39 protein-coding genes, 5 tRNA genes and 1 pseudogene (1 of these 45 running past the window's edge) are annotated in these 42,073 nt (G+C 51.5%); 6 read left to right on the top strand and 39 right to left on the bottom strand.

Features of this window, described 5'->3' with window-relative positions; genetic code table 11:
- Positions 1–22, top strand: partial view of a bifunctional folylpolyglutamate synthase/dihydrofolate synthase gene (locus tag Ga0123461_RS12050; protein ID WP_232710224.1) — the 3' portion only. It extends 1,121 nt beyond the left edge of the window; 22 of the gene's 1,143 nt are visible here — the last part of the coding sequence; the start codon falls outside the window, past its left edge; the stop codon is at positions 20–22.
- A 78-nt stretch (positions 23–100) separates the two neighbouring features.
- Positions 101–445 carry a response regulator gene (locus Ga0123461_RS12055; protein ID WP_100278563.1) on the top strand — a complete coding sequence of 115 codons (345 nt, stop codon included), beginning with the start codon at positions 101–103 and terminating at the stop codon, positions 443–445.
- 26 nt (positions 446–471) lie between these two features.
- Here Ga0123461_RS12055 and ilvN read toward each other — a convergent pair whose 3' ends face one another.
- The 11 genes and pseudogenes from ilvN to Ga0123461_RS12100 all read right to left on the bottom strand — a co-directional run bounded on the left by ilvN (position 472) and on the right by Ga0123461_RS12100 (position 10,560).
- Positions 472–969: an acetolactate synthase small subunit gene (gene ilvN / locus Ga0123461_RS12060; RefSeq protein ID WP_100278564.1), complete on the bottom strand. Its 498-nt coding sequence runs from the start codon at positions 967–969 to the stop codon at positions 472–474.
- Positions 966–2,666: a biosynthetic-type acetolactate synthase large subunit gene (ilvB, locus tag Ga0123461_RS12065; protein ID WP_100278565.1), complete on the bottom strand. Its 1,701-nt coding sequence runs from the start codon at positions 2,664–2,666 to the stop codon at positions 966–968. The genes ilvN and ilvB overlap by 4 nt, the downstream gene beginning before the upstream one ends.
- A gap of 283 nt (positions 2,667–2,949) precedes the next feature.
- Positions 2,950–4,044, bottom strand: a complete 1,095-nt coding sequence (locus Ga0123461_RS12070; RefSeq protein WP_257790605.1) for an RNA-guided endonuclease InsQ/TnpB family protein — start codon at positions 4,042–4,044, stop codon at positions 2,950–2,952.
- A gap of 10 nt (positions 4,045–4,054) precedes the next feature.
- Complete coding sequence (rimI, locus tag Ga0123461_RS12075; protein WP_232710225.1) at positions 4,055–4,540, bottom strand: ribosomal protein S18-alanine N-acetyltransferase; 486 nt, start codon at positions 4,538–4,540, stop codon at positions 4,055–4,057.
- On the bottom strand, positions 4,509–6,758 hold the full coding sequence (topA, locus tag Ga0123461_RS12080; protein WP_100278566.1) for a type I DNA topoisomerase: 2,250 nt from the start codon (positions 6,756–6,758) through the stop codon (positions 4,509–4,511). The genes rimI and topA overlap by 32 nt, the downstream gene beginning before the upstream one ends.
- 8 nt (positions 6,759–6,766) lie before the next feature.
- Entirely contained in the window at positions 6,767–7,462 is a 696-nt protein-coding gene (locus Ga0123461_RS12820; protein WP_232710226.1) for a DNA-processing protein DprA, read from the bottom strand.
- A 44-nt stretch (positions 7,463–7,506) separates the two neighbouring features.
- A pseudogene (locus tag Ga0123461_RS12670) lies at positions 7,507–7,593 on the bottom strand (hypothetical protein); the annotation flags it as partial.
- 77 nt (positions 7,594–7,670) lie between these two features.
- Positions 7,671–7,844, bottom strand: a complete 174-nt coding sequence (locus tag Ga0123461_RS12675; RefSeq protein WP_232710227.1) for a hypothetical protein — start codon at positions 7,842–7,844, stop codon at positions 7,671–7,673.
- 36 nt (positions 7,845–7,880) lie between these two features.
- Positions 7,881–8,927, bottom strand: a complete 1,047-nt coding sequence (locus tag Ga0123461_RS12090; protein ID WP_100278567.1) for a LysM peptidoglycan-binding domain-containing protein — start codon at positions 8,925–8,927, stop codon at positions 7,881–7,883.
- A 68-nt stretch (positions 8,928–8,995) separates the two neighbouring features.
- Positions 8,996–9,610 carry a glycerol-3-phosphate 1-O-acyltransferase PlsY gene (plsY, locus tag Ga0123461_RS12095; RefSeq protein ID WP_100278568.1) on the bottom strand — a complete coding sequence of 205 codons (615 nt, stop codon included), beginning with the start codon at positions 9,608–9,610 and terminating at the stop codon, positions 8,996–8,998.
- Positions 9,607–10,560, bottom strand: coding sequence for a complex I NDUFA9 subunit family protein (locus tag Ga0123461_RS12100; protein ID WP_100278569.1), 954 nt, complete (start codon positions 10,558–10,560; stop codon positions 9,607–9,609). The genes plsY and Ga0123461_RS12100 overlap by 4 nt, the downstream gene beginning before the upstream one ends.
- 188 nt (positions 10,561–10,748) lie before the next feature.
- On the opposite strand from Ga0123461_RS12100, the gene Ga0123461_RS12105 reads away from it, so the two are divergent.
- From Ga0123461_RS12105 to Ga0123461_RS12115, 3 genes are all read left to right on the top strand, one after another.
- Complete coding sequence (locus Ga0123461_RS12105) at positions 10,749–12,518, top strand: AMP-dependent synthetase/ligase (RefSeq protein ID WP_232710228.1); 1,770 nt, start codon at positions 10,749–10,751, stop codon at positions 12,516–12,518.
- Positions 12,519–12,655: 137 nt separating this feature from the next.
- Positions 12,656–13,042: a Co2+/Mg2+ efflux protein ApaG gene (gene apaG, locus Ga0123461_RS12110; RefSeq protein WP_100278570.1), complete on the top strand. Its 387-nt coding sequence runs from the start codon at positions 12,656–12,658 to the stop codon at positions 13,040–13,042.
- Complete coding sequence (locus tag Ga0123461_RS12115; protein ID WP_232710229.1) at positions 13,039–13,677, top strand: glutathione S-transferase; 639 nt, start codon at positions 13,039–13,041, stop codon at positions 13,675–13,677. The genes apaG and Ga0123461_RS12115 overlap by 4 nt, the downstream gene beginning before the upstream one ends.
- A 90-nt stretch (positions 13,678–13,767) precedes the next feature.
- Here the strand turns inward: Ga0123461_RS12115 and rpoC are convergent, their stop codons facing one another.
- The 15 genes from rpoC to Ga0123461_RS12190 all read right to left on the bottom strand — a co-directional run bounded on the left by rpoC (position 13,768) and on the right by Ga0123461_RS12190 (position 27,472).
- Positions 13,768–17,985 carry a DNA-directed RNA polymerase subunit beta' gene (rpoC, locus tag Ga0123461_RS12120; RefSeq protein ID WP_100278572.1) on the bottom strand — a complete coding sequence of 1,406 codons (4,218 nt, stop codon included), beginning with the start codon at positions 17,983–17,985 and terminating at the stop codon, positions 13,768–13,770.
- Positions 17,986–17,988: 3 nt separating this feature from the next.
- Positions 17,989–22,083, bottom strand: a complete 4,095-nt coding sequence (rpoB, locus tag Ga0123461_RS12125) for a DNA-directed RNA polymerase subunit beta (protein ID WP_100278573.1) — start codon at positions 22,081–22,083, stop codon at positions 17,989–17,991.
- Positions 22,084–22,209: 126 nt separating this feature from the next.
- On the bottom strand, positions 22,210–22,581 hold the full coding sequence (rplL, locus tag Ga0123461_RS12130; protein ID WP_100278830.1) for a 50S ribosomal protein L7/L12: 372 nt from the start codon (positions 22,579–22,581) through the stop codon (positions 22,210–22,212).
- Between the two features lie 60 nt (positions 22,582–22,641).
- Complete coding sequence (gene rplJ / locus Ga0123461_RS12135; RefSeq protein WP_100278574.1) at positions 22,642–23,160, bottom strand: 50S ribosomal protein L10; 519 nt, start codon at positions 23,158–23,160, stop codon at positions 22,642–22,644.
- 242 nt (positions 23,161–23,402) lie between these two features.
- Complete coding sequence (rplA, locus tag Ga0123461_RS12140) at positions 23,403–24,089, bottom strand: 50S ribosomal protein L1 (RefSeq protein ID WP_100278575.1); 687 nt, start codon at positions 24,087–24,089, stop codon at positions 23,403–23,405.
- Between the two features lie 11 nt (positions 24,090–24,100).
- A complete protein-coding gene (rplK, locus tag Ga0123461_RS12145) occupies positions 24,101–24,529 on the bottom strand; it encodes a 50S ribosomal protein L11 (protein WP_100278576.1) in 429 nt (142 codons plus the stop codon).
- 140 nt (positions 24,530–24,669) lie between these two features.
- Positions 24,670–25,200, bottom strand: a complete 531-nt coding sequence (gene nusG / locus Ga0123461_RS12150; protein ID WP_100278577.1) for a transcription termination/antitermination protein NusG — start codon at positions 25,198–25,200, stop codon at positions 24,670–24,672.
- Positions 25,200–25,388 (bottom strand): preprotein translocase subunit SecE, encoded by a 189-nt coding sequence (gene secE, locus Ga0123461_RS12155; protein WP_100278578.1) that lies wholly within the window; start codon positions 25,386–25,388, stop codon positions 25,200–25,202. Before secE ends, nusG begins: the two co-directional genes overlap by 1 nt.
- Before the next feature lie 37 nt (positions 25,389–25,425).
- Positions 25,426–25,501 (bottom strand) — tRNA-Trp (locus Ga0123461_RS12160).
- Between the two features lie 8 nt (positions 25,502–25,509).
- A complete protein-coding gene (gene rpmG, locus Ga0123461_RS12165) occupies positions 25,510–25,665 on the bottom strand; it encodes a 50S ribosomal protein L33 (RefSeq protein WP_100278579.1) in 156 nt (51 codons plus the stop codon).
- A gap of 68 nt (positions 25,666–25,733) precedes the next feature.
- Positions 25,734–26,924: an elongation factor Tu gene (tuf, locus tag Ga0123461_RS12170; protein ID WP_100278580.1), complete on the bottom strand. Its 1,191-nt coding sequence runs from the start codon at positions 26,922–26,924 to the stop codon at positions 25,734–25,736.
- A gap of 62 nt (positions 26,925–26,986) precedes the next feature.
- Positions 26,987–27,061: transfer RNA gene (locus Ga0123461_RS12175), tRNA-Thr, on the bottom strand.
- Positions 27,062–27,089: 28 nt separating this feature from the next.
- Positions 27,090–27,163 (bottom strand) — tRNA-Gly (locus Ga0123461_RS12180).
- A 37-nt stretch (positions 27,164–27,200) separates the two neighbouring features.
- Positions 27,201–27,285 (bottom strand) — tRNA-Tyr (locus Ga0123461_RS12185).
- A gap of 111 nt (positions 27,286–27,396) precedes the next feature.
- Positions 27,397–27,472 (bottom strand) — tRNA-Thr (locus Ga0123461_RS12190).
- A gap of 387 nt (positions 27,473–27,859) precedes the next feature.
- Between Ga0123461_RS12190 and Ga0123461_RS12195 the strand changes: the two genes are divergently transcribed.
- The gene (locus Ga0123461_RS12195) at positions 27,860–30,148 is read left to right on the top strand and encodes an HD domain-containing phosphohydrolase (protein ID WP_100278581.1); all 2,289 of its coding nucleotides are present in this window, start codon (positions 27,860–27,862) and stop codon (positions 30,146–30,148) included.
- Between the two features lie 57 nt (positions 30,149–30,205).
- Here the strand turns inward: Ga0123461_RS12195 and coaD are convergent, their stop codons facing one another.
- The 13 genes from coaD to rpmH all read right to left on the bottom strand — a co-directional run bounded on the left by coaD (position 30,206) and on the right by rpmH (position 42,046).
- Positions 30,206–30,679 (bottom strand): pantetheine-phosphate adenylyltransferase, encoded by a 474-nt coding sequence (coaD, locus tag Ga0123461_RS12200; protein ID WP_100278582.1) that lies wholly within the window; start codon positions 30,677–30,679, stop codon positions 30,206–30,208.
- 61 nt (positions 30,680–30,740) lie between these two features.
- Positions 30,741–32,018, bottom strand: coding sequence for a BamA/TamA family outer membrane protein (locus Ga0123461_RS12205; RefSeq protein ID WP_100278583.1), 1,278 nt, complete (start codon positions 32,016–32,018; stop codon positions 30,741–30,743).
- Positions 32,019–32,058: 40 nt separating this feature from the next.
- Positions 32,059–33,075 carry an S-methyl-5-thioribose-1-phosphate isomerase gene (gene mtnA, locus Ga0123461_RS12210; protein WP_100278584.1) on the bottom strand — a complete coding sequence of 339 codons (1,017 nt, stop codon included), beginning with the start codon at positions 33,073–33,075 and terminating at the stop codon, positions 32,059–32,061.
- A gap of 42 nt (positions 33,076–33,117) precedes the next feature.
- Positions 33,118–33,969, bottom strand: coding sequence for a ParB/RepB/Spo0J family partition protein (locus Ga0123461_RS12215; protein ID WP_100278585.1), 852 nt, complete (start codon positions 33,967–33,969; stop codon positions 33,118–33,120).
- A 38-nt stretch (positions 33,970–34,007) separates the two neighbouring features.
- Entirely contained in the window at positions 34,008–34,793 is a 786-nt protein-coding gene (locus tag Ga0123461_RS12220) for a ParA family protein (protein ID WP_100278586.1), read from the bottom strand.
- Complete coding sequence (locus Ga0123461_RS12225; RefSeq protein ID WP_100278587.1) at positions 34,790–35,359, bottom strand: 16S rRNA (guanine(527)-N(7))-methyltransferase RsmG; 570 nt, start codon at positions 35,357–35,359, stop codon at positions 34,790–34,792. Before Ga0123461_RS12225 ends, Ga0123461_RS12220 begins: the two co-directional genes overlap by 4 nt.
- Positions 35,349–37,220: a tRNA uridine-5-carboxymethylaminomethyl(34) synthesis enzyme MnmG gene (mnmG, locus tag Ga0123461_RS12230; RefSeq protein WP_100278588.1), complete on the bottom strand. Its 1,872-nt coding sequence runs from the start codon at positions 37,218–37,220 to the stop codon at positions 35,349–35,351. Before mnmG ends, Ga0123461_RS12225 begins: the two co-directional genes overlap by 11 nt.
- Positions 37,221–37,335: 115 nt before the next feature.
- Positions 37,336–38,199, bottom strand: coding sequence for a phosphoribulokinase (locus Ga0123461_RS12235; protein WP_100278589.1), 864 nt, complete (start codon positions 38,197–38,199; stop codon positions 37,336–37,338).
- A 179-nt stretch (positions 38,200–38,378) separates the two neighbouring features.
- Positions 38,379–39,695 (bottom strand): tRNA uridine-5-carboxymethylaminomethyl(34) synthesis GTPase MnmE, encoded by a 1,317-nt coding sequence (mnmE, locus tag Ga0123461_RS12240; protein WP_100278590.1) that lies wholly within the window; start codon positions 39,693–39,695, stop codon positions 38,379–38,381.
- A complete protein-coding gene (gene yidC, locus Ga0123461_RS12245; protein ID WP_100278591.1) occupies positions 39,691–41,301 on the bottom strand; it encodes a membrane protein insertase YidC in 1,611 nt (536 codons plus the stop codon). Before yidC ends, mnmE begins: the two co-directional genes overlap by 5 nt.
- A 2-nt stretch (positions 41,302–41,303) precedes the next feature.
- The gene (yidD, locus tag Ga0123461_RS12250) at positions 41,304–41,555 is read right to left on the bottom strand and encodes a membrane protein insertion efficiency factor YidD (RefSeq protein WP_100278592.1); all 252 of its coding nucleotides are present in this window, start codon (positions 41,553–41,555) and stop codon (positions 41,304–41,306) included.
- Positions 41,555–41,905 (bottom strand): ribonuclease P protein component, encoded by a 351-nt coding sequence (gene rnpA, locus Ga0123461_RS12255; protein ID WP_257790608.1) that lies wholly within the window; start codon positions 41,903–41,905, stop codon positions 41,555–41,557. Before rnpA ends, yidD begins: the two co-directional genes overlap by 1 nt.
- A gap of 6 nt (positions 41,906–41,911) precedes the next feature.
- Positions 41,912–42,046, bottom strand: coding sequence for a 50S ribosomal protein L34 (gene rpmH, locus Ga0123461_RS12260; RefSeq protein WP_100278594.1), 135 nt, complete (start codon positions 42,044–42,046; stop codon positions 41,912–41,914).
- Positions 42,047–42,073: the final 27 nt, after the last annotated feature.

Here is a 42,073-nt window from a genome sequence, read left to right on the forward strand (position 1 = left end):
TCGCGATAAGCTCCCAGAGTAAATACCCCTCTCGCTTTACAAAACCGGCATTCTGGTCTATATAAATAACTGGTTCGGCCAACGGGAGAGGTGGCATGAGTTGAATATATTGATTGTCGATGACAACCCACACGTTACTGAAATGCTGGCATTTCTACTCTCCAGTGCTGGCTATCAGGTAAACGTTTTCGAACACCCCGAACTGGTGCTCTCGCATATAAAAGAGGTGGATCTGAAGCCACATGTACTTATTACCGATTACAATATGCCGGGGATGAACGGGTGCCAGCTGCACCAGAAGGTGGTTCAGCATGTTCCAGGCATCAACACCATTGTGATCTCAGGGCGTCCAGTTGGCGATGCTGTCGGCGACCTCCACTTCATACAAAAGCCGTTTAGCCCCGAGCACATCATCACAATAATTGAAAGCTTCAGCCCTGCTTAAACGATCAAAGATGGCACCAGAGCACCCTAGTCGACAGTAAAACCTTTAGATCCGCGGCGCATGCCCAGAGGCCCTGTACGAGTCGCTTCAATGATCCCGAAAGGCTCTAGTTCACTGAGAATAGTATCCAGAACGTCAACAGTATTGGTGAACTCCAGGATCATATGACTATCGATATGGTCATCGACTACCTTAGCATCATATTTCTCAGCAAATTCCAGTACAGCATCAGAACTATCCGGCCCAACCTTCACCTTGACCATCAACATGCCACGCTCCAGATGAACGGCGTGGGAGATGTCTTCAACCTTGATCACAGGAACCAGCTTGTTGAGCTGCTTCTTAATCTGCTCAATAACGCGCTCGTCACCAATCGTTACCAGCGTCATACGGCTGACTGTTCTATCTTTCAACGGCGCCACGTTCAACGTCTCGATATTGTAACCGCGCGCAGAGAAGAGCCCTGCCACACGGGTCAGAACACCGAACTCGTTTTCAACCAGAATCGTAATTGTATGCCTCATGACAACACCATCTCGTTCAGGGCAGCCCCAGCTGGAACCATCGGGAACACATTTTCCTCTTTCGATACAGCAACATCGACAATGACGAATTGATCGTTAGCACCCAATGCCCTGTCCAGTGCCACATCCAGCTCTTCCAGCCTGTCGACACGAATTCCGACACCGCCATAGGCTTCAGCCAGCTTGACGAAATTCGGCAGTGAATCGAAGTAGGACTGCGAATATCGGGACTCGTAGAACATCTCCTGCCACTGGCGAACCATGCCCATATAGCCGTTATTCAGAATAATCACGACAATCGGCAGGTTGTACTGGAAAGCCATGGAGAACTCCTGGCTGCACATCTGAATCGATGAATCGCCGGTAAAGAGCACGACCTTCTCATCCGGCATGGCAACCTGGGCGCCAATGCTTGCCGGCAAACCGTAGCCCATAGTTCCCAAACCACCGGAGGTAAGCCAGCGGTGCGGCCGGTTAAAACCGTAGTGCTGGGCTGCCCACATCTGATGTTGACCCACGTCGGTTGCCACAATGGCATTCCCCTTGGTTTTCTCATGCACCCTGCGAACCACGGTCTGCGGCTTGATCGGCCCATCTTCAGGCTGCTCAAAACCAAGCGAGTCCTTGGCACGCCACTCATTAATCTGCTCCCACCATAGCTCCAGAGCCTCACCATCCGGCTCGCCATTCCTGCGTGCGATCTCTTCAAGCAGCTGCTTCAGGACGATGCCAACATCTCCCACGATCGGCAGGTGCGCATAAATGTTTTTTGAAATGGATGATGGGTCCACATCAATATGAATGACATGGGCATCCGGAGCAAAGGCATCAAGGCGACCAGTTACGCGGTCATCAAAACGCGCACCGATAGCGACAAGCAGGTCACAATGTGAAACTGCCATGTTCGCTTCATAGGTGCCATGCATGCCTAGCATGCCGATGAAATGTTTGTCATCGTGTGGAACGCCGCCCAAACCCATCAGTGTATTGGTAACCGGCGCATTCAGCGCATGCGAAAGCTCACGCAGCAGCGATGCACTGCCAACCGAGTTCATAATACCACCACCGCTGTAAAGCACGGGTCGCTTGGCAGCCAGCATTGATCTGACCGCTTTTTTAATCTGTCCCGGATGCCCTTTGGTTACCGGCTGGTAAGAGCGCATGTTCACCTCTTCCGGCCAGACGAATTCACAGACATCGATACTGATATCCTTTGGAATATCAACAAGCACAGGGCCAGGGCGGCCGGTTGTCGCAATGTGGAAGGCCTGACGGATAATCAGGGCCAGGTCCTCAACACGCTTAACCAGGAAATTATGTTTGGTGGCCGACCGGGTAATGCCAACAACATCGGCTTCCTGAAAGGCATCATTACCAATCAGTGCGGATGGAACCTGCCCGGAAAAGCAGACGGTTGGAATCGAATCGGCAAGCGAATCAGCCAGACCAGTCACCGCATTGGTGGCTCCCGGCCCACTGGTAACCAGAGCAACACCACATTTTCCGGAAACACGCGCATAACCATTAGCCGCATGCAACGCACCCTGCTCATGACGTACCAGATAGTGCTTGAAGTGGCTCTGCTGGAAGATCGCATCGTAAATCTGCAGCACCGAACCACCGGGATACCCGAAGATGGTATCCACGCCTTCACGCTTAAGGCATTCAACAAAGATTTCAGCACCGCTCAGTTTCATGGTCAACTCACCGCTCTTGGAAGGAAAAATCGAATGCGAAAACTGCACCTGCCATGCCTGAGGGTCAAGGAATCAGACTTGATTAAACCTAGTAAAAACAAGGGAATTCAAGGCTATTTAGCCAAGACTCTTAAAGTGTTAGCGGCAATTGACATCCTCCCCACCCAAAATGCTTTGGATGGGGATTCCCAAAACTGCTCACGCGGCTAACGGGAGAGGTTGCATTGCTGCGCCTCCAGTTCCTGCTTCGTCGGGAGCGTAACTGCCTATCCCTCCACAGGCTTTAACGGCATGCCCTGCCGCCAGAATGTTTTTTTGCAGCGTTCACATCGGCGTTTTCGGAATGGCCGCAGGCCATGCATGAAAACTGCGCTTGAGACGGCCGGTTCACCTTATCGGTGAACCCACAATCTGAGCATTTCCGTGATGTGTTGCGCGGATTGATCAGGATCACCTGACCTCCGCGCCAACGCTGCTTGTACTCAAGTTGCCGACCGAACTCGAACCACCCCATATCGAGTATGGATCGGTTGAGCCCTGCTTTTTGCCGGAATTTGGAGCCTGGCTCATCGAGAGAGCCTTTTGCAGATGCCGTCATATTTTTGGTGCGCAAATCTTCGAGCACGATCACCGCGTGGCTTTTGCTGATGATCGTTGTTGCTTTGTGAATTGCGTCGTTTCGGGCATCTGCGATTTTGATATGCAGGCGAGTGATGCGTTCGCGCTGCCTCATCCAGTTATTTGAAAACTTGGTTTTGCGAGCCAGTCTTTTGAGTGGTTTTGAGCCTTCAAAAGTCGATCCATCGGACAGGACTGCGAGATTTACCACACCCCGATCAATACCGACTGCAGTTGATAATTCATGGACTGGTTCAGCGACTTCAATCGCTGTCAGGATGGAGACAAACCAATGCTTGCCTCTGCGCGATACTGTTGCGCTTCGGATTGACCCTTCGATCTCACGCGACAAACGCATACGAACCCATCCGATTTTCGGGAGAAAAACGGATGATCCTTCAAGCCGGATAGATTGTGGAAACCTGAATGAATCGCCCATGCCTTTTTTCTTGAATTGAGGCGTGCGTTTCAAAGGCTGTTTGCGATCAAATCCATCGCTGAAAGCCCGATCCAGATCCTTGAGGCACTGCTGCAAAACCTGCGATTGGGCTGTTGCGAGAAAGCCAAACTCATCCGATTTCTTCCAGAAAGTCAGCCACCAGGCAGACTCATTGTAGCGCATGATCAGCTGTTTATCCCTAAGCCGCTGAAGGTTCATGGAAAGCATTTTGTTCCAGAGGAATCGACGACAACCGGCAGAGAGAGCCTTATATCCCCACCCAAAGCTACGCTTTCGATGGGGTCTTACGGCTCGTTGGATAAGACAGGGTCTAAGCGAGTTTAAGGTCCATCAATACCGCATCTTCGCACATGCCTGTGACATCCGGGGCATAATAATTCTTCCTATAGCCACTCTCTTCAAAACCCAGTTTGGCATAGAGATTTCGCGCCGCCCGGTTGGAAACCCGCACCTCCAGAAGGATGACAGAAACCCCTGAACTGGTGTCGATGAGAAAACGGGACATCGCTTCAGCCTGCCCCAGACGCAGGAACTGCTTGGCCACGGCAATCTGCATAATCTGCATCTCATCAAGGATGGTCATACTCAGCAGATAGCCCGCCAACTCGCCACCAGTTTCACATACAATCAGGTCGTAACCCGACTCAAGCGCGGAATAGAGTGCTTGATACGACCAGCAGGAGTCAAAAGCCTGACGATTCAGCTCATAGACAGCCGTAAGATCATTAACACTACCAGCTCGGATCGTGAAATGACCGGTCAGCTTAAGGTGCCTCCACCAGCTCTTTCCAGCCACAGCCCTCTGTCACACAGACATGCTCAGTACCGCGACGCTTGGTAATTTTTACAGTTACAAATGGCGCACCGCATTGAGGGCACGGCTTGTCGATAGGCAGATCCCAGAGTGCACTCTTGCACTTGGGATAACCCGAGCAGGAGTAGAAAATCTTGCCGCGTCGGGATTTCTTCTCCAGGAAGGTTCCCTGACCGCATGCCGGGCAGTTGATACCGGTATCCTTTGGCTTCTCCAGCGGCTGGATATTCTTGCACTCTGGATAAGCCGAGCAGCCGAGGAATTTACCGTAGCGGCCATTTTTGATAGCCATCGGCTCGCCGCACTGATCACACTTCTGATCCGAAAGCTCCGGTTCTGCCTTCTCAGCTGCACCATTCAAAGGTTGGGCAACCTTGCACTCAGGATAACCGGTGCAGGCCATGAATTTACCATAACGCCCCAGCTTGATAGCCATCGGCTTGCCACATTCAGGACATTTCTCTTCGGTTTCTTCCGATGGCCGCTCTGCAGTTGCGGCAAGATCTACAGCCGCTTTAAATGGCCCCCAGAAATCACGCAGTACCGGCTTCCAACCGGACTCACCCCGGGCGACAGCATCGAGCTTGTCTTCAACTGAAGCTGTAAATTTCGGATCAACAATCTCACCGAATGATGCAACAAGGAATTTATTGACCCAGTCACCGGTATCGGTCGGAACAAAACGTTTCTTCTCCATATCCACATATTCGCGCGCGCGCAGCACATTCAGAATAGAGGCATAGGTGGAGGGGCGGCCAATACCATTGGCTTCGAGCTCTTTCACCAGTGTCGCTTCAGAAAAACGAGGTTTGGGCTCGGTAAAATGCTGTTTGGCATTTGCATCCTTAATGGTAATAGCATCTCCCACAGCCAGCGCAGGCAAGAGGCGATCTTTATCACCCTTGCCCGGCTCATCGGTACCTTCAATATAGAGCTTGCGAAAGCCGGGGAAAGCCAATGTCGAGCCGGTAGCCCTGAGCGTCAAATCTCCAGAATCAATATCAGCACGCACCTGATCCAGCAAGGCAGGGGACATCTGTGATGCCAGGGCACGTTTCCATATCAGCTTGTATAGCTTCAGGCCGTCGGCATCGAGTACTGTCTTCAGTGAATCCGGCGTACGCCCAACAGAGGTTGGTCGAATCGCCTCATGCGCTTCCTGTGCATTTTTACTCTTGGTTTTGAAGCGGCGTGCTTTTTCAGGCAGGTATTCAGCACCATATGCGCTACTGATATGAGAACGCATCTCGGCAATAGCGTCTTCAGAGAGCGTTACCGAATCGGTACGCATATAGGTAATCAGACCGACCGGCTCACCATCAACTTCGATACCTTCATACAGTTTCTGGGCAACCTGCATGGTCTTTCTGGCTGTGAATCCAAGTTTGCGAGAGGCATCCATCTGCAATGTCGTGGTGATAAATGGAGGCGCGGGCTGCTGTTTAGCCTGCTTCTTCTGAACATCGCTGACGCTGAACGAAGCCTTCTCCACACGGCGTGCCATCACCTTGGCATTCACACCATCTGTGATGGCAAATTTGCTCAATGCTTTGCCATCCACAGCGTGCAGCTGAGCCTGAAAACCCTTCTGACCAGTGAGGCACTCATTATCAATCGTCCAGAACTCTTTGGGTTTGAAATCGCGAATCAGCTGCTCGCGCTCACAAATCAGGCGCAGGGCAACCGACTGTACGCGGCCAGCTGAGAGCCCACTGCGAATCTTGCGCCACAATAGTGGGGAGAGTGTAAATCCCACAAGGTAGTCGAGTGCACTGCGTGCCTGCTGAGCATCAACTAGCTGCATATCCACTTCCGATGGATTCTCAACTGCCTCTGTGATGGCTTTCTTGGTAATCTCGTTGAACGTAATACGTAGAACAGGCTTATTTTTGAGCAGGCCACGCTCGCGCATCACCTCGGCAACATGCCATGCAATAGCCTCACCCTCTCTATCCAAATCGCTTGCAAGAATAAGTGTATCGGCCTTTCTCAACGCGGTTGCGATGGCATCCAGCCTCTTCTTCTTATCATCAATTATCTGATACTTTATTGCAAAATCGTTATCAGGGTCGACAGACCCATCCTTCTTCGGGAAGGCGCGCACATGACCATAGGAGGCCAGCACCTTGTAGCCTTTGCCCAGATATTTTTCGATCGTTTTCGCTTTGGCGGGAGACTCCACCACGACAACAGCACTCATGTATTTGGTTACTCCGAGCTTAACTGATAACGGCTGCCGGGCAGGCGCTCAATGACACCCTGCAGCTCAAGGCCGAGCAAGATGGGGGAAAGTTCGGGCATGGTCAACCCGCAAGTTTCTGTGAGCTCATCTAGATGAAGGCTCTCAGAGTGTAAAAGGTCGAGGATTTTTGCCTCATTTTCACTTCTCGGCTGATAGGTTTTTCTCTTTGGAAAGAGATCACCTTTTACCCCAAACCACCCCAGCTCCTGCATGATGGAGGCCGGATCACTGGCCAGAGCCGCCCCACCCCGGATCAGCTGATGGCAGCCTGCATGGTTGCCCACCTGCACTGACCCCGGCACAGCAAATACCTCACGACCATAGTTTCCGGCAAGTCTGGCCGTGATCAGTGAGCCTGAGCGAACCTCAGCCTCGATGACCAGCGTTGCCCGGCTCAGGGCGGCAATAACCCGGTTACGCTGCGGAAACTGTTCCGGCCTTGCACCCTGTTCGGGCAAAAATTCGGAAACGACACAACCCTGCCGGCAGATTGCTTCAACCTGCGCCTGCTGCTCTTCGTTCAGGCTGGCCAGGCCACAACCCAGCACGGCAATCGTAGGCGAACTCCCTTCAAGTCCCCCGCCATGGGCTGCTGCATCAATACCGTAGGCCATGGCGCTGATAATGGTAACGCCCTGATCAGAGAGAGGTAGCTGCTCCAACGCCGTGAGATCAGAACCCCTTCGCGACTGGCCCTGCGCGCCCCAACGACAGCCAGCATCCTTTCACTGTTTAGTGCAGAGGCATCACCCCTTACAAATAGTAGTAGCGGCGCATCGCCGATATCATTCAGGGTCTGGGGTCAGAGATCATCATCCGGACAGATCAGTCTGATCTGATTCATTTCACACTACAATCGGGGCGGTTGAGTCAGGCCTGCTCGCTTTTAAAGCCTGCAGAAGTGCAGGGAGGGGCGACACCAACGATATCCGGCCACCCTTCTGCACCGGCAGACCAGAAATTTCCAATGCCTCCGCAAGCATCGGTGAGTTTGCGAGACCAAGAAGTGGCCCGATACCACTTACCAGTGACAGTCGGAGCCATGCAGCAGCCTCATCACTCCAAGGCTTCACTGTAAACTTACTGTTGGCCGTTGCTCAACACCGCATCGCCAATGTGAACAGGTGCTGTAGATTTGGTAATCAGCGCCAGGGAGGCCTGCTCCTGTGGCACCAGTACAATCAATTCACCCACCTTCTCTTTCGGCAGACGAACATCCTCACCTGTCACCTGATCATGGATAACACGGCCACTCTGATAGATCGACATAACCGTTCCCGGCTTAATGCGGTCTTTCATGCCCAGACTAATACCAAGCACCTGGTGCTGTCCTGCTACGCGTCCATCATCGCGGATATACATCACTGAACCGCGAACCGGCAATTCAGCGGCCTGTGGAACAATTTTCAGGTCGGGGTCACGGGCCGGTTTCAGGCGATCACTGCGGGAGATCTCTGCAAACGCCTTCTCAACAACGCCACGATAGATTCCATCTTCCTCAGAAACCACTCTGACCTGGCCCCGATGCTCGACCAGCACACCCACGTCATCGCCACTGATGGGGTCAACCATCGTGCTGGTGGTGCGAAACACATCAAACAGGTCCCCGGCCTTGGCTGGCTGATTCAGCCTGAGATAGACGCGATCATGCGGGCCGTAATTGAGCCTCTCATCTTGAGAGTCGAGAATATGGCCAACACCCTCCACCTGATCGGCTTGAATAAAATCCTGTCGCATCAGAGCCGTCATAATAATCGATGAGTCAACCGGACCCTCCAGTCGCTCAACTGGTTTGAACACGACCTCTGGCTTTAGCTTAATCACCCTCAGGCCACCGGCCCGTCCGCCATCAAACCAGATTTTATTGCCGGGATAGATCAGATCGGGATTGGTGATATAGAGGTTCCGCTCCCATATTTTCAGCCACGTCCAGGGGTCCTTGAAAAAATAATCGGCAATGTCCCAAAGTGTATCGCCTTTTTTCACGACATAGGGCTGAGGCAGGTTCGGCTTCACATCGTTAGCAGATACCACCCCTTTGGTATCGAGTTCATCGGCCATGGCAACAGGTGCCACCGCGAACAAACCGAAAACAGCTATGATCAGAACAATCGGACTAAACTTCATACATGCCTCCACGGCCTGTGCACTTTATTGATCGGCCTAGCGCCCTGTGCAAACAACTTAATAAACACTCACGCATCGGGGCTCGCCTTGCGATCCTCACCTATCGTCGATTCGGTGCCATCAAGCAACCTGCTGATGTTGCTTGCATGTTTCACAGTCACCAGTGAAGCAAAAAGGATGCTGACAATCAATGCCGGTTGTGAGCCACCCATCATCCAAACCAGCAGCGGCAACGCCAGTGCCCCTGCGATTGAGGCCAGTGAAACGTAACGCGTTCGCCAGATGAGAATGCCCCAGATCACGGCCCCTATCAATGTTGCCAGTGGCTGCCATGGAAGCATTGCGCCCAGCATGGTGGCCACACCCTTGCCTCCCTTGAACTTCAGATAGACCGGAAAGATGTGGCCGATAAAGCTTGCTGCTGCAATCGCACCAATCCAAGCCTCAGAGAGCTCCATGGCAACTGCAATGGACACAGGGATAAGGCTTTTAGCAATGTCTGCCAAAAGCGTTAAAAGACCAACCAGCTTGCCGCCAGTACGCATGGCATTGGTGGCGCCGATATTGCCGCTGCCATGCTCGCGTGGGTCGCGCTTGCTGAGAGCCCTGCTCAAGAGCAGCCCGAAAGGAACGGCTCCGAGCATATAGGCAGCAATAACAGCAAGGATTAAGAAGAGACTCAAATGCCACCCTTACGATAACGCGCACGCATTTTATCCCATCCTTGCTGCATCGTATCCGCTCGATTGCCAGAGATGTAGGTAGGGAGGACATCCTCGACTGCGGCTGGTGTGCCGAATATTGCAGGGAATGGCTCACCGTCCACCACATTATCACGCCCGAGAAGCATCAGCTGATCGCGGGTGATTAGTGGCGTCGGTAGCACTGATGTGAAAGCCGCCATCAGAAATGCAGCTACACCAGGCACCGGAATCAACGTACGTTTAATGCCCATCTCTTTTACCAGCAACTCCAGCAACTCTCTGAAGCTGTAGCTTTTTGGCCCGCCGAGCTCGAATGTTGCACCTGCAACATGGCGATTACCGATAGAAGCCACAAATGCGCGTGCTACATCCTGCACCCACACAGGCTGGAAGCGGGTGTCTCCCGATATCACCGGCAATACGGGCATGCTCTGGCTCATCGCTTTGAATTTATTAAAGAAGGCGTCGCCCGCTCCGTAGATGATCGAAGGGCGAAAAATAGTGAAGTTCAGTCCCGAGTCGCACACCAGATGTTCTGCCCGGGCCTTGGTCTGGGAGTACTTGCTCGCCTCGACCTCCCCGGCTCCCAGCGCACTCATATGCAGAAGCTGTTTCACACCGCTATCCTTGCACGCCTTGATCACGTGACGGGTGCCGATCACGTGCGCTGCCTCGAAATTCTGGCGCCCCTTCTCAAACAGCAGGCCTACGAGATTAATCACCACGTCAGATCCGGCAACGGCATCATCGAGGCCATAACCATCAGTCACATCGGCACGAACCAGTCGCACACCATCCACTAGTTGGCCACGCGCTTTGACCGGATGGCGACAGGCCACAGTTACCTGATGCCCGGCCTCCACTGCCTGTTGTGCAATGGCACGCCCAACAAAGCCACTGCCACCGATAATACAAACACGCTGTCCCATCATGCCTCTCCCATATGAAATGTTTTTCAGGGTAAGTATGATCCTGCCATCGGCAAGGTCAATGCGCCTGCTGGCGACCTCTGGCTTTCCACATTAATTTTTTTAGTCTAACCTGAGAACCATGTAGAGGAGGAGCGCACTATTTCCTGTAATCACTTCGCTTTGCCAGCCAATGCCACGAGATCCAAATGAATCTCGTACCGCCAGATATAGATAGTATCCGCAACCTGCCGGAAGCTCTGTTCAGTATGGGAGAAGTCGCTGCAATTCGACCCGCACAGTGGTACCGCAAGCATGGGGAGTATCTGCCGATCACCTACGCACAGCTGGTCAGCAGTATCCGCCATGTTGCATCGGGACTGATGCTTGCTGGCGTCAAGCCGGGTGATCGTATCGGCTTGCTGATGGAGAACCGGCCCGAATGGGCAGTGATTGATTACGCCATCCTCTCTGTTGGTGCGGTAACCGTTCCACTTTATTGCACCTACCGGCCACAAGACATGGCCTATGTACTCAAGGACTCCGGCGCTTCTATCGTTTTCACCTCCGGCGGACACCTGCTTCGTGACCTGCAAAAAGCAGCGGCTGAATGCGCTGCAGTGAAACGTATCTATGCAGTCGATGACTCAAGTGACGATGAACTTGTACACAACCTTACCGAGCTGGAGGGGTGTGACGCCGATGATCAGCGCCTGAACAGGCGGCTTGCCAAGATCGGGCGCGATCAGCTGGCAACTATTGTTTACACCTCAGGCACTACTGCCAACCCCAAAGGCGTGATACTCACGCACGGCAATATCCTGACGAACCTTGAAACGGTTCCGGCCGTCATATCGCTGCTGCGTGAAGAGCGCATGCTCTCGTTTCTACCACTTGCACATACGCTCGAGCGGACTGCCAGTCACTTTCTCCCCTACTCCTACGGTATCTCGGTCGCCTTCGCCGAACGACCTGATACCGTTGCCAAGAATATGGCTGAAGCAAGGCCAACGATCATGGTTGCCGTGCCGCGCATGCTCGAGGTAGTGCGTAACCGAATCCTCTCTCAGGTCGGTAAACAACCACCGCTCAAACAGAAGCTCTTTCACAGCTATTTTTATCTCGCTGGCAAGGCGAATCCAGGCCCCATAGGTGGCCTGCTGTTGAAGCTTCTCGACAAGCTGGTGGGAGAGAAAATTCGCGGCCGCTTCGGCGGCAGGTTGCGCGTCATGGTATCCGGTGGTGCCCCCCTCAGTGTTGAGGTCGGCCAGTTCTTCGAAACACTGAAAATGCCCGTACTTGAGGGTTACGGCCTCACCGAATCAGCACCTCTGCTTGCTGCCAATCCGATGCACGACAGACGCATCGGCACAGTAGGCCTCGCTGGTAAGGGTGTTGAAATCAAGATTGCCGAGGATGGCGAGATCATTGCCCGCGGCAATAATATCATGCCGGGCTACTGGAAAAACAAAGTGGCAACCAAAGAGGCATTGATAGATGGCTGGCTGCATACCGGTGATATTGGCGAAATAGACAAGGATGGTTACCTCAAAATCACCGACCGCAAAAAGGATATTATCGTCAATTCCGGCGGCGAGAACATTGCGCCGCAACGCATCGAAGGTTTACTCGTTGCAAGTGAAGAGATTGATCAGGCAGTCGTTTATGGTGATCTGAAACCGTACCTCGTCGCCTTGATCATCCCCAATCAGGAGGCCTCTATGGCCTGGGCCAAACAGCAGGGATTACCAGAAACCGATTGGGATCACCTCTGCGGTTCCGAGATTTTCAGAAAACACCTGCAAACCAGAATCAGCGCCATACTCAAACCCCTCAATCCATTTGAACAGGTACGCCGCATTCATTTGCTGCACAGACCCTTCACCATCGAAGCCGGCCTGATGACCCCCACCATGAAAATCAAACGCCGCAAGGTTTACGAGCAATACAGAGACAACCTTGAGTCCCTTTATTCCTGATAAATCCGATAACTAATAGCCTCCTAGGTCGAGAGTTTTATTTCTGGTCTTGGCTCTTAGTTTCATTGGCTCAGGCTCGAATGATTGAAAACCCTTAATCACACTGGTGAGAATAAATATACCAGCCCTGTTATCTTATGCCTGTGAATAGATCTGACCATCCAATCAACATTACAGTGCGGACTGAATATGCAGCCGAGGCTTCCGATCCTGCGCATGACCGTTACGTGTTTATCTACTACATCAGCATTATTAATAATGGCTCACAGGCTGTTCAACTGATCTCCCGCCATTGGCTGATTACTGATGCCACTGGAAAGGTAGAGGAGGTGCACGGGGCAGGCGTCATCGGAGAACAACCGGTGATTGAAGCGGGCAAAGAGCATTTCTATAATAGTTTTTGTATGCTGGAAACGCCGGTTGGCTGCATGCAGGGGAGTTATCAGATGCAGTGTGTCGATGGTATGCAGTTTGATGCTCCAGTTGCGCTCTTTTCACTGGCCGTGCCCGGCTGCCTGAATTGACACCTGCAAACAGGCCCATTCTCTACAGTTTCCGTCGTTGCCCCTACGCCATGCGAGCGCGTATGGCGCTGGTTCAGGCTGGAATCCAATGTGTGATCCGTGAGGTCCTCCTCAAGGAAAAACCGCAACATTTGCTGGCAATCTCACCCAAAGGAACCGTTCCAGTCCTACTGTTAGCCGATGGTAGCGTCATGGATGAAAGTCTGGATATCATGCATTGGGCAATGCGGCAGCATAATGCTGGCTGGTCAGAAACTGATGATGCTGCAGTACTGATAGAACGCAACGACAGCTTCTTTAAATATCACCTCGACCGATATAAATACCCACAGCGCTTCGGCCCGGAAACTGATGCCGCTTTTCACAGGCAAAAGGCAGGGCTGTTTCTTGCCGAACTGGATGAACGCCTTCTCGCAAGCATTAACCTGTGCGGTGAGCAGGAGCGTTTTGCTGATATCGCTCTTTTGCCATTTGTGCGTCAATTTGCTGCGACTGAACCTGAGCTGTTCTCCTCTTTGCCATACCCGAACCTGCAGGCATGGCTGAACCGCTGGCTTGAAAGTGAACGATTCAACTCAGCCATGCAACGTCATGCGCAGTGGCACCCAGGTGATGCAGAAACCCTTCTGTTTTAACCACCCTATTACTACCTTGCCTGACTGGAACAGTTGCGGACATAAAAAAAGGGCGCCATTGGCGCCCTTTTCTGTTTCACTAGGAGTGGCTTACGCCGCTTCACCCTCTGCACTATCTTCTGCTCCACTCAGGTCACGGTCATCAATGACCTGTCCAAGCTCTTCGAGGATATCAGCATCAGGTGCCTTCTCGATGATCTCTTCAACCATAGCCACTTCTGCAACTGCAGGTTTCGGTGCATTGCGGGTAGCAAGACCTGTACCTGCTGGTAGCAGACGCCCGAGAATCACGTTCTCTTTCAGACCAAGCAACCAGTCGGTTTTACCTGCCAGAGCAGCCTCAGTAATAACGCGGGTTGTCTCCTGGAACGATGCCGCAGAGATAAACGAATCGGTATTCAGAGACGACTTGGTAATACCCAGCAGGATTGGCTCGAATGTTGCCGGAGCCTTTCCTTCAGCTTCCAGCTTGCGGTTAGCCTGCAGAACAAACTTACGTACCGGCTGTTCGCCAGCGACGTAGTTCGACTGGCCTGGATCAATAATCTGAACCTTACGCATCATCTGGCGTGCAATCACTTCGATATGCTTATCGTTGATCTTCACACCCTGAAGACGGTAAACCTCCTGAATTTCATCAGTCAGGTAGGTCGACAGCGCTTCAACGCCCATTACCTTGAGGATATCCTGAGGTGCAGGTGAACCTTCCATCAGGCGCTCACCACGACGTACGCGGTCACCTTCCTGAACCAGGATCTGCGATCCCTTTGGAATCTGGTATTCCAGATTGTCGGAACCGTCAGATGGTTCAACATAAACACGACGTTTACCACGGATATCCTTACCAAAGGAGATCACACCATCAGCACCTGCAATGAAGGCCAAGTTCTTCGGTTTACGCGCTTCGAATAGCTCGACAACGCGTGGCAGACCACCGGTAATATCCTTGGTCTTTCCAGCTTCGCGAGGAACACGTGCCAGTACATGACCTGCTTTTACCTCTGACTCATGGTCAGCATTCAGGATCGCGCCAGGTGAGAGGAAGTAACGTGCTGGTGTATTGGTACGCGCCAACACAATCGGATCGCCTTCCGGATCCATTGGATCAACCAGATGAATCTGTGGACGCAGCGCATCCTTGCGGGTGTCAGCCTGCTGGGTTACGACACGGCTGGAGAGCCCTGTCACCTCATCAGACTGCTCACGCATGGTGATGCCCTCTTCCAGATCAACGAAGCGAATCTTACCATCGGTCTCTGCAATCAATGGCATGGTGTACGGATCCCACTCGGCCAGTTTCGTACCGGTCTTGCATGCATCACCATCCTTAACCAGCAGATGAGCACCGTATGGGATACGGTGACGCTCCATCTCTTTACCCTTGCTGTTATTAATAACAGCTTCGGTATGACGGTTGATCACAATCTCAGAACCGATGCTATCGGTTACCGTAATTGATGACTCAAGTTTCACCACACCGGCAAACTTGGATTCAACATGCGCCTGCTCAGCAGAACGCGATGCCGTACCACCAACGTGGAAGGTACGCATGGTCAGCTGGGTACCCGGCTCACCAATGGACTGTGCAGCAATAACACCAACTGCTTCACCGATTGATACTGGGGTGCCATGTGACAAGTCACGACCATAGCAGTTGGCACAAACACCCTCTTCAGCTTCACAGGTCAGAACGGAACGGATGCGCACTGTCTCAACACCAGCTTCATCGATCTTTTCAGCCAGCTCCTCATTTACCATCGCACCGGCTGGTGCAATCTCTGCGCCTGAGATCGGATCAAGAGCAGACTCAAGCAGAACACGACCAAGTACGCGCTCATACAATGGCTCGATCACTTCGCCACCTTCAACAAGGGCAGTAATAGTAACACCGGCATCAGTGCCGCAATCCTGAATTCGAACTACAGCATCCTGCGCTACATCTACCAGACGACGTGTCAGGTAACCGGAGTTCGCAGTTTTCAGTGCGGTATCTGCCAGACCCTTACGTGCACCATGGGTGGAGATGAAGTACTGAAGAATGGTCAGGCCTTCGCGGAAGTTTGCGGTAATTGGTGTTTCAATGATCGAACCATCAGGTTTCGCCATCAGACCACGCATACCGGCCAGCTGACGAATCTGCTGTGCAGAACCACGAGCGCCGGAATCAGCCATCATGTAGACCGGGTTAAAGGTCTTGGTGGTTTCCTTCTGCGTACCGTCAGCGCTGGTCAGCTCTTCAGTAGCCAGGTTGTCCATCATGCCGCGGGCAACCTTCTCAGTGGTATGTGTCCAGAGGTCGACCACCTTGTTGTAGCGCTCGCCAGCTGTAATCAGGCCGTCGGCGTACTGCTTCTGAACCTTGGCCACTTCTGCTTCGGAAGCAGCTACAATCTCATACTTGCTTGCAGGAACAACCACATCACACAGCGCAAAGGATGCGCCAGACTTGGTGGCATAGGTATAACCGAGAACCTTCAGGCGATCAGCCAGCAGTACGGTCGCCTTATTGCCGGCAAAGCGGTAGCTCTGCTCGATCAGTGTGCCCACATCCTTCTTGCCCAACTCACGGTTAACCGCTGAGAACGGCAGCTCTTTAGGCAGAACAGTGGAAAGAATGGCACGGCCGGAAGTGGTGTGTTCACGTTTACCGCGTACACGGCAGACAATACGGCTGTGCAGTCCAACCGCGCCTGCATCCAATGCGCGAAGTACCTCATCCGGAGAGGAGAAGACCATATTCTCACCCTTTCCAAATGGACGTTCGCGGGTCAGGTAGTAGATACCCAGAACCATATCCTGTGTCGGTACGATCACCGGGCTACCGGTTGCAGGCGAGAGGATGTTGTTGGTCGACATCATCAGCGCACGCGCTTCTGTCTGCGCCTCGATGGAGAGCGGCACATGAACAGCCATCTGGTCGCCGTCGAAGTCCGCGTTGAATGCGGTACAAACAAGCGGATGCAGCTGAATGGCCTTACCCTCGATCAGGATAGGTTCAAATGCCTGAATGCCCAGACGATGCAGTGTTGGTGCACGGTTAAGCATGACCGGATGCTGATGAATAACCTCAGCAAGAATATCCCAAACCTCAGGGATTCCCTGCTCAACCAGCTTCTTGGCTGCCTTAATCGTGTTGGCCAGGCCACGCAATTCAAGTTTGTTGTAGATAAACGGCTTGAACAGCTCAAGCGCCATCTTCTTCGGCAGGCCGCACTGGTGCAGCTTCAGCTCAGGACCCACCACGATCACCGAACGACCGGAGTAATCCACGCGTTTGCCGAGCAGGTTCTGACGGAAACGACCCTGCTTACCCTTAATCACATCGGAAAGGGACTTCAACGGACGACGGTTGTTACCTGTAATTGGCTTGGAGCGACGGTCGTTATCGAACAGCGCGTCAACAGACTCCTGCAGCATACGCTTTTCGTTACGGGTAATGATCTCTGGTGCATTGAGCTCCAGCAGACGCTTCAGGCGGTTGTTACGGTTGATCACACGACGGTAGAGATCATTCAGGTCGGAGGTCGCAAAGCGGCCGCCATCCAGCGGTACCAGCGGACGGATTTCAGGAGGTAGAACAGGAATTACTTCCAGAATCATCCACTCAGGGTGATTACCGGAACCCAGCATCGCCTCAACGGTGGAGAGACGCTTGGTCAGCTTGGTCAGCTTGGTAACAGCCTTGGTAGCCAGAATCTGGGCGCGAAGCGACTGGCGCTCCTCTTCCAGGTTAATGTTCTTGAGCATCTCACGCAGTGCTTCCGCACCCATGCCGGCACGGAACTCTTCTCCGTACTCCTCAAATGCCTCAATATACTCTTCTTCAGTCATAATCTGGAACTGCTCCAGAGAAGTCAGACCGGGATCGAGAACGATATAGGATTCGAAATAGAGGATGCGCTCCAGCTCTTTCAGTGTTTTATCCAGCAGCAGGCCGATGCGTGAAGGCAGACTCTTAAGGAACCAGATATGCGCAACAGGAGCTGCAAGGTCGATATGACCCATACGCTCACGACGCACCTTTGACTGGATGACCTCAACCGAACACTTTTCACAGACCACGCCGCGATGTTTCAGGCGCTTGTACTTGCCACACAGACACTCGTAATCCTTGATAGGACCAAAGATCTTGGCACAGAAAAGACCATCGCGCTCGGGTTTGAAGGTACGATAGTTAATCGTCTCAGGCTTCTTCACTTCGCCGTAAGACCAAGAACGAATTTTTTCAGGGCTAGCCAGACGAACCCTCAGACCATCGAACTCTTCGACGCTGGACGGCTTCTGGAACATCTTGAGAAGTTCTTGCATAACTTATTCTCCTTCGTTCTCGGCTGGGTGCTTAACCATTGCAAGGTCAATACCCAGAGCATTCAATTCTTTGGTCATCACGTTAAAGGACTCAGGAATACCTGCCTCAAACGACATGTCACCGCGTACAATAGACTCGTACATTTTGGTACGGCCCTGAACATCATCCGACTTCACAGTCAGCATCTCCTGCAGCGTGTAGGCCGCGCCGTATGCTTCCAGCGCCCAAACTTCCATCTCACCGAAACGCTGGCCACCGAACTGCGCCTTACCACCCAGCGGCTGCTGTGTAACAAGTGAGTACGGACCGGTTGAACGAGCATGAATCTTCTCATCCACCAAGTGATGCAGTTTAAGGATATACATCTGACCGATAGTGATATCACGATCAAATGCCTCACCTGTACGTCCATCATAAAGTGTGGTCTGACCAGACTCTGGCTTATCTGCAAGCTTCAGCATGCGCTGGATATGCGCTTCCTTGGCACCATCGAACACCGGTGTCGCAATCGGAATACCGCCGCGAAGGTTATGCGCCAGCTCAAGCAGCGACTCTTCGTCCATGCCCTTGATATCACTGCATGCCTGTTCATCTTCAAGATAGCACTCAAGCAGGAACGAACGTAGCTCCTCTGTTGGCAATTTATCCTTAAGCATGCCGTCGATCTTCTTGCCGAGCGAACTTCCTGCCCAACCCATGTGAATCTCGAAAATCTGACCGATATTCATACGCGAAGGTACGCCCAGTGGGTTCAGGCAAATATCAACCGGAGTTCCATCTTCGGTATAAGGCATATCCTCTTCCGGTACGATGACCGAAATCACACCCTTGTTACCATGACGACCAGCCATTTTGTCACCCGGCTGCAATTTACGTTTAACAGCCACGAACACCTTCACAACCTTGATAACGCCAGGCTTCAATTCGGAACCTTCACGAACCTTGGCTACCTTCTCTTCGAAGCGTGACTCAAGCCTGCCGCGCTCTTTGTCCATAGACTCAAGAATTTCGGCAACGCGTTCGTTCACCGCATCATCGGTAACAGACACACCGGAGAGGTCTCGCAGATTTAAAGCATCGATATTCTCTGCCTTAATGGTTTCACCCTTCTTCACACCCTTGAACTGGGCAGCACTCTGGCCAACAAGAAGACCCTGAAGACGACTCACCACATTGGTCTCAAGAATACGACGCTCCTCCTCTTTATCAGAGTAGAGCTGCTCGATTGAAGACTCTTCAATAACCTTGGCGCGATCATCCTTCTCATCGCCACGACGGGTAAAGACCTGAACGTCAACAACGACGCCCTCATCGCCCGGCTTAACGCGCATCGAGGTATCACGAACGTCACTAGCCTTCTCACCAAAGATCGCACGCAGCAGCTTCTCTTCAGGAGAGAGCTGGGTTTCGCCCTTCGGTGTGATCTTGCCTACAAGGATATCACCCTGTTTAACTTCCGCACCGATGTAGGCAATGCCGCAATCATCAAGATGACGCAGAGCTTCTTCACCCACATTCGGGATATCGCGGGTAATCTCTTCAGAACCAAGTTTGGTGTCGCGAGCTACTGCCTCGAACTCTTCGATATGAATAGAGGTATAAACATCCTCTTTCACCAGCTTCTCGGAGATTACAATCGCATCCTCGAAGTTGTAACCGCGCCATGGCATCAGAGCCACCAGCGCATTACGGCCTAGTGCCAGCTCACCCAGATCAGTGGATGGGCCATCTGCAATGATGTCACCCTTGGCAACGATCTCACCGGTCTTCACCAGCGGACGCTGGTTAAAGCAGGTGTTCTGGTTGGAACGGCGATACTTGAACAGGCGATAGATATCCACACCCGGCTCACCTTCAACCTGTTCTTCCTCATAAACCTTCACAACAATACGTTCGCCATCAACGCGCTCAACCACACCACCACGACGTGCAACCTGGGATACACCCGAGTCACGTGCCAGAGGCGCTTCCATACCGGTACCAACCAGTGGCTTCTCGCTACGCAGCAGAGGAACAGCCTGACGCTGCATGTTTGAGCCCATCAGTGCGCGGTTCGCATCATCATGCTCAAGGAATGGAATCAGACCCGCACAAACAGAAACCACCTGCGATGGTGATACGTCCATGTAGTTGATGTCAGCAGGTGCGGCCATGATGAACTCGCCACCCTGACGACACTGGATCAGGTCAGATACGAACTTGCCATTCTCATCCACTTTGGCGTTTGCCTGTGCAATAACCGGTGTGGCTTCATCAATAGCAGAGAGGTAATCCACATCATCAGTCACCTGGCTATTTACAACCCTGCGGTATGGTGATTCAAGGAAACCGAAATCGTTCACTTTGGCGTAAGTCGCCAGTGAGTTGATCAGACCGATGTTCGGACCTTCAGGCGTTTCAATTGGGCAGAGGCGGCCATAATGGGTTGGATGAACATCTCGAACTTCAAAGCCAGCGCGTTCACGCGAAAGACCGCCCGGGCCAAGTGCCGAAAGACGACGTTTATGCGTTACCTCGGAGAGCGGGTTGGTCTGGTCCATGAACTGAGAGAGCTGGGATGAGCCAAAGAACTCTTTCACCGATGCAATCAACGGTTTCGCATTCACGACATCCGAAGGCATCATTTCAGTCAGATCGCCAGAGCTCAAACGCTCACGAACGGCGCGCTCCATACGAACAAGACCGACACGAATCTGGTTTTCCAGTAGCTCGCCTACTGAACGCAAGCGACGGTTACCCAAGTGGTCGATATCATCTACTTCGCCGATACCGTCACGAAGAGAGAGCAGGGTATTGAGTGCCAGCAGGATATCTTCATCACGCAGCGTACCCTGATCCAGTGGAACGATATCGTTATTGATCTCCAGGCGGCTGTTAAGCTTCATACGGCCAACACGGGATAGATCATAACGGGATGGATCATAGAACAGTGATTCAAACAGTGCTTTCGCTGTTTCAACTGTTGGTGGCTCGCCAGGACGCATCATGCGATAAATCTCAACACGCGCCTCTTCACGCGACTGAACGGTATCCAGACGCAGGGTATCAGCCAGCCACGGGCCACGAACGGCGGTATCGATCAACAGGCAATCAAACTGCTCGACTCCGGCACCCTGAAGTGCGGAGATGGAGTCTTCAGTCAGTTCCTGGTTATGGTCGATAAGGATCTCGCCACCAGGGATCAGAATAGGTTCAGCAGCAGCCTCACCGATAACGCTTTCGAGAGGTACGTCAATCCATTCAACCTCAGCCTCAGCCAGACGTTTAATCGCCATCTTGGTGAATTTTTTACCTTCAGCAACAATGCGTTTATTGCCAATTTTTATTGTCGTTACAGCACGAGTACCTTCAAACAACTCAGGTACAAATTTAACCTGCACACCCTTATCAGTAAAACGGTAGGTACGGCGCTGATAAAAACGATCAAGGATATCCTGTGTAGAGAGTCCGATAGCCTTAAGCAAAACGCCGACAGGCATCTTACGGCGCAAGTCGATGCGGAAATGAACTTTATCCTTGGCATCAAACTCGAAATCTAGCCATGAGCCGCGGTAAGGAATGACGCGAGCCTTGAACAGGAACTTGCCTGAGGCATGTGTTTTGCCCTTATCGTGGTCGAAAAACACACCTGGAGAACGGTGCATCTGTGAAACGATAGCACGCTCGGTGCCGTTAATGATGAACGAGCCGTGCTCGGTCATGCGTGGGATCTCGCCCATGTAGACAGACTGGTCGCGTACTTCGCGAACCTTACGCTTGGCGCGCTTTTCACCCTCGTTTTCGAAGATCTTCAGGCGCAGCTTCACCTTTACAGGCAGTGCGTAAGTCAGATCGCGACGGCGACACTCGTCAAGGTCATAGCGGGGAGGGCTGTACTCAAGCCCTTCAAAACCCAACTCAGCATTACCGGCATAATCGCGAACCGGAAATACTGACTGGAAAACTGTAGCCAGCCGTGAGTCGTTTACGGCTTCGCCGTAACCAACAAACTCATGGTAGGACTCGGTCTGCAGATTCAGCATGTTAGGCATGCTGATCGGCGACTTGATGGTACCGAAATTTTTACGAATACGTTTCAATGATGCTTGTTTGGCCATGATTACCCCGAACGACGTACAGATTTTCCAAAAACTCTAAAATGCGAAAAAGGCTAAGCCCCGGCAGCTTTCGCCACCGGGGATTAACCCAAAACGCTTACGTGCGAAACGTAAAACAACAGTAGCTTACTTCAGCGCTACAGATGCGCCCGCTTCTTCCAGTTTTGCTTTCAGCTCTTCAGCTTCGTCTTTTGAAACGCCTTCTTTGATGTTGCCAGGTGCGCCGTCAACCAGTGCCTTGGCTTCTTTCAGGCCCAGACCGGTTGCTTCACGTACTGCCTTGATGACCTGGATCTTCTTGTCGCCTGCGGACTCGAGAACAACATTGAACTCGGTCTGCTCTTCAGCAGCAGCTTCGCCAGCAGCAGCTGGACCAGCAGCTACAGCTACAGGTGCAGCTGCAGATACGCCGAATTTGTCTTCCAGAGCAGTTACCAGCTCAGAGAGTTCCAGAACGGTCATAGTTTCAATTGCTGAGATTAGTTCGTCTTTAGTGATTGCCATTTTGTTTAGCTCCTTGTGCTATAAGTTAAAAAGTTATGATATCAGTGATAAATGTTATGCAGCTTCTTTCTGGTCGCGAATGGCTGCCAGTGTGCGCACGAACGATGCAGGAACTTCCGCCAGTGTACGGACGAATCCGCTGATTGGCGCCTGCATGCTGCCGAGCATCTTGGCGAGCAGAACTTCGCGTGATGGTAGATTGGCCAGTACGCTAATACCTGCAACATCCACCAGCTTGCCGTCGAGTACTCCACCTTGGACCTTGAGCGCGTCGTTCTTTTTGGCGAACTCGGAGATGGCTTTTGCCATTGCTACCGGATCCTTACCATAAGCGATCGCGACCGGGCCGGTGAAGAGTTGTTCAGCTGCTTTAAAGTCCGTACCTTCTGCCGCACGACGCGCCAGAGTGTTTTTTACAACCTGAAGTGACACATCTGCTTCATGCAGAGTACGACGGAGCTCTCCCAATTTGGAAACACTCAGACCGCTGTAGTGTGTAACTACGCCAGCTGTAGATTCGGACCAGGCAGCGTGAAGTTCTTCGACAATGCGTTGTTTGTCATTTTTATTCACATTTACCCCCTTGCTTTTCGACCCGCGCAAGTGGCTTGCACCCCATCTATGCAGGAAGGGTCACCCCAATTAAGCCTCGCTCTTTGTGAGTCTGGCTCCAGCAGTCTAGGACGGATCGTTATTTTCGACGTTACCTCCGCAAGCTTCTGCATCGGTTCAGTCGATTTTTTTGCCTTTCGGCACGCCAACCTAAGTCGGCAAACTTAATGCGCCGGCACTCCATGTGCCGGCGCGCTTATCTCTTAGAGTGTGGTTTCATCCACGCGTACAGCTGCACCCATGGTGGAAGAGATGCTCATCTTCTGCATGTAGCGGCCTTTTGAGGATGATGGACGCATGCGGTTGAGCTCACCAAGCAGCGCTTGAATGTTTTCATTCAGCTTGTCTGCATCGAATGAACGGCGTCCAACAGGTGCGTGAATCACGCCGCCTTTATCAACACGCACTTCAATCTGCCCTGATTTGATCGCACCAACAGCCTTGGTGACATCCATGGTGACGGTACCCAGCTTAGGGTTAGGCATAAGGCCACGAGGACCCAGTACACGTCCCAGCTTACCAACCTGCGCCATCATGTCCGGTGTTGCTACTACGCGGTCAAAGTCCATGAAACCTTCGAGAACTTTTTCAACCAGATCGTCAGCACCGACAATATCGGCACCGGCTGCAGTCGCTTCATCAGCCTTAGGACCTTTAGCAAACACTGCAACACGAACGGTTTTACCTGTGCCGTTTGGCAGTGCGATTGAACCACGAACCATCTGATCTGCATGACGCGGGTCAACACCCAGCTTGATTGCAACGTCAACAGACTCGTCAAATTTTGTGGCTGGCTGCGCTTTAATTGCCTCAACTGCTTCTTTAACTGTAACAGCCTGTGCCGGAACGGCTGCCAGACTGGCTTTCATACGTTTGGTTACTTTTGCCATCTTAACGCCCCTTAGCCCTTAACTTCCAGACCCATAGAGACAGCAGTGCCTTCTATGATCTTCATTCCAGCTTCAACATCATAACAGTTCAGGTCAGGCATCTTGATTTCAGCGATCTCACGAAGCTGAGCGCTGCTTACTGTGCCAACCTTTTTCTTGTTAGGTTCACCACTGCCTTTCTGAAGCTTTGCAGCCTTCAGCAGCAATACGGATGCAGGTGGGGTTTTGATAACGAAATCGAACGAGCGGTCTGCATAAACACTGATTACAACCGGCAGTGTCAGCCCCTTCTCCATCTCCTGAGTTCTGGCGTTAAATGCTTTACAGAACTCCATGATGTTCACACCAGCCTGACCGAGAGCCGGGCCAACTGGCGGGGATGGATTTGCGGAACCTGCAGGAACCTGCAGTTTCACAATTTTATCAAGTTTCTTAGCCATTTATATCTCCAACCGGTTTCAGGCCTCTTGCCTTCCGCCTTTATTCGCATGCCGGTATCCCCGGACTCTGCTCCCGCATCTTTGCGGTAATCCTCTCACATCCTGTGAAAGTGTTTGCTCAAAGGCTAAAGGCTCTACCTTTAGCCTTTTTCAACCTGAATGTACTCAAGCTCAACCGGTGTAGGACGACCAAAGATAGAAACACTTACCTTCAGCTTAGCCTTATCTTCCATCACCTCTTCAACAACTCCGTTGAAGGAAGAGAATGGGCCGTCAATCACGCGAACTGCATCACCGATATCGAACATCACCTTAGGCTTCGGACGCTCAATTCCCTCTTCAATCTGCTGAATCAGGGCATCCACTTCACGCTGCGGCATTGGCATTGGCTTGTTAGCTGAGCCAAGGAAGCCACTAACCTGGCGGGTGTCTTTAACCACATGCCAGGTGTCGTCGTTCATTTCCATCTCTACGAGAATATAACCAGGGAAGAACTTGCGCTGAGAAGTCACTTTCTGACCCTCTTTCAGCTCAACCACTTCCTCACGGGGAACAAGAATTTTACCGAACTTATCGGAAAGACCTGCCCGTTCTGCATTTTCTCTCAGCATCTGCTCCACTTTATCTTCATAATTGGAGTAGACCTGAACCACATACCAACGCATCGCCATCAGATCACCTGCTTAACAAGTGAGCTCAAGCCCCAGTCGACCAGCCACAGAAACAGAGCAATAAAGATCACCATGACGAACACCATAAGTGTTGACTGCACCGTCTCTTTACGATCAGGCCAGGTCACCTTCTTGGCTTCGACCTTCACTTCATTCATGAATTTCTGCATCTCAGCAACGCGACTCATACTTAAGCTCCTATTCTACTATCCACACAAAATACACTGGCAGGCGAGGAGGGACTCGAACCCACAGCACCCGGTTTTGGAGACCGGTACTCTACCAATTGAGCTACTCGCCTAGGTGTTGTTACTTAATCTTTGTTTCCTTGTGTGGCGTATGCTTTTTGCAAGAGTTGCAGTACTTACTCAGCACCAGCTTATCTGTCATGGTACGCTTGTTCTTATCAGTAGTGTAATTCTTGCGTTTACACTCTTCGCACGCCAAAGCCAATAAATCACGCATTTCCTACTCTCCAGTGACGGCAAAGCGGCGGTAGCACGAGTCTACCGCCGCTGCACATCTTTTCGGTTTTACTTAGTAATTTCAGTTACGACGCCAGCGCCGACCGTACGACCGCCTTCGCGAATTGCGAAGCGGAGTTCTTTATCCATTGCGATTGGTGTGATCAGCTCAACATCCATAGAGATGTTATCGCCAGGCATTACCATCTCAGTTCCTTCAGGCAAGGTAACAGAACCAGTCACGTCAGTTGTACGGAAGTAGAACTGTGGACGGTAGCCGTTGAAGAATGGCGTGTGACGACCACCCTCTTCCTTGTTCAGGATATAAGCTTCAGCCTTGAATGTGGTGTGTGGAGTGATTGAACCTGGCTTGGCCAGAACCTGACCACGCTCGATATCTTCACGCTTAACGCCACGAAGAAGAAGACCTACGTTGTCGCCAGCTTCGCCGGAATCCAGAAGCTTGCGGAACATTTCAACACCAGTACAAGTAGTCTTAACGGTGTCTTTAATACCAACGATCTCGATCTCTTCGCCAACCTTAATGATACCAGCCTCAATACGACCAGTAGCAACAGTACCGCGACCTGAGATTGAGAATACATCCTCAACAGGCATCAGGAATGGCTTGTCTACATCACGTGCAGGTGTAGGAATGTACTCATCCACTGCAGCCATCAGACGCAGGATAGATGGAGCACCGATCTCAGAGGTGTCACCTTCAAGTGCTTTCAGCGCAGAACCGATGATGATTGGAGTGTCGTCACCCGGGAAGTCGTAAGAGTCCAGAAGCTCGCGAACTTCCATCTCTACCAGCTCAAGCAGCTCTTCGTCATCAACCATGTCTGCCTTGTTCAGGTAGACTACCAGGTGAGGTACGTTTACCTGACGGGCAAGCAGCACGTGCTCACGAGTCTGTGGCATTGGGCCGTCTGCAGCTGATACAACCAGAATACCGCCGTCCATCTGTGCAGCACCAGTGATCATGTTTTTAACGTAGTCGGCATGGCCTGGGCAATCAACGTGAGCGTAGTGACGAGCTTCTGTCTCATACTCAACGTGAGCTGTCGCAATAGTAATACCGCGCTCGCGCTCTTCAGGTGCACCATCAATATCGCCGTAGTCTTTAAAGACTGCGCCGCCTGTCAGGGACAGAACCTTAGTGATCGCAGCGGTCAACGTGGTCTTGCCATGGTCGACGTGACCAATGGTACCAATGTTTACATGCGGCTTGTTACGTTCAAACTTTTCCTTTGCCATTTTTATTCTCCATGCACGTTATTAAACTACGACAGGAATCTGCAAGCAGTACCCATCAAATCTGGAGCCCAGAGCGAGAATTGAACTCGCGACCTCATCCTTACCAAGGATGTGCTCTACCCCTGAGCTACCTGGGCCAATCCCAATTGCCTGACTAAAGACAAATGGAGCGGGCGGCGGGAATCGAACCCGCGTCATCAGCTTGGAAGGCTGAGGTGCTACCATTGTACCACGCCCGCGTACCCGAAGAAGCTCAGGGGCAACTTCTTCAGAAACTGGTGGAGAGAGCTGGATTCGAACCAACGTAGGCTGAGCCAGCAGATTTACAGTCTGCCCCCTTTAGCCACTCGGGAATCTCTCCATCTCGCACCCCATCAAGCTACTGGCCCGCAAGCGAGTCAGCCCAAAAGGGCGCGCGATTCTGCACTTCTGCTGCGCACTGTCAATCAGCACATCAAAAATGCGGTTAAACTGGAGCCGGCAACAGGAGTCGAACCCGTGACCTGCTGATTACAAATCAGCTGCTCTACCAACTGAGCTATGCCGGCAAGGGTGGCGCATCATAGCGATCACACAAACGAACTCAAGCACTATTTAAAAATGGCCGCTCCTCCTGCCAGTTGGGTTCGCTTTATACAGCATAATAAGAAGCAAACACCCTCTCTCATCGGCCGGCGACCCTTAATCGCTTCCGCTCTGATTTTCCGGTTTACTTATTTTTAGTTCGTTGGTTTATCCGCCACCATTGAGACAAAACAGGCTGTGTTATAATAGCTCTCTTGCTTCCGGCCATCTCGTTGCAGGCTTTAATTCTGCTATACTAGAATCAGGTGCAATATAATCAGACGCGACTCACATATGATGAGTGCATCACTTAAGAGGTGATATGGTAAAGCGTCAGGAATTGAAAAGAGGCCCTCGTGAGATGAGCGCATATGAGGATTGGTCAGAAAATAGCCCTTGGCTTCCTTCCTGTAGGCATACTGTTTGCGCTGGCTGGTGCCATGCACATTGCTCACCTCAACCAGACGAGAGAACAAATTGACCAGGTCATTTCCATCAATTTAGCTGAACTGGAATGGGCAGAAGAGGTGTTCAACGCCACTCAAGTCACCCACTCCACCATCATGCGCGTTCTGCTGGATTCGCAGTACAAGGAACACAAAGGCCATACTGACCACATCAGTCAAGCATTCGACTCAATAAATGATAGCCTAGATGAAGCCAATACCGCCATATCCTCCCTGGAGAAAGCGACTCTACATCAGATTTCGCATGGTGATCCGGAAGGTGAAAATGATGAGCTTCGTGAAATCCAGCAGTTAAAGATCCATGTGAATGACCTCTCCAACCTAGCGGGACAGCTTGAGGCGCATCTAGATGCGGGTAACTATAATGCAGCCCGCACTATCGCGAATGAGCAGGTTCTACCGATTTCGCTTGCAATTCAGGCTCTCGTTAGTGATCTGGAAGTTGATGCCAGAGAAGAGGTCGATACTGCTCTGGATGAAGCCCGATCTGACACCGAGACCAGCATCCTAGCCAGCATTATCGTCTCCATGGCAGCTGCTCTAACTGCCATTGGGCTTGGGCTGTATCTATCGAGAAGCATATCATCCAATGTCTCTCAAATGCATGAAGCCACCACGCGACTGGAAAGAGGCGAACTGGATACCAGAATCGAGATAGACTCAAGTGATGAACTTGGTCAGATCGCAGCTGATATCAACCGTATGGCCATCGGCCTCAGAGAGACCATTGTCTCAAGAGATGATCTGGCCAAAGAGATTGAAAAACGAATATCAGTTCAAAAAGAGCTGCAGAAAAACGAGAGTAAATTCCGCGCAATTTTCGAATCCTCAAAAGACTCATTTTCGCTACTTGATAATAACGGGTTTCTCGACTGCAATGACGCCACCCTGAAGATGTTCAAGATCTCAAGCAGGAAAGAGTTTCTCGGCCACCATCCCAGCGAACTCTCCCCCGCAACGCAAAGTGATGGTACGCCATCTATAGAGGCTGCAGGCAGGCACATTGAAACGGCTCTTAATGTTGGATATGACCAGTTCGAGTGGATTCATATGCGCAAGTCAGGGGAGGAGTTCCCCGCAGAAGTTCTCCTTACAAGGCTAGTCATTGATGGCGAGAATCTTCTCATGGCTTCAGTTCGTGATATCACTGAGCGCAAACTTAGAGATATACATATAAGAGAGAGCGAAGTGTCACTACGAGCACATCAAGAGGAGATCCGCCTTCTGCTGAATTCTACGGCTGAAGCTATTTATGGTGTAGACACCGGTGGCAACTGCACGATGGTCAACAAATCCTGCATCGACATGCTTGGCTATAGCAGTGAATCAGAACTGATCGGAAAAAACATGCATGAGCTCATTCACCATAGCCATAAAGATGGCTCCCCCCTCGCTGCTATCAACTGCAGGATCTTTCAGGCATTTAATAATGCTAAAGCTACACATGTGGATGATGAGGTGTTCTGGCGCAAGGATGGCAGCAACTTCCCCGTCTCCTATTGGTCCCACCCGATTTATAAAAAGGAGTCGGTGATCGGTGCCGTGGTTACCTTTCTCGACATTTCTGAACAGGTTAGCTCCAGAAGTGCCCTGAAACAGAGTCGCGAACTGTTGCAGACAGCTCTAGAAGGCACCATTGCTGCCGTAGCTAAGTCAGTTGAGGCCAGAGACCCCTATACCGCTGGCCACCAGCGCCGTGTGGCTGACCTTGCCTCAGCCATTGCCGGGGAGATGGGACTGGATGCAAATCAGGTAAAAGGTGTCTTCCTGTCCGCGACCATTCACGATATTGGCAAGATACAGATGCCAGCAGATATATTGAGTAAACCGGGAAAGTTATCATATCCCGAATTCGAGCTTATTAAGGCTCATTCAGAGGCCGGCTACAATATCCTCAAGGATGTGAAGTTTCCATGGCCTGTCGCGGATGTGGCTCATCAGCACCACGAACGGATTGATGGCTCCGGTTATCCTCAGGGTTTAAAAGGCGATGAGATATGCCTTGAAGCCCGGATTGTTGCCGTTGCCGATGTTGTAGAGGCAATGAGCAGTCACCGGCCATACCGTGCAGGACTGGGTATAGATATTGCACTGGAAGAGATTCGAATACATCGGGGCAGCTCTTTTGATCCGGTGGTGGTTGATGCCTGCCTTAAACTTTTCGAAGAGAAAGGTTATACTCTTCAAGCATAAATGAGGCTATTCACTGGCTGAAATATTCATGCCAGACCTTCCGAGCAAACAGTCGGCTTATTTTTTAGCCAGATATGGAATCACAGCAGCAGGAACAAGCTCGGAGACATCGCCACCCATGCTGGAGATTTCCCGAATAAAGCGAGATGAGACAAAGGTGTAATCCTCTCGTGCCATAACAAAGACCGTTTCGATACGTTCATCCAGTCTTCGGTTCATGGTCGCCATCTGAAATTCATATTCGAAATCGGAGGCCGCACGCAGGCCGCGCAGAATGGCCTTGGCCTGATGCTCGTGAGCCAGATCTACCAGTAGCCCTGAGAATCTGACGGCCTCTATATTTTTCTCTTCACTAAAGGTTTCGCGAACCAACGCCAGCCGTGTCTCCACATCGAACATTGGTGCCTTATTCGGATTGTCTGCTACGCCAATAATAACGCGATCGAACATCTTCAGCCCGCGCCGTACCACATCAACATGGCCTAACGTAATGGGATCAAATGTTCCTGGATAAATGGCTGTTTGCTTCACGATTCCCCCATGCAAAAAAGCGGATCGTAATAGATTTGTGCAATCTTGTATGCTTTCAGGATCAGAACGACTGACCGGTTCCCAGATAGAAGCGCCAGCGCTTAGTAGCAAAGCCGTAGGCCACATCACCCCGAATCGTGCCTCTTGCCAGCCAGCGTAGCGTCCAGCGGAAGCCTCCGCCGGCACCGACAGCCACGCCACGGGTAACCGAGCTCCCCACCCTGCCACCGATCTTGCCGATATCGGTAAAGGTGACCAGCTGGAGGTTGGAGTCCTGTTTGATCGGAAAACGCCCTTCAAGGCTTCCATAGATGTAATGAGTTCCCTGCAGTTCTCCCGGGTAGTAGCCGCGAAGCCCGTTCCTGTTTCCGATATCGAAAAGGCCACTGCGCAGCACATCGCCAGTCATCAGGCCACCGTCCAGGCGCACATTAAAGGTGTGCTGCCCTGAAAAGGCATAGTAATCGCGCCATGAGGCCGTGTGGCTATAACTGTTCACGGTTGAACCAAAGGCCTTGTGCGCAGCTGACAATGAATAATCAAACGCACTGCCCGACAGCCAGGTGATGTGGTCATCGATTTTACTATAACTCACCCCGGCAAGCAGTGCCCGGATATGGTTGCCTATCACATCCGCCTGTGGGGCACCTGAAATAAAACGGTAGCCCGCATTGGAGCCCGTAAACCCTGCCGACGCACTCCACCCCTCATTCGGCACATCTGCAAATGCATAACTAAACAGCAGAGTGGCACTTTTACCTGTCTGCATATATTGGGCTGCTTGAACACCCTGACTATATGCATCAAACAGGGAGCGTCCCCAGCTTCCACTAACAGACATACTCAGCTTTGAATCGGCAATCCTGCGCCAGTCATAAGCACCACTGTAAGATGAGCCGTTCAGGCCGGAGAAGTTCGTACCGGTCTCACGTTTGTACCCCAGGCGGGCATGGTGATTCAAGCCCCAGAGGTTATATTCGTCCACTACAACAGAGACAGAGGATGCGCCGTTATCCTTACGCGCAGCCTGGGGCAGAAGCCATAGCGTCCAGCGCTCTTTAAGGTGAACGATCACCTTGCCGGTTTCATCAGGAGCAGACACAACGGCTTCGCTGAATATTCCGAGGTTTCGAAGTCGTCGTTCAGCACTATAGGTAAAATCATGCTGCCATGTGGAACCCACACTGAAAGGCAGTTCACGCAGCACGGTTATCTCTTCAGTCCGCTCCAGACCTTCGACCTGAATACTATCAACTATCGCTACAGGCTCGGCAGTTGCACTCCAGGTGAACAGGAGTACGGAAAGCAACAGAAGGTGGATTCGGAATAAGCGTTTCACAACATCCTTATTTAAGCCATTACTGGCTCAAAACACAAGGCTATGGCTGCCAGACACCCAGCTCGCTGACTACCGCTGTAATATTGCCAAAAGGTGTAACATCAAAAGCGGGGTTGTTGGCCACAACACCTGTTGCCGCAATGCGAATCTGCTGAATAGAGCCTGCCCGGTCCATGCCATCCATTTCAAGGAGTTCAGAACCCTCCCGCTCTTCAATGGGAATATTAGAACCCTTGAGACACGCGGGATCAAATGTTGATGAGGGCGCAGCCACATACATCGGGACACCGTGTTCTTTCGCAGCCAGCGACAAGGCGTAGGTGCCAATTTTATTGGCCACATCACCATTGGCAGCAATACGATCGGCTCCGACAACTATCGCATCCACCCTGCCCTGAGCCATCATCCAGGCGGCCGCTCCATCAGCCTGGATTCGACAGTCGATACCTTCCTGATTGAGCTCCCAGGCAGTTAATCGCGCCCCTTGAAGGCGAGGCCTTGTTTCATCAACCCAGACAAACGGGTTTTCGCCTGCATGTGCCAAATGATAGATGCCCGAGGTTGCCGTTCCCCAGTCAACCGCAGCCAGCCAGCCGGCATTGCAATGGGTCAGAATACGGCGCTCACCAACAGCCAGAAACTCAGCAAGGCACGCTCCAATCTTCCGGTTGGCCATCACCTCAGCATCCGCATAGGCACCGGCACGCTCAATCATCTGGGTTATGGTTGGATTCTGCTCTGAGTACAGCTGCATTACATCGCAAGCATGAAACAGGTTGACTGCCGTCGGTCGCGTAGCCCGAAAGCGAGGAAGCCAGAATTCATTGAACCGCTCCTTCCCCTCCTTCCATGCAAGTGCCAGCCCGTAAGCTGCCGTAGCACCTATTGTCGGTGCTCCACGCACCTGCATTGATTCTATGGCTACAGCCACATCCTCAGGATTTCGGCTGACAACTTGTTCAAATCGGTGCGGCAGCAGGCGCTGTTCAACCCACTGTACGCCTCCTGATTCCAGGTGCCAGCTAACAGCACGATATGATGATCTCCCTACTCGCATAGCAGCACAAGAATCACTTAACTAATTGTTCTATAAGGACTTTCATTGAGACCTTAGCTTTCTTAATACACCATCGAGCTCAACGGGTCTGGTGTAGGCTATCTTTAGTTCACCTGAACCATTTTTCCGGCAGCTTATTTCAACAGGTAGGCCTAGCTTACGGGTCAGCTCATCCTGCAAGGCAAGGACGTCAGCATCCGGCTCCTGTTTCGGCTTATTGACCGTCTCCTTTGCCGCCCTCTTGGCTTCATGCTCCATTTGCCTTGCGCTCCACCCCTTACTGATACAGAGGCGTGCAAGGGACTCCGCCACATGTGCAGGAAGACCGACAAGCGGACGTGCCTGACCCATGCTAAGCTCCCGATTTTCAAGCATTTCTTTGATCACAGGCGAAAGCTGGAGCAGACGTATCAGGTTGCTCACCTGAACGCGGGAAATTCCGATCTTCTCTGCTACCTGCTGCTGTGTGCAGCCAAACTCATCTATCATACGGCGATACGCTCTAGCCGACTCGATCGCCGTAAGGTCATCACGCTGCTCATTCTCGATTATCGCCAACTCAAGGGCTTGAAGGTCATCAACGTCCCTGATAACGGCTGGAATCTCCTTTAAACCTGCAGCCTGAGAAGCTCTCCAGCGACGTTCGCCAGCTATCAGCTCATATCCACCCCCTTTCGGACGAAGAAGAATCGGCATCAGAACCCCTTCATTACGGATCGATTCCGTCAAGGAACCCAACTCATCATGAGAAAAGTGTGTTCTGGGCTGGTAGGAGTTTGGTTGGATTTTTGAAATCGGGATTTGGGCTGCCTGTCGCATGACCTCTGGTGTTGGCTCATCTGCCAAAAGGGCACTCAAACCACGCCCCAGACCTCTATTTTTTACAGCTGCCATCAACTCCTCCCTAAGAACCAACTACCCTTTAATTCCTGTTAAATTGCTCTGCGATGCATCAACTCTTGAGCCACTTCGAGATAAGCTTGCGCACCCTTGGATTTTAGATCGTGATACATTACCGGAACTCCGAAACTGGGAGCCTCCGAAAGTCTTACATTTCGGGGAATTACGCTTTCGTAGACCTGTGAACCAAAATAAGCCCGCACATCCTGCTCGACCTGGGTAGAGAGGTTGTTTCGACGATCTACCATAGTCAAAAGTATCCCTTCCATATTCAACTCAGGGTTCAGGCCTCGACGGATACGCCTGATTGTATCCATAAGCTGAGTCAGGCCCTCCATGGCATAAAATTCGGTCTGCAAGGTAACCATAATATAGTCTGAGGCGGTAAGCGCATTGACTGTAAGCAGGCTCAAGGCGGGTGGACAGTCGATAAATACATGATCAAAGGCGTCGCCCTGGTAGGCAGTAAAGGCATCTTTCATTCGCTGTTCACGCCCAGATGCATTGACCAGTTCAACCTCTGCACCGGAAAGGTCTCTGGTGGCAGGAAGTAAGAATAGATTTTCATATTCTGTTTTTACAATCGAACTGGCAATCGAACTCTCACCCATCAATATATCATAGGTTCCTGATTCCACTTCCTGCTGATCCACCCCAAGACCTGAGGTTGAGTTCCCCTGCGGATCGAGATCAATAAGCAGCACCTTCTGGTCAAGCGCAGCCAGTGAAGCGGCAAGGTTAATGCTTGTAGTCGTTTTACCTACGCCACCCTTTTGATTCGCTACTGCGGTAACCGGGCCAAACCCCTGATGTTTCACGTGAAACCTCCCTGCAACTCGTCGCAATAACGATAACACCTGATTCGCTGGATGCCATCCCCTTCACTCGTAATTTTCAGGTCTTGTTCACTGCTGAGGGCCCAGCCCTTTATCTTGCCAGGACTATGTGAAAGAGGCACCGGCAATACAGCAAGTGCATTGGCATTAGCATGAGGCGAACACATTTGTAGAAGCATCTCTTCATCTGTCACAGCCCTGGCCACACAGATGTCTACATGCAGGGATGGAAGATCATTAATATCAGCGTCATATACCTCTGCATTCAACTTCAACTTTCGAACCACATGCCGAAGAAACTCAGCCCGCTTCTTCCGCCGCTCCACTAGCACACCAACAATACCCGGCCTTGCGATTAACAGTGGAATGCCTGGGACTCCCATGCCACTCCCTACATCCAGCATCCGCCCCTCTTCAGGAACCCACTCTGCCAGTGCAAGTGAGGGCTTAATAAATCGCGCATGAAAAAGTTCCGGGTTCGATATAGAGGTAAGATTAAGTGCCCTGCGGAACTTCATTACCTCTTCAACATAAGCATCACAAATCATCACTTTTCCTCAAATATAACATTAAGGATGTAATTGCCGCTGGAGTAATGCCCGTCATTCTAGATGCATGGCCCAGTGTTGCTGGCTGGCCAGCAATAAGCCTCTGACAACACTCAATGCTCAACCCTTTTACGGCACTATAATCAAGATCATCTGGTATTTTAGTGGCCTCCATTTGCTTGAAGCGAGCCACCTCCAGGTACTGTTTATCCAAATAACCCTCATAGTGAACCAGTGCGCTCAGACTATTCAAATCTTTCACATCCAGCTCAGGATAGATATCGAGTAGCTTTAGCGCCTCAATAGTCGGCACATCGTCCCTGTGGCTGTAAGCCGCTAGAGTCATCGACTGCCCAGGAATTGGCAACCCCAATGAAGAGAGACGACCGCGCCATGCTGCGCCGGTTCCAACCACAGTTTCACGGGCAAACGCCATACCACGCTCCACCCTCTCCCTTCTGGACTCAAACACTTTCCTGCGCTGGTCATCATAAAGACCAAGACGGATTGCTGCATCACCCAATCTCAAGTCAGCATTATCTTCGCGCAACTGGAGACGGAACTCAGCGCGCGAGGTAAACATACGGTAGGGCTCTGTTACACCCTTAATCACCAAATCATCCGCCATTACACCCAGATAGGCCTCGGAGCGGTCTGGCACCCAGGATTCAACACCAATGGCTCTTGCTGCAGCATTAATGCCGGCTAGAAGGCCCTGTGCAGCGGCCTCCTCATAACCTGTCGTTCCATTAATCTGACCGGCATGGAAAAGACCCATCACCTTCTTGCTCTCTAAAGAAGGCTTCAGCTCTGTTGGGTCAACATAATCATACTCTATGGCATACCCCGGACGAATAATAATTGCCTTCTCCAACCCTGGAATGGATCGAATAAATGCCCACTGAACATCAATAGGAAGGGAGGTAGAGATACCGTTTGGATAGACCTCGTTGTGATCTACACCTTCTGGCTCGAGAAATATTTGATGGCTGGTTTTATCTGCAAAGCGAACGACTTTATCTTCGATACTTGGGCAATAGCGCGGCCCAGTTCCTTCGATTTTACCAGAGTACATAGGGGATCGGCCAATATTCTCCCGTATAATCTCATGTGACCTTTCTGTCGTCCTAGTTATCGCACATGGAATCTGATGCTCTTTAACGCGCTTATGCAGCAATGAAAATGGCATAACATCGGTCTCACCCGGTTGTGATTCCAATGAGGCCCAGTTAATAGTTGCCTTATCAAGACGTGGTGGCGTTCCTGTTTTTAGTCGCCCCAGATTAAAATCCCTGCGATACAACTCATCGGTCAGGCCTTGAATGGCGGCATCCCCTGCTCTTCCAGCAGGCATGGTCTTATCCCCTACGTGAATCAAACCGCCAAGAAATGTTCCCGTCGTCAACACCACAGCACTGGCCATGTGCTCGACACCCAGCTCATCAACAGCGCCACACACCTGATCACCGGAAAAAAGAAGTTCGGATACTGACCCTTGGTGAAGGTGAATACGGGGGTGCGAATCCAGCATCTCTCTTACTACCATATGGTAAATACGGCGATCGCACTGGGCACGTGTAGCCTGAACCGCAGGACCTTTGCGACGATTGAGCACTCGGTATTGCAGTGCCGAGCGATCTGCGGCCAAACCCATTAATCCACCTAGCGCATCCACCTCATGTACCAAATGCCCCTTGCCAATGCCCCCGATGGCGGGATTGCATGACATTTTAGCGATCGTGTCGAGGTTCTGCGTAAGCAGGCGAACCCGGGCGCCACGATTCGCAGCTGCCCATGCAGCCTCGCAACCGGCATGACCGGCACCAATAACAAGCACATCAATTTTTTGCGGATGTTTCACGTGAAACTATTCTCCATGCCTTAAAATCAGAAGGATCGAGAAGCGTAGGGTTATCTCTGTTCAAAGCAATAAAAAAGGGGGCCATAAGGCCCCCTTTTTTATAAAACAGTGTTCATTAACCCTTACGCTTCTTCTCCATCATCTCATGGATGATTGGTGACAGAATAAGCTCCATGGCAAACATCATCTTACCAGCAGGAACTACAATCGTGTTGCGGCGGGACATGTGCGAACCGTCCAGCATGGCCGACAGTGCTGGGAAATCGATTCCCCACTGTTCTGGCTTGCGGATGCGGATCACGACGACACTCTCGTCTGGCGTTGGAACATCGCGTGCGATGAATGGATTAGAGGTATCAACCAGAGGTACACGCTGGAAGTTGATATCGGTATTGCTGAACTGCGGTGTAATGAAGTGAACGTAGTCGTGCATACGGCTAAGAATATTCTCGACCACAGCCTCCGGAGAGTAGCCGCGCATTGCAGTGTCCCGGTGGATTTTCTGAATCCACTCTAGGTTTACAACAGGTACAATACCCAGCAGGAGGTCGGTATAAGGAAGAACCTCTTCTACGCCACCGTGAAGGCCCTCATAAAACAGAAGATCTGATCCTTCGCCAACGTCGCGCCAGTCGGTAAACTTACCTGGCTCAACACCATAAATCTTAGCCTCTTCATCATCATGAATATAGGTGCGCGCAAGACCCTTGCCAGTCTCACCGTAGGATTTAAAAAGATCGGCAATATTATCAAACAGGTTAGCTTCGTCAGAGAAGTGGCTCAGGCGCTTACCTTTAGCTTCAAATTCTTTTGATTTCTCACGGAAGGTGAGACGATCAAAGCGGTGGAAGCAATCGCCCTCTACAACTGCAGGCGTTACTTTCTCACGCCTGAAAATGTGCTCGAGTGCAACCTTGGCTGTACTGGTACCTGCTCCTGATGAACCCGTTACGGAAATCACTGGATGTTTTACTGACATGACATCTCCCAAATAAACTCTTTAAAATCAAGGGCTTACAGAGTCCCTCCCCTGATTCAACCCCTGTCTTTCTGCGCTACTACCCTCAAAAAGGATGGCCATTATGCCGCAAAGCCCCCCTAACATTCAAGGAAAAGCCTCCAACCATCAAAAAATCTCGCTGTAAAAGGCTATTTCTTCTACTTTCCTATACAGAACTCTGAAAAAATCCGGTCAAGGATGTACTCGACATCGCCAATGCCCAAAATCCCACCCAATGCAGACCACGCGTGCCGCCACTGCATAGCTGTAATCTCCAACTGCTCTTCCACATGCAGCGTACTCATGCCGGTTTCAATACACAGGAGCGCATCGGCAAGGCTCTGGCGGTGGCGCTCACGGGTCACAATCATAGACTCATCAGCCATCTCAATATCCCCAAGGCAAGATGCCAGGCAATCCTTTAAATCCTGCAGCCCTTCACCGCTGGCTGCACTGACTGTGATAAAATGACCGGGAAAGCCATCATGTTGAAGATCAACCTTATTCATTAGGTATATATCTGCATCAAACCGGCAGATCCATGTGTCGGGGTTGGTGGCATCGGCGACAAAAATCGTGGCATCAGCCTGAGCAGCAGTCTGCTCGGCACGCCGGACCCCCTCCTGCTCAATCACATCCTCACTGACCCTTAAACCTGCCGTGTCAGCCAACCGAACAGGGATTCCATGCACTTCGAAATCAACTTCGAGAACATCACGCGTGGTTCCGGGAATATTGCTGACGATAGCCCGATCACGGCCTGAAAGTGCATTTAGAAGGCTGGATTTTCCTACATTCGGTGCACCGATAATGGCAACCGTAGCCCCATCAAAGAGACGCTCACCAAGCGGGGCTGAATCAAGCATTGCCTGAATCGGCAATATCAACTGTTGCTGCATCTCTTCAGCAAGGTGCTCAAAAAATAGAGCAGGGATCTCCTCCTCAGGAAAATCGAGGCTTGCTTCGACGTGTGCCACCAGTGATGTCAGTCGCTGCATTAACTGCTCAATATGTTCTCCGAAAGCACCCTGTAGCTGACGCTGTGCCTGTTTTCCGGCACGAACCGTAGCAGCGTCTATACAGGCAGCAACGGCCTCAGCCTGGGCCAGATCCATCTTACCGTTCTCAACCGCTCTGCGGGTGAACTCACCCGGCTCAGCAGGCCTGCATCCCAACGCAAAGAGCCGCTCAAGGAGGGCACGCAGAAGAACTGGGCCACCATGGCCTTGAAGTTCAACCGTGTGTTCGCCGGTATAGGAGTGAGGGGCAGGAAAATAGAGTGATAGCCCCTGATCAAGGGTATCCCCCTCACTATCAAACCATGAACTCAAGGTTGCCATTCTAGGTGAGTAGGTTTTGTCAGACCGGGAAAGCTGCTGAAGTATATTCAGGGCATTCTCACCTGAAATCCGTATCACCCCTACGCCACCCCGACCAGGCGGGGTGGCTATAGCGGCTATAGTTGGCTTGTTAATCGACGTTCATCCTCTTCATAACCCATCGCTGCTGAACAATAGAAAGTATGTTATTCACCACCCAGTAGAGCACTAGGCCTGCTGGGAAGAAGAGGAACATCGCTGTGAAAAGGAATGGCAGAAACTGCATGACCTTAGCCTGAACAGGATCAGGCGGCTGTGGGTTGAGTCGCTGCTGAATAAACATCGATATACCCATCACAACTGGCAGAACAAAGAACGGATCCTGAACCGACATATCCTCAATCCAACCGATAAATGGCGCCTGCCGCATCTCGATTGACATCAGAAGCACCTTATAAAGAGCAAAGAAAACAGGGATCTGGATAATGATCGGCAGGCATCCACCCAGTGGATTTACCTTATGTTTCTTATAGAGCTGCATGACCTCCTGCCCCATACGCTGCCTGTCATCACCATACTGCTCTTTCATACGGGTCATTTCAGGCTGCAGCTTGCGCATAGCTGCCATCGACTCATACGACTTCTGAGTAGGGTAGAAGAATATGATCTTAATACAGATCACAAGTACAATTATACACCAACCAAAGTTTCCTAGGTAAACGTACAACCATTCAAGGAAGCTGTGCATCGGCTTGGAGATAGGGGAGAACCAGCCAAAATCAACTGACCGCTCCAGTTCGGCATTTACGCTTTCCAGTATCGGCAGTGACTTGGGGCCAACATACAGACGGGATTTAAATACAGCATCCCGACCCTCAAGCAAACCGTCATCAATAAGGCCAGCCTGATAAGAGCGCCCGTCGCCCTTGTAATAAAAAGGGTAGTCCTGTTCTGGGTTAGCGATAAGGGCAGCAATAAAATAGCGATTCATGATCGCGGTCCAGCCACCCACGGATGCCATGCGAACTGCGCCACTATCATCAAGGTCTTCGTAATCAGGTTCCTGCAATTTGCCATTGAGCAAGCCTGTTGGGCCCATATGCTCATAAAAAGTATTCGCTTCCTTGTCTGGATGACTCTCGACAACCTGCCGATAGAGCTTCAGTCCGCCACCATCGATAATTCTGTCATTCACACTGATGACGTACGAACCCTGGTTCAGGGTTACCTGGCGCTCCCAGATGCGCCCGTCATCAAGTACACCGCGCAACAGAACAGAGTCAGCCTCCTGTTTGACTGCTGCAAATTGTTGCACCAGACGCCTGCCCATCACGCCGGCATTCACGTAAACAGAATTACCATCATCCTTGTGCAACACTGCAACAGGTGCTGAATCGGCCTCAAGTGACTCTTTATAGTTGGTCAATACGGCACGTGTGAACCACCCCTTTTCATTAACCGAAAGCTTCAGCAGATCATTGCTGATCTCAAAAGCTGCAGGCGTGATAGCTGTAACAGGTGCCGGCGTAGCAATGGGTTCAGAAACAGTTGGGGCTATTTCACTTGTCAGGAGAGGGGTCTCTGCCTCGGGAATTGCAGCGGGTATAATTGCTGAATCTTCAGCAGGAGGGGTCAATGTGCCAACAGCCTCTGTCTGAACCTGCTGTGTGCTGGCTGACTCCTGTTCCGGGAACAGTACGCCCCAGCCAAGTAAAACCGCCATCGACAGCGCAAACGCCAGAATCATATTCCGTTGTTCCATGATTACTTCTCCCTCAAACCTTTAAAACCACTGATCGCCTCTACTTCAGGCACCGGGTCAAACCCACCTTTTGAAAACGGGTGGCAACGTAACAGACGTTTCGTGCCAAGCCAAATGCCGCGCAAAACACCATGGTGCTGCACTGCCTCTATCATGTAATGTGAACAGGTGGGGTAATGCCTGCAATGCGATGGCATGACTGGCGAAATACAGAGCTGATAAAAACGGATAGGAAGCAGAATAAGCTTACGCATCAGGAGATATTCTCCTGGTGTTGCTGACGAATCTTGGCCAATGCTTCAGAAAATGCATGTGCAGCGCCTACCATTCTACCTACATTCACAACCGGTATCACCAGCACATCAATACCCAGTGAATCACAATCGCTGCGACGAAACTTCTCGCGCAACTGGCGTTTCAAACGGTTTCTCTCAACAGCGTTGCCATACTTTCTGGAAACGGCAAGGCCTAAACGGGAGTACCCGGAGCCGTTGAAACGATAAACCAGCCGTATTCCCCCAACACTGATTCGCCTGCCTTTTCGCATGGAGGCGAAATCAGCTTTTGAGCGTAAACGCTCTGTTTTGGGGAAACGCTGGTTCAGACCGAATTAAACTGTTAGTTCTTTGCGGCCTTTAGCGCGGCGACGGTTGATAATCGCGCGTCCCGCTTTGGTTGCCATGCGTGCACGAAAACCATGACGGCGTGCGCGGCGGATTCGGCTTGGCTTATAAGTAAAGCTCATGGTTAAATCTCCTGATACCTTATCACT

It is taken from the genome of Mariprofundus aestuarium, assembly GCF_002795805.1.
Classification (GTDB): Bacteria; Pseudomonadota; Zetaproteobacteria; order Mariprofundales; family Mariprofundaceae; genus Mariprofundus; species Mariprofundus aestuarium.

Excerpts from the sequence above, each read along its gene's own strand:
- ilvN (WP_100278564.1), bottom strand. The coding sequence starts at position 969 with ATGAGGCATACAATTACGATTCTGGTTGAAAACGAGTTCGGTGTTCTG.
- ilvB (WP_100278565.1), bottom strand. The coding sequence starts at position 2,666 with ATGAAACTGAGCGGTGCTGAAATCTTTGTTGAATGCCTTAAGCGTGAA.
- topA (WP_100278566.1), bottom strand. The coding sequence starts at position 6,758 with ATGAGTGCTGTTGTCGTGGTGGAGTCTCCCGCCAAAGCGAAAACGATC.
- Ga0123461_RS12675 (WP_232710227.1), bottom strand. The coding sequence starts at position 7,844 with ATGGCTCCGACTGTCACTGGTAAGTGGTATCGGGCCACTTCTTGGTCT.
- Ga0123461_RS12090 (WP_100278567.1), bottom strand. The coding sequence starts at position 8,927 with ATGAAGTTTAGTCCGATTGTTCTGATCATAGCTGTTTTCGGTTTGTTC.
- Ga0123461_RS12100 (WP_100278569.1), bottom strand. The coding sequence starts at position 10,560 with ATGGGACAGCGTGTTTGTATTATCGGTGGCAGTGGCTTTGTTGGGCGT.
- Ga0123461_RS12105 (WP_232710228.1), top strand. The coding sequence starts at position 10,749 with ATGAATCTCGTACCGCCAGATATAGATAGTATCCGCAACCTGCCGGAA.
- apaG (WP_100278570.1), top strand. The coding sequence starts at position 12,656 with ATGCCTGTGAATAGATCTGACCATCCAATCAACATTACAGTGCGGACT.
- rpoC (WP_100278572.1), bottom strand. The coding sequence starts at position 17,985 with ATGCAAGAACTTCTCAAGATGTTCCAGAAGCCGTCCAGCGTCGAAGAG.
- rpoB (WP_100278573.1), bottom strand. The coding sequence starts at position 22,083 with ATGGCCAAACAAGCATCATTGAAACGTATTCGTAAAAATTTCGGTACC.
- rplA (WP_100278575.1), bottom strand. The coding sequence starts at position 24,089 with ATGGCAAAAGTAACCAAACGTATGAAAGCCAGTCTGGCAGCCGTTCCG.
- rplK (WP_100278576.1), bottom strand. The coding sequence starts at position 24,529 with ATGGCTAAGAAACTTGATAAAATTGTGAAACTGCAGGTTCCTGCAGGT.
- nusG (WP_100278577.1), bottom strand. The coding sequence starts at position 25,200 with ATGGCGATGCGTTGGTATGTGGTTCAGGTCTACTCCAATTATGAAGAT.
- secE (WP_100278578.1), bottom strand. The coding sequence starts at position 25,388 with ATGAGTCGCGTTGCTGAGATGCAGAAATTCATGAATGAAGTGAAGGTC.
- rpmG (WP_100278579.1), bottom strand. The coding sequence starts at position 25,665 with ATGCGTGATTTATTGGCTTTGGCGTGCGAAGAGTGTAAACGCAAGAAT.
- tuf (WP_100278580.1), bottom strand. The coding sequence starts at position 26,924 with ATGGCAAAGGAAAAGTTTGAACGTAACAAGCCGCATGTAAACATTGGT.
- Ga0123461_RS12195 (WP_100278581.1), top strand. The coding sequence starts at position 27,860 with ATGAGGATTGGTCAGAAAATAGCCCTTGGCTTCCTTCCTGTAGGCATA.
- mtnA (WP_100278584.1), bottom strand. The coding sequence starts at position 33,075 with ATGCGAGTAGGGAGATCATCATATCGTGCTGTTAGCTGGCACCTGGAA.
- Ga0123461_RS12215 (WP_100278585.1), bottom strand. The coding sequence starts at position 33,969 with ATGGCAGCTGTAAAAAATAGAGGTCTGGGGCGTGGTTTGAGTGCCCTT.
- Ga0123461_RS12225 (WP_100278587.1), bottom strand. The coding sequence starts at position 35,359 with ATGATTTGTGATGCTTATGTTGAAGAGGTAATGAAGTTCCGCAGGGCA.
- Ga0123461_RS12235 (WP_100278589.1), bottom strand. The coding sequence starts at position 38,199 with ATGTCAGTAAAACATCCAGTGATTTCCGTAACGGGTTCATCAGGAGCA.
- yidC (WP_100278591.1), bottom strand. The coding sequence starts at position 41,301 with ATGGAACAACGGAATATGATTCTGGCGTTTGCGCTGTCGATGGCGGTT.
- yidD (WP_100278592.1), bottom strand. The coding sequence starts at position 41,555 with ATGCGTAAGCTTATTCTGCTTCCTATCCGTTTTTATCAGCTCTGTATT.
- rpmH (WP_100278594.1), bottom strand. The coding sequence starts at position 42,046 with ATGAGCTTTACTTATAAGCCAAGCCGAATCCGCCGCGCACGCCGTCAT.